The organism is Hymenobacter sp. FMD4 (genome assembly GCF_058932745.1).
This window is the reverse complement of the sequence record NZ_JBZYWH010000009.1, coordinates 114,411-163,478: the sequence shown is the minus strand read 5'-3', so window position 1 is coordinate 163,478 and position 49,068 is coordinate 114,411. Positions and strand designations below refer to the sequence as shown.

Genomic DNA, 49,068 nt, shown 5'->3' with positions numbered 1-49,068 from the left:
CTTTGATCAATCCGTCACAGATCCAGTTGGCCAGCGCCTGTCTATTATCAGCCAGCACGAAGCGGCGCTGATCTTTATCGTTGCGAATGTTACCCAGCTCGATGAATACCGTCGGGGCGTGGCTGTTGCGCACCACATAAAGGCTGCTGCGTGCCGATACCGTGCCCACGTATGGGCGCGTAGGCTGACTGCGCTTGTAGCGGGCCGTGAATTCCTGGTGAATATTGTTGGCCAGCCGCTTACCCACGGCGCTGCTTTCGTGATGGTAGAAAAACACGTCGGTGTTTAAGCCGGCGCTGCGGCTGTCGATGTGCAGCGTAATCATGCGCTGGTACGCGCCCTTGTGGCGGCCGTGCTGCCGGTTGATGGCTGCCACGTACTGGCGGAGGCGCGCCACGTGATTCAGCGGAATGGTAAGGTTGGGGTAGGTAATTTCGTCGTTGTCCATCTTCAGCACTGCCTCGTCGCGGATGCCATCGTTGGGGTCCTGCACAATTAGGTACACCTTGGCGCCATGCTCCATCAGGACGCGCGCCAGCCGTGCCGTTACGTCGTAAGCATATTCATCTTCCGCCAGCTTGTTGGAACCGTACTGGCCCACGGCGCCGGGGTCAGGGCCGCCATGGCCCGAAAGCAGGTAGTATACTGCTCCGCGTAGCTGCTGGCTGCGTGGCGACACGGAACCGTATTTCGGGCCGAAGAGCTGCCGGGTTGTCAAAGGAGCCGCATTCGTGCTGGTCTTCGCGGCGGCAGCCGGGGCCGCTTTTTTCGCCGCAAGCTGACGAGGAGGCAGGCGGTACATTTTGCCCATCACAAGACTTCCTCGTGGCCCCATAATGCTGCGGTTCAGGTCAATAAACCGCTTCTTGTCCCGAACCGGGTCCAGGCCGTAGCGTTGCAACAGCGTTCCAACACCATCACCGGGTTTGGGCTTGGCCTGACGATACGTGCTTTGAGCTACAGCAAATGCGGTAGAAAAAAAAGCAAGAAAGACAACTAGAAGCAGGGGCAAAAGTCTCGGCAAAGCAGCAGTACGGGTTTGGTTGGGACTTGTATTCAGGTAAGAATAAAACCGGTAACTACTGGATAAAGAGGCTGGTAGGGAAGATATACACCATGCCACAAGCGTAATTATAATGTTGATGTGGAGTGTCGTAAAAGTAGTACTGTTTAGTCCTTACAAGGGTTATTTCTCGTGCTTATAAGTAATTAAATCCAGCATGAAAAAAATATAAGAAAATTGGAGCCTTCGGCTGTCTCAATCAGGTCATCAGCGCAAGAGTTTACAGGCTCTGCCTCCTGTCGTCGCTACCTAACTACAATTGAACTACATACTTTTGCAAAGCTCTTGCAATCTATTAGATCCACCTATCTCAAGATGACCATTCCAAACCACATCCGGCAAATACGAGAGGTAGCTGCTAAAGCAGCTCACGAAGGCGTTCGTATAATCGAGAACCGGGTTGAGTTGTACGGTCACGTGCCACATATTGGGTCAGAGGCATGGCACCATTTACTTTTTGCCCCTTTGCTAGATGCGCATGTCGCAACCTTAGAATGTGGCTTAGGCATTAAGCTTCCCGCCTTAATTAAGGTTTTCCTACAGCATTACAATGGGGTCAGTCTGTTTTCAAGAGAGCTAGCATTATATGGCTATCGGAAAAACTACATACGAACTGGATTGGACGTTTGGCAGCCGTTTGATATGATAGCCGAAACCAGAACACTGCGGCACTACGGCTTGCCCGCTGATGAAATTGCCATAGGTGGGTATTTTTGCGATGGATCTAGGTTGTGTATGAGCTCCAGTTCTGACACTGTAGTGCGCCGACCAGCCCGGCACGCGAAAGAAGTATTAAACAAGTGGCCTTCGTTTTCTGAATTCATTATTTCCGAGTGTGCACGTTTAGAGACATTTTTTGACGATCAGCTATTTCCTTATAACCCCGATGCTGTTGTTGTGCCACCTCCTATGTATTGTTAGCAGCACAAGGCAAGGGACGACATAGTTTGACTTCGATGAGCTTTATGCATTGGCTTCACGAATCCGGGCTGCCGTGGAGCGGCACGAAACAAAAGCTAAGGAAATGCCCCTGGTGTAATTCGCTTTTTCGAGGCGCAGAAAATAAAAGCAGCCCGATAGTTGGGCTGCTTTTATTTTCTGCATTTTAAAGAGCCGCTTCATTCTCAACGCTCTTATTTAATTCCCCGCGCCATGAACTGGACAACGACGATAGAGTGGTTGGCTAAGCCTCACGACGGCACTTCAATAAAGTGTAATCCACCGGCTTCCGAGCAGGCCTTGACGCACCTAGAAACGATGCTGAAGCTACAGCTGCCAGCGGAGCTTCGGGCATTCTATTATACCAGTAATGGCTTGGCCGAGGAAATGGACAAGATCGGAAGCATCGGCTACTTAGTGCTGCCGGCCGAAGAACTGCTGGCGGAAAATCAAAGCCTGCGAGCTGACGCCTCAAATGGCTTGCAGGACATGCTGCTGGTGACCCCGGCCTATACCGGGGACTATTTCGGCTACCTACTGGATGGGCAGGGCACGCGCTCAAACGATATTTATGTCTGGTACGGAGTGGCGCAGAAGCGCGAGTGGGTAGCGTCCTCCTTGGGTGAGTTTCTGGTCGGCTGGGTTTCCAGTGAAATAACCATCTAAGCAAACCGGCATTGGGTGAATGGCCTTTATTTTTGAGTTTCCAAGCCCAAGTCAGTCCCATGCAGCAATACCACGACCTCCTGCGCCATATCTTAGAGCACGGCGCTCAGAAAACCGACCGCACCGGCACTGGCACGCTGTCGGTATTTGGCTACCAGATGCGGTTTGATCTGCAGCAGGGCTTCCCGCTGGTCACCACCAAGAAAGTACACCTGAAGAGCATCATCCACGAGCTGCTGTGGTTTTTGCGCGGCGATACCAACATTGCCTACCTCAAAGAGCACGGCGTGAGCATCTGGGATGAGTGGGCCAACGCTGAAGGCGAGCTAGGGCCCGTGTACGGCAAGCAGTGGCGCTCCTGGCCCGACGGGCGCGGCGGCCACATCGACCAGATGCAGCAGGTGGTGGACCAACTGCGCCGCTCGCCCGATTCGCGCCGCATCCTCGTGTCGGCTTGGAACGTGGCCGAGCTCGATCAGATGGCCCTGATGCCCTGCCACGCTCTGTTCCAGTTTTACGTGGCCGATGGCAAGCTTTCCTGCCAGCTGTATCAGCGCTCCGCCGATGTCTTTCTGGGCGTACCCTTCAACATTGCCTCCTACGCTTTGCTTACCCTGATGGTAGCCCAAGTGGTACGCCTGCAGCCCGGCGACTTTATCTGGACCGGGGGCGATACGCACCTTTACTCAAACCATCTGGAACAAGCACGCCTGCAGCTTTCACGCGAGCTGCGGCCGCTGTCCCAGATGCACCTGAATCCCGAAGTGCAGGATCTGTTCGGCTTCCGTTACGAGGATTTTCGCCTTGAAAACTACGATCCGTACCCCGCCATTAAGGCGCCCGTAGCGGTATAGCCAAAGGGTTTCGAAGAAGCCTTTTCGGGGGGCTAAAAAAATCTGTTGGTACCGAAGGTGCATTATAACCGGCGCCGGCGCATCAAGTGCGTTGGCGCCGGTTTTTTTATATGTTGGCCTTGTCCTGAAGTAGGAGAAGAGGGGGTGGAGAGTAGGACTTAGAATTGATTGTGAAGTAATAGTATTATTTCATGCTGATTGTGGTTGAAGTACGCTTATGTCTGATGACTGTTAAAGAAGAATAGTCTAGTTTTATTTGTGAATAATCAGCATTTTATTGCCTTATGGTGTGGGGTTTGAAAACTCTAATCACATTTTCATGTGGTTTAAGCAATGTTTATTTGCTAATGCGCGTTATTGTACAAATAATTGGGTGTTCAACTGAAATACTTCGATGAACCTCAACCGTAATAACCGGTTTAGGTTTGATCTTTGTATCCAGGGAAAACCATCCTGCCCGTTAGATTCCAATCCATCGGTGCAGCCCTTCATTAGCGCCGTGACCCTCAACACTCCATACCTTTTGCCCATTACTGCCGAAAACTCCGGCTGTTCTCTTCCTCGTCGGCACCGCGTCCTGATTGCCATGTATGCCCTTGAGCTTGGTCGCCAGCCGCGCTCCGAAATCCTGGCAGCCAACAACGTGACCGAAGCCGATCTGATTGAATACCATGCCGAATGGATGCGCATGCTTCGGCGGCGCGTCAGCCACAGCAGGTAGCTTACGCGGCCTCCCAGCGGCGTAGCGCCTGCAGCAGCCCATGCGCTGCCGAGCCAACTGATTTTTCCTCTACTTGCTCAACAGGCCGTATGCCGGCCACGTTGGCTACAAACACCGCCTCAGCGGCCTTTACTTCCTCGGGCAAGTACAGGCCGCTGAGGCATTTTAGGCCCTCGCGCTGAGCTATGTGCAGCAAATGCGCCCGGCGTACCCCGGCTACGCAGCCGCTTTGCAGCGCTGGGGTAAACAGCACGTCGTCCTTGATCCAAAACACGGCCGCCGCCACGGCTTCGGCTACGTGGCCGTGTGCGTCGAGCAGCAGCAATTCATCGAGGCCGCGCGCGTCACGTTCCTGCGCGGCCAATACGTAGTGGAGGGCATACGGCCCTTTGCAAAACGATACAGGCGATAAATGCGTCCGCACACTGCCGGCAAAGCCCAGCCGCAGAATCGGGCTGTCATTGGAGGTGAAAGGCGCAGCGGTGGCCAGCCAATCACACTGGTCAGTAGCAGGGGCGTAGAGGCCGCCGCCCGCCCGCCACAGCTGCAAGCGCAGTCGAACTTCGCCAGAAGGGGAAGCCACTAGCGGTGCCAACTGGTTTAAGGTCAGCTCCAGATCGGCTGGCGTGCTCAGCGCTGCTGGAAGCCGCAGTGCTAGGGCGTGGCTGGCTTGCTGCATGCGGGCCCAATGATGCGTCAGCCATTGCACCCGGCCGCCGCGGTACACCAGCGTTTCGAAGAACCCGTCGTTGAACTGCAAGCCACGGTTGGGCAGTGCCAAGTGTAGGGTTGCCGCAGGCAGCAGTTGACCGTTGAGCAGGGCTACATCCATCAGATCAGCGCAAACTTTTTACCCGGCAAGGCGCGCACCAGCCCCCGAAACTCCAAGCCTAGCAGCAGCGTCGAAACTTGGTTGATGGGCAGTTGCGCCTCCCAACTCAACTCGTCGATCTGTTTTTCCTTCGCCACTAGTAGAATCTCGATTAGCCGGTACTCATCGGCCGTGAAATCGGCGGGGTTCAGGCTCGGCACCACGGCGGTAGGCTGCAGGGCGCCGTCCCAGTTCAGGGCCTGCTCGATATCCGAAGGCCCGGTGTAGATCAGCGCCTGATTGTTGCGAATCAAAAGGTTGCAGCCCTCGGAGGCTGGCTGATCCAGACGGCCGGGCAGGGCTAGCACTTCACGGTTGTAATCTTGAGCCAGCTCGGCGGTGATGAGCGCGCCACCTTTACGGGCCGCTTCTACCACCACCGTCGCATCGGAAAGGCCGGCGATTATCCGATTCCGCGCCGGAAAATTGTACTTATCGGGCTGGGTGCCGAAGGTGAATTCGGTGAGCAGCCCGCCCTGCTCCAGCATCTTTTCGGCGGTACGGCGGTGCGCCGGCGGGTAGATGATGTCCAGACCGGTGGCCATGACGCCCACCGTCGGGAGGCCCTCCTGCAGGGCCGCGCGGTGTGCCACAATGTCGATGCCGTAAGCCAGCCCACTGACGATGAGTGGCTGGTAACCGGCCACACCTTTGATGAGTTTCTCGGTTTGCTCGCGCCCGTAATCGGTAGCTTGGCGGGTGCCCACCACAGCCAGGGTGCGCGGGGCGTTTAGGTCGGCAGTGCCTTGGTAATAGAGCAGGGCCGGAGCGTCGGGTACCGGGCGCAGGCGGGCGGGGTACTCGGGGCGGGTGTAGTGCAGTAGTTGTACCCCGTCTTTTTCGGCCCGGCGCAGCACCAACTCGGCTTGCCGGAGGGCAGCGGTGTGGTTTTGCAGATTGGTAATCGTGGCTGGGCCTACGCCCGGAATCTTGTGCAACTTAGCCGCCGGAGCCTGCAGTACAGCTGCAGCGGAGCCGGCGTAACTGATCAGCTGGCGCGTGAGCAGCGGGCCGATGCCCGGCAGCAACGAGAGGGTAATTTCGGCCTGTAAATCAGCCGTAGATGATGGAAACACGCGAATCGGTAGGGGGTAAAGCACTCAGGATATAAACCGCCGTGACACTACTAGTCTAGTACGCCACTGGCATCAGGTACTTTGGTTTTTGGTGGCGGCCTCCAACTCCTTACGTAGCCCCACCAGAAAATTGCGCACCTTTTCCAGCGAGTGAATCACGTCGACGCGCTCCTTGAGCTGCGGACCGCGCTGCTTCAGGATTTCACGGGCCCCCGGGATGGTGTAGCCGCGCTCCTTTACTAGGTGGTAGATGGTGCGGAATATCTCGATGTCCTGCGGCGAGTACAGGCGGTTGCCCTTCTTGCTTTTGCGCGGCTTGAGGTCGTCAAACTCGGTTTCCCAGAAGCGAATCAGCGACGGCGCTACATCAAACTGCGCGGCCACCTCACCGATGGTAAAGTACTGCTTCTCGATGTCGCGGTCTTTGTAGGGCATAGTACTATAGGTGAGACCTGAGAGGTGAGAAGTGGGAGAATGAAGGGAGAAAGCGCAGTAGAACAGGCTCGGTTCTAACTTCCCATTTCTCACTTCTCCAAACTACCTTTGCCGGAAGGGCTTTCTACGGCTGCTTCGCTGGCTTCGGAAGCCGAAAAGTAGCCAAAAACCCGGCCGCCGCCAATTTTTCGGCAGCGGCTTTGTTCCAACCGATACCCAACGATTCGCCAGGCAAGCGCTTGGCAATACAGCCGCTCATGTCACTTCCTTCAGCCAACCAGGTTCGCCAGCAGTTCCTCGATTTCTTCGCTTCCAAAGGTCACCACATCGTGCCCTCGGCCCCCATCGTGGTGAAGGACGACCCCACGCTGATGTTCATCAACTCGGGTATGGCGCCGTTCAAGGACTACTTCCTCGGCAACAAGCCCGCGCCCTTTAAGCGCATCGCTGATACCCAGAAGTGCCTGCGCGTGAGCGGCAAACACAACGACCTGGAAGAAGTAGGCTACGACACCTACCACCACACCATGTTCGAAATGCTCGGCAACTGGTCGTTTGGGGACTACTTTAAGAAGGAAGCTGTGGCCTGGGCCTGGGAACTGTTGACGGAAGTCTACAAGCTGCCGAAGGACCGCCTGTACGTGACGTATTTTGAAGGTGACCAGGGCGACCAACTCGCCGCCGACACCGAGACGCAGGAGTTGTGGCGCCAATACACCACGGAGGACCGCATTCTGCCCGGCAATAAGAAGGACAACTTCTGGGAAATGGGCGACACCGGCCCCTGTGGACCCTGCACCGAAATCCACATCGACCTGCGCGACGAGGCCGAAGTGGCCGCCATTCCCGGCCGCGAGCTTGTGAATGCCGACCACCCGCAGGTGGTGGAAATCTGGAACAACGTGTTCATGGAGTTTGAGCGCCGCGCCGATAAGTCCCTGATCAAGCTGCCGGCCCAGCACGTGGACACGGGCATGGGCTTTGAGCGCCTGATGATGGCCGTGTCGGGCGTAAAGTCTAACTACGACACCGACGTGTTCCAGCCGCTGATTCAGTTTATCGCCAAGGAAGCCGGCGTGCAGTACCACGGCACCGCCCCGGCCACCGTAAACGACCAGCCCGCCACCGAAAACGAGAAGACCGACATTGCGGTGCGCGTTATTGCTGACCATGTGCGCACTATCGCCTTCACCATCGCCGACGGGCAGCTGCCCTCCAATGTGAAGGCTGGCTACGTGATTCGTCGCATCCTGCGCCGCGCCGTGCGCTACGCCTTCTCGTCGCTGGGCCAGAAGCAGCCCTTCCTCTATAAAGTGGTGCCGGTGCTGGCCGACCACATGCGCAGCATCTTCCCCGAACTTAAGCAACAGCAGCAGTTCGTGACGCGCGTGATTGAGGAAGAGGAAATTGCCTTCCTGCGCACCCTCGAAAACGGTCTGCGCCGCTTCGATAGCTTGGAGGAAGGCTTCCGCCAGAACGGCAATCACGTCGACGGTAAATCGGCCTTCGAGCTATCCGATACCTTCGGCTTTCCCTTCGACCTCACCGCCCTGCTGGCCCGCGAAAAAGGGTTGACCGTGAGCGAAGACGAGTTCAAGAAAGAGCTGGAGCAGCAGAAGGCCCGCTCGCGCAACGCTTCCGAGCAGGAGCAGAGTGACTGGACCATCGTGGAACCTTCGCAGGAACTGCCGCGCTTCGTGGGCTACGATGCCACCACGGCCGAGGCGCGCATTCTGCGCTACCGCGCCGTGACGCAGAAAGGCAAAACCGAGTACCACGTGGTACTGGATCAGACGCCTTTCTACGCCGAATCGGGCGGACAGGTGGGCGACACCGGCTACCTCATCACGCCGCTTTCCAAGGTGCGCGTCATCGACACCCGCAAGGAAAACGACCTCATCGTGCACACGGTGCTGGATCTGCCGCAGGACCTCGACGCGCCCGTGGAAGCCAAAGTCGACCAGGCGCGCCGCGAGCAGATTCGCAAAAATCACTCGGCCACCCACCTCATGCACGCGGCCCTGCGGCAGGTACTGGGCACGCACGTAGCCCAGCGCGGCTCGCTGGTGAATGAAAAGCTGCTGCGCTTCGACTTCTCGCACTTCTCCAAAGTCACCGACGACCAGCTGCGGCAGGTGGAGCGCATCGTGAATGAGCGCATTCGCCAGCAAATTCCGCTAGGCGAGGAGCGGAGCGTGCCGCTGGACGAGGCCCGCGCCCGCGGTGCCATGGCCTTGTTTGGCGAGAAGTACGCCGACAACGTGCGTGTCATCACCTTCGACCCGGAGTACTCCGTGGAGCTCTGCGGCGGCATCCACGCCCCCAACACCGGTGAAATCGGCTTCTTCCGCATCGTGAGCGAATCGGCCGTGGGCGCCGGTGTGCGCCGCATCGAGGCCGTGACGGCCGAGCTGGCCGAGAAGTTCATCGACGAGCAAATGGACCTGCTGGCCCAGGTGCGCGAGCTGCTCGGTAACCCGCAGCACCTCACCACCACCATCCAGAAGCTGTCGGAAGAAACCGCCACGCTGCGCAAGCAGCTGGAACAGGCCGAGCAGCAGCAGCTCGGGCAGCTGAAAGACCAGCTGGCCGGCCAGGTAAAAGAGCTGAACGGCGTGAACTTCCTCGCCGCCAAAGTGCCCGCCCGTTCGGCCGACGGCCTCAAGACCCTGGCCTTTGGCCTGCGCCAAGTGGTGCCCAACCTCGTGCTGGTGCTCGGCGCCGAAGTCGATGGCAAGCCCCAACTGGCCGTGATGCTCGATGATGAACTGGCCAAAGGCGGTAAGCTCAACGCCACGCAGCTGGTGCGCGAGCTGGCCAAAGAAATCCAGGGCGGCGGCGGCGGTCAGCCGTTCTTCGCCACGGCCGGCGGCAAGAATGTGGCCGGGCTGGATGCGGCTATTGGCAAGGCCGAAGGGCTGATTAGCGGGCAGCTAGGCTAACAAGTTGTAAAGTACCGCAGCGGCCGTAGTTTGTGTAAGCAGACTACGGCCGCTGTATTTTATGGGGAGGGCAGGACAAAACTTGTACGTCCTCTGGTCGCCTGTTAATTTCGTTAAGGCTAATTCAGGCTATTCAACAGCTGCGCTGAGCTGTTCGTGCTTTAATTCCTTTCTCATGTATCCGTTTTACCGCTTCATGGTGGGCGCCCTGTTGTCGGCGCTGCCCGCGGTGGCTTGGTCTCAACAGGCCTCCATATCGAATGAGCCGCGTACAGTGGTAGAGTACTTTGGTGCCAATAACAAGAAACTCCCGTCGGCGGAAGGCGCTACCCTGCGCGTCGAAACGCAGTTTGCTGATAGCTTGCGGGCCGTAGAGCACAGGTACGATGCGGCAGGGGTGAAGCTAGAGACTATGCCCTTTGAGCACCACCGCAAACGCATAGTGCACGGGGTAGTTGAGCGTTGGTACAAAAACGGGCAGCTGCACTGGCGCGAAACCTGGGTGCACGGCAAGCAGGAAGGCGAGTTAGTTGCTTATTACCCCACGGGCCAGCTAAAACGGCAGGAGCAGTACGTAGCCAACAAATCAAAAGGCGGTACCTGCTACGCAGTCGATGGGCGGGTGGTGCCTTTCTTCGCTTTCGTGCAAATGCCCGAGCCACCCGGCGGAATGAACGGCCTGATGAACTACTTGGGTCGCAACATCCGCTACACCCCCGAGACCTTGCGGGAGCGGGTGCAGGGCAAAGTCTTGGTAGGGTTTTGCGTGGATTCGCTGGGGCAGGTCGTCAACCCGGTGGTGAGGCAGGGGCTGCACCCGGCCCTCGATTCAGTGGCCCTGCACGTCGTCGCTAATCAACCCAAGTGGAAGCCTGGCCGAATTGATGAAAGATTGGTCTCAGTGGAGTATACCGTGCCTCTGAGCTTCGTCATCAATGACCTGTTTGGACGGCCCGCGAAACCCCGGAAAAAGCCGGCTACTTCAGCGCTTTGATTTTCGATTGTACCATTCTTAACCCTATTCTATGCGCATTTCTACCCTTGGCCTAGCAGCCGCACTTTCCATTGGCCTTTCCACCACCGCCTCGGCCCAAACCTTCACCGACCCCGGCGCCTACAACAACTACATCGTGGCCGAGCAGCGCGCCATGCTGAAGAAAAATCTGCGTTACATCAGCAAAGCCGCGCACTCCGACAACGAGAAGAAAATCGATGCCCGGCGCTTGGATCTGGTAAAGCAGACCGAGCTTTCCCTGAATAAGCTGGCCAAAATGCCGGCTTACAAGGACGACAAAGGCTTCAAGGAGCAAACCGCCGAGGCGTTTTACCAACTGCTCAAGATCTACTCCGAAGACTATAAAGCCGTGGACATGATGGCCGCTACGCGTACAGCCACCATCGAAAACATGGAGCAGTATTTCAAGCTGCAGGAAATTGCCGAAGCCAAGCTGCAGGTAGTCAATGACTCGGTAGACGCGGCGCAGAAGCGCTTTGCCAAGCGCCACGGCATGACCTTGTCAGAAGCCACCGATGCGGAGGGCCGCAAGCTGGCCAACTTCATGCGGCAGGTATCGGAGGTAAATGCCTACCAGCACAAAGTGTTTCTGGCGCAGTTTCGGACCGAAAAAGCCAGCGCTAAGCTCAACGACGCCTTGAGCGCCCAAGATGCTGCCGGTTTTGAAGCCGCCCGCGTGCAGCTGCTGGCCGATGCGCAACAGGCCTTGGCCGAACTGGCCACCGTGCCCGCCTTCCGCGGCAAGGATGCGCAGTACCGCGACGCCGCCAAAAACCTGATCAATTATTACGCCGGCCTATGCTCCAATCAGCTGGTGAAAATGCAGGAGTTGATCCAGCGCAAAGACCAGCTGACGAAGGCTGATGTAACGGCTTTCAACAACTACATCAATTACTACAACACCAACAACCACAAGTACGTGGACGCCTACAACCGGGCCGGCAATGCCTTCATGGCCACTTACATTCCGCTGGTAGAATAGCCCTGCGTGTAGCCCTACAGGCCCGAAGCCCGTACCTAGCACAAAAGCAGGTACGGGCTTTTACTTTTCATGCTGCATGCGTTATAATTCCACGGCACGCTGGCTCACGACGCTGGGTATACTCTTCTTTTTTGTGTCGGCTACCCATGAGGCTGGCTTGCCCGTGGTGGCCGTGGTCGATCAGCTGAAAGGCAAGCCTGCCGCCATTCGGTACTACGACCGATGGTGGGCCCCGCTGCCCAGCGCCGAAGGAGCGGCTTACTACGATCTGATTCAGCGGCGCGACAGTGCCGGAGAGAACTGGCGCGTGCGGCGATATGGCTTGAAAGAGAAACAGTTGGTGCTCGATATCGGCTTCAGCGGTACTATGCCGTGGGCCCGCCCCGAAGGCCGCAGCCGCGAGTGGTACCCCGGCGGGCAGCTGCGCGAAGAAATGACCTACCGCAAAGGCATGCTCGACGGGCAGCTGCGGACTTACCATGCCAACGGCGAGCTGCGCCGGGCCGCTGACTACTGGAAGCGGCAGCAGGTACGCCTGGAGTGCTTCAGCGCCGCCGGCGACCCGATTCAATGCCCTCCTTATCACACCTTCGCGCAGCTAAAGCTCGAAGATGCCAGCATCGCCGACGTAGCGGGCTGGCTTAGCCAGCAGTACCCGCAATACCTACCGGCCCAGTACGCCGGGCTGGAGCGGAGCGTCGCTTTTTACGCATTTTACGTCGACAGCCTGGGCTATGCCCGGAAGCCGCGCATTCTGCTCGGCAACGACGAAGTGGTAAATAAGGCCGTGCTCGAAGCCATTCGGCAATTGCCGCGTTTCGAGCCAGCCACGCAAGAGGGCCAACCCACGCACGATCCAATTGAGGGTTACGTGGTCTACGAGCCTATGCGCCGGCGCCAGTAGCAGCGGTCGAGTAGGGAAGAACTTCACCTTAGGATTAAAAAGGGCTACGGGCGATTATTATCGACCTGACTTTCTGGTTTCATTGTTGTGTTCTTTTGACTACCTCTGGACTATGCCGCTCCAAGCGCAAAACCATTCATGAGTGCCCGCCGCTAACTACAGGTAGTTTTCGCTGTTGATTCGGCGGACATGTAGCGCAAAGCGTGACACTCAGCCTTATCTTGCCCGCATGTCTGTGCTAGTTATTGCTCCGGCCTCGCGCCGCACTTTGAGCGTATTGGGCGCTCTGCTGTTGACCGCTACTTCGGCTTGGTCCCAGGCCAAAGTAATTACGGCCCTTGATCAGATGGAAAATCAGCGGGTAGGCATTCGCTACTACGACCGGTACCAAGTGCCGCTGCCCAATGCCTCCGGCGCTTATTGCTACGACATCATTCGCAAGGCCGATAGCCTGGGCGTGAAGTGGCGCGTGCGGCGCTACACGGTGCAGGACCGGCAACTGCTACTCGATGCCGGCTTCAGCAGCGACTTGCCCGGCGAGGCACTGCACGCCCGCAGCCGCGAGTGGTACCCCGGCGGTCAGCTGCGCGAAGACGTGAGCTACCGCTCCGGTAAGCTCGATGGCCCGATGAAAACCTTTTACCCCGACGGCAAGCGCCGCCGGGACCAACAAAATCGTGTCGGCACCCTGGTCAAAAGCGAGTGTTTTTTGCCCACCGGCCAGTCGGTGGAAGAATGCCCGCCGTACCGCACCGCTGCCCGGCTGGCCGGTAAAAGTGCCGATCAGGCGGCCGTGTTCAAGGCCATGCAGCGGCAGTTCGAGCAGTTTCTGCCCAAGGGCTACAGCCGCCCCACCGACGGCACGGTGCACCTTGCCTTCCGGGTAGATAGCCTCGGCTACGTGCGCGACCCACGCATCCTTGGCAGCGATGATACTGCGCTAAGTGCCGCGGCGCTGGAAGCCGTACGCCGCCTACCACGTCTCGCGCCGGCCACCGAAGAAGGTCAGGCCGTTCACTACGTGATGGAAGGCTACTTTTTCTATTATCCCACGCGTCGGGCCGCTATGGCATCGGAAGACTAGCTCAGAGGCCAAGCCTGAGCATACCTCATACACTCATTACCTGCCTCACTGCCGATGGGCAGTGTAATCATGAATTTTAGCATCCAAAGAAGTCTGCGCCTGGCCGGCGTTTTCTGCCTGACCCTGGCCAGCGGAGCCGCAACTGGCCAGAGCATCAACGACTATTACCAAAAACTGGGTATTAACAGTGACAATGGCTTTGGTATCGGCCATCAATTTCGTACTGAAAAAGTGACGCTAGACTCAATACGTGGCACCATCACCAGTTACTACCCATCGGGCAAGGTTTGGGAAACCATGCCGTATGCGCACATCACCAAGCGCATTCTGGAAGGCAAACAAATGCGCTGGTTTGAATCAGGGCAGGTGATGGCGGAGGAGGAGTACATGGCTGGCAAGCGCCACGGGATGCTGCGCACCTACTATCCCAGTGGCCAAGTCAGGCGTCGGGAGGAATATGCTAACGGCCAGCTCCTCAGCGGCGAGTGCTTTACGCCCGATGGTAAACCAATGCCATGTCAAGCCTACGTGGTATTTCCGGAATTTCCGGGCGGTATGACGGGGCTTCACGGGGCCTTGGCCACCCGAACTGTGTACCCCAAAGCGGCTTTAAAGGCTGATATTGAGGGGACCGTTTACGTGGGCTTTGTGGTTAGCAGCAAAGGCGAGTTGCAGAACGTACGCGTAACCAAAAGCGCCACGCTGCTGCTGGATAAAGAGGCGCTGCGGGTGGTGAATACCCTCCGCGGCTGGACGCCTGGCCGGCTCGATGGGGAAGAGGCCGAAGTGGTCTTTAGCGTGCCCGTCACGTTTCGCTTGGAATAAGAAGCAAGCGCCAAAACCGATTCCCGGCGCTAAGGCAATACGGAAAAGCGCCGGGCTTTCTAACTTGCAGCTTCGACGGCCGCGCCGCCACTGCGCGCCTGGCCGGTCGGCTATTCCTATGGACGAAAGCATCAAATCAAAATACCAGCCCATCATCGGTCTGGAAGTGCACGCGCAGCTGCTGACGCGAAGCAAAATGTATTCAGCCGACGAAAACGAGTACGGCGCTCTGCCCAACTCCAACCTGTCGGTAATCACGCTGGGCCACCCGGGCACGCTGCCGCGCATCAACCGCACGGCCGTGGAGTACGCCATCAAGATGGGCCTGGCCACCAACTGCCAGATTACGCGCGACAACCTGTTTGCGCGCAAAAACTACTTCTACCCCGACTTGCCCAAGGGCTACCAGATTACGCAGGACAAAACCCCGCTCTGCACCAAAGGCCACGTGGAAATCCGGTTGGCCGATGGCGCTACCAAGCACATCGGCATCACACGCATTCACATGGAGGAAGACGCGGGCAAGTCCATGCACTTGGCCGGCGAGGTAGAAACGCTGGTCGACCTGAACCGCGCCGGCGTGCCGCTGATTGAAATCGTGTCGGAGCCGGACATCCGTAACGCCGACGAGGCCTACGCCTACCTCACCGAAATCAAAAAGCTGGTGCAGTACCTCGATATCTGCGACGGCAACATGGAGGAAGGCTCCCTGCGCTGCGACGCCAATATTTCGGTGATGCTGAAAGGCACCGATAAGTTCGGTACCAAGGTGGAGGTGAAAAACATGAACTCCTTCCGCAACGTGCAGCGCGCCATCGAGCACGAAATCGAGCGGCAGATTCAATTGCTCGAAGCCGGCGAAGAGGTAGTGAGCCAGACGCGCGGATTCGATGCCACCACCGGCACCACGCAGGCCCAGCGCACCAAGGAGACGATGAACGACTACCGCTACTTCCCGGAGCCGGACCTGCCGCCGGTGGTAGTGGACGACGCGTGGCTGCACCGCGTGCAAGCCGCGCTGCCGGCCCTGCCGCAGCAGCTTTATGCCCGCTTTACCGGCGAGCTAAGCCTCTCGGCGTACGACGCCAACGTGCTGACCGCCGAGAAGGACATTGCCCTGTTCTTCGACGAGCTGACGCGCCTGACCACCAACGCCAAGGCCGCGGCTAACTGGATGTCGGGTCCGGTGAAGTCTTTCCTCAACGAGCGTGCCCTCACCATGAGCGAGTTTCCGCTCACGGCGCAGCACGTAGCCGACATCATCGGCCTCATCGACGAAAGCAAGGTGAACAACACCGTGGCGCGGCAGCAGCTGTTTCCGTACCTGATCGAAAACCCCACGCAGTCGGCGGCTGAAGCGGCTGAGAAGCTGGGCCTGCTGCAGCAATCCGACGCCGGAGAGCTGGAAGCCATGGTGCAGCAAGTGCTCGACGCCAACCCTGCGAAGGTGGCTGAGTACCGGGCCGGCAAAAAGTCGCTGGTGGGTATGTTTATGGGCGAATTGATGAAGCTGACCAAAGGCAAAGCCGACCCGAAGCTGTCGAACCAACTGCTGCGCGACAAGCTGGAACAGGCGTAAAAAGTTTTTGCATTCAAACGAACGTCCACAAACCAGTTGCTGGTTTGTGGACGTTCGCTTTTTGCCAGATTAATAAATCCAAAACGTTCTGCTGAGCCCGGCTGAAACAGCAACCGTCGGGCAGCGGCAGTGTTGGTGTAGAAGCTGGTGCATAAATGCGCACAAATCGGCAACTTGCAATGTTCTCTGCCCGGCGGACGTTGACGTGCCGTCGCCCCCTCTGATTTCATGAAATACTCTATGCAAAGCTTGATTCTGGTTGCTTCGCTGCTGAACCTCGCCACGGGTTGCAACGATGCTACTTCCACCAACTCGGCCGCCGGCAACGCTGGCTTTGTCGTAACGGGCCAGTTGCGCAATGCCAAGGCTGGTACCAAGGTGTACCTCTCCGAGCTGACGGAAACGCAGTTTGTTTCGCGCGATACGGTAAAGACCGATGCGCAGGGTCGCTTTACCTTCAAAGGCACGGCCACCGAGCCTTCGCTTTTCCAAATCAAACTCGATGAGCCCAACCAGGTGCTGGTAGCCCTCGACAACCAGACCAAGCTGCAGCTGACCGGCGACGCGAGCAAGCTGAACGCCGATTACACTGTGAAGGGCTCCAAGGATTCGGAGCTGCTTCAGCAGCTCACCCGCAGCATGCAGCGCAGCCGAGGCCGTCTGGAAGGCATCATGCAGCGCTACCAGACCAACGCCCAAGCTGGTCGCCAGGACTCTATGCAGCTGTTGGAAGAACGTTTCTACACCTTGCAGGCGAGCGGTACGGCCGAGCTAAAAACGCTGATCAAGAAAAACCCCACCTCGGTCGTGTCGGCTTTCGTGCTCGGCAACCAGCAATTGTTTGATGCCGACGCGAACTTCGGCTTTGCCGATTCCGTGGCTACGCAGCTGAAAAAAGCGCTGCCCAACTCGCGCTACACTACGGCCCTGGTGCAGAAGCTGGAGCCGATGCGCAAAACCGCCATCGGTACCGTAGCCCCCGACATCAGCCTGGCTGCCCCGGATGGCAAGAGCGTAGCCCTGAGCAGCATGCGTGGCAAGTATGTGCTGCTGGATTTCTGGGCTTCTTGGTGTGGCCCTTGCCGCCAGGAGAACCCCAACGTGGTGCGCACCTACGACAAGTACAAGGCTAAGAACTTCACCGTGTTTGGCGTTTCGCTTGACCAGGACAAGGGCAAGTGGGTAAAGGCCATTGAAGCTGATAAGCTGGCCTGGACGCACGTTTCGGACCTGAAAGGCTGGCAAAGCGCTGCTGGCCAGGTTTACGGCATTCAGTCGATTCCGATGAACTACCTCCTCGATCCGCAAGGGAAGATCATCGCCAAGAACCTGCGCGGCGCGGCGCTAGAGGCCAAGCTGGCGCAACTGCTGAAATAACCGGCAAATACTCCATTTGCTAAATGGAAAAGGGCCGCAACGGTAGTTGCGGCCCTTTTGTTATCCGTAAATGCTTTGCGCTACGCTAGAAACATGCGCTGCAAGGCCTGCCAAAGCTGCTTCTTTCGGGCGTTGTCGTACTCAATCAGCTCAATCTCAGCTGCGGGCAGATAGGCCACGTCACCGATACGAACGGGCTCGTAGGGTTGGGTACGCTTGGTAGCCACGTCGAGCAGGTTCTTGCCGAAACCAATTACCTCCTGCACCGCCAAACCACGCGCGCGCAGATCCTCCAGGCTCACCGGGTAGGGCGAACGAATATTCACGATGACGCACTCCTCAATGACGCGCTGAATGGCCTTGAGCATGTTGTTTAGAAACACGTTGCGCTGCAGACGGGGCAAGCGGTCGGCGTGTTCCAGCCGCACGAGCAGCACCAAGCCATTGGCGTTGGAGCCGAGCGTATCAAAGGGCACGGGGGCACGGGGCGTAGGCGGAGCTGGCACTGCCGGCGGCGGTGTTGGGGAAGCGCTAACGGCGGCCGCAGGTGCCGGAGCTACGGCCGGAGTCGGTGGCATGCTGGCTCCGGCTGCCGCAGCACGGGCTGCTTTCAGATCGGCCAGGGACGGCAGGCGGTCCGGCCCGCCGGAAGCCGTCGGCTGGGGCGGTTCAGCCGCAGCCGAAACAGGAGTAGTGGGTACTTCTACGACGGGAACAGGCGCCGGCGCAGTTGCCGGTGGCGCGGTTGGGGCCGGCTGGGGCGAAATTGCAGCAGTAGCAGCGGGCTCAGGCACTACATAGAGCGGTGTGCCGGCGTAAAGCTGCTGATAGAAGGCAAGCGTAGCTTCGTCCACGAGACAAAAGGTAGCTAAAAGGAGTGAGTGCGGCTAAATTCAGTACGAGGGTGCCGTACGGGCCGCTTGGGGCTTCGTGAATTTAGCTATTTCAGCTCCAATTATTCCATATCAAATAACGCTTTCAGCTCGGTGGCTTCCTGCGGCTTCATGCGGCCGCCCAGCACCAGACGTAGCTGTCGGCGACGTAGGGCACCGTCGTAGAGGCGCACTTCCTCGTCGCTTTCGGGAACTGCTTCGGGCACATCGATGGGGCGGCCCGACTGATCCACGGCCACGAAAGTGAAGAACGCTTCGTTGGACTTGACCTTGGTGCCGCTCGGAATGTCCTCCGACCACACGTTAATGTGCACTTCCATGGAGGAGCTGAAGGAGCGCGTCACCTGCGCTTCCAGTGTCACTACGTTGCCCAGGCGAATGCCCTCGCGAAAGGAAACGTTGTCGACTGAGGCTGTCACGACGATGCGGTTGGAGTGGCGTTGCGCCGAAATGGCGGCGGCGATGTCCATCAGGTGCATCATGCGGCCGCCCATCAGGTTGTTGAGCGTGTTGGTATCGTTGGGCAGCACCAGCTCGGTCATTCGCACGAAGGACTCCGCAACAGGCTTTTGTTTGCGCATGGTCGGGGAAAACAGAATGTAAAGCGACAAAAATCGGCCGCAAAGATAGCGGCGGTGGCGGCAGCGGCGGGGTATCGGTCAAACAAAAGCCCCCGCGCCAAGCGGCGCGGGGGCTTCGTCAGTAAGAGCGAAAGCGCTTATTTCACCACAATGCGGGAAGTGTAGCGGTCCTGGCCCAAGGTGAGCTGCACCACGTACACGCCGGGGCTGAGGCGCTTGCCTTCCGAGCCGAACTCGATGCGCTGCTGGCCAGCAGCAAAGTTCTTGGCTTCGGTGCTGAGCACGGTGCGGCCCAGCAGGTCCTGCACTTGTACCTGAGCGGAGGCAGCCTTCTCAAGGGTAAACTGCACGGCAGTTTCCTGGGTCACGGGGTTCGGGTACACGCTGATGCCGCGCGACGACATATCAACCGCACGGGTGCTGAGCGGGCCCTGAATGCGGAAGTTGTCGATGTACAGGTTGTTACCGTTGTTGGTGACGGCTTCGAGGCGCACTACCAAGCTGGTGCTGTTCTGGAAAGCCGCGGGAATGTCGAGCGAAGTAGTGGCCCACTCCGAAGCGGTTGGAACGAAGTTGGTCGTAATCGGCTGACCACTGGTGTTCGTGACGAGCAAAGCCGCGCCGTAAGTCACGGGGTTTGTCCACGTCACGCCGCAGTCAGAGCTGAACGATACGCGCAGCTGATCGGTAGAGGTAGCTAGGCGGCGGGCGTAAGCGCGGTCAAAGAACAGTTTGTACGGACCGGTGCCCGTCGTCAGATTGATGACCGGCGAGTACAGGGTGGTGGTGGTACCGTTCGGAATGTTGGGGTTGCGCAAGCGCAGCGCGGCATTGCCGTTGGAGCCAACACCCGTGATACGCTGCCATCTTTCCGAGTTGGCGTTATTGGTTTCGTTACGCCAGTTTTTGTCGGCATCGGTGGGGTTGTTGATCCAGCTCACGTCCTCAAACGACTCCAGGTAAGGCGCCGGGAAGCTGGCATTGAGACCCAATACCCGGATGAGCTGCTGGCGCGTGGTTACACCGGGGCCGTTGGCATTGGTCACGGTCAGCGTCACGTCGTAAGTGCCCGGCGTGTTGTAGGTTACCAGCGGATTGGTCTGAGTAGACGTAGCCGGGGTGCCACCGGGGAAGCTCCACTGGTACTGAGCACCAGTTAAGTTGCCGTAGGAGTAGTTAATGAAAAGCACACTACCGCCGGCGCACACCGTCGTGTTGGACTGCGTAAACGACGCCACGGGCGGGCAGGGCGGAGCTTGGTAACCATCGTTGGTGCCGGTGGCTACCAGGTTGGCGGCCGATACCAGCGTGGAACGGCATGCCAGGGTCAGCGAAGTGCGCATCACTGCCTTCTGCCCCTGCGTAAACATGCTGATGCACGGTGCATAATCCATGTAGTTCTGCACGTTGGCCACCGGGCCGCAATCGGCCTGGTTCAAGTTGCAGCCAGCCGTAGCGCCCACCGTGTTGGGCGTGTCGGCAATGCCGTCGTCGAGGTTACAGTTGGAAGCCAGTCCCGGCGTGTTGGAGCCGCCCCAGGTATGCGGCAGGCCGAAGTGGTGACCCAACTCGTGCGTGAGCGAACGGATGCAGAAGTTATTGCCGCACGAGCGGCCGATGCTGGCAAACTGCGTGTTGCGAATCACGATACCGTCGCGGGTAGAGCCGCCACCGCAGGGCAGAATGGCGTAACCGCCGGCGCCGTTGGCATCGTCTACCACCCAGATGTTGAGGTAGCGGTTGGTATCCCAACGAATCACGTCCTTCACGTTGTTATCACCCACCGAGGTCAGGGTGGAGTAAGTGCGCGTGATGCCGGTGGTGCACTGCCCGTTAGGGTCTTTCTGGGCTAGACGGAACTGGAAGCCAACGCGGGCCGCGATGGGGCTGAAGCGCGGGTCGAGCTGCGCCGTGTCAGGATTTTCCTTGTTGAAGTCGCGGTTGATGATGCGTAGCGCGTCAAAGATCTGCGCATCCGTAATGTTGTTGCCGCCGCCGGTGTGCAGCACGTGTACCACTACTGGCACAGTCACGTCGGGCAGGGCGGCCACGCGCGCCTGCTCGGCAGGCGTCATGTTGGCTACCCGGCGCAGGAAGTCCTGGTACTCCTGGGCTGCGCCGGGATTACGGCGAAATTCCTCCTGCTGCACGCTGTCGAAGGCGCAGCGGAAGCCGTAGGTGTGCTCTGGCCGGGCGTTGCGCTGAGCCGATGCCGAACCGGCAATGCCCAGCCACGCGCCAACTGCCAGTAGCAGAGTGGGTAAAGTTTTGCGTAGCATGTATGAGGTTAAGTGAGAGAATAAAAAAGAAGCAGTCCGAATCAGCCCAAATACAACAAAAAAGGGCAGCATTCTTCCTGAAAAAGCGGCTGCCCAAGGTACATAGTTTTCGAGGTATTCTTCTAAGCCGGATTGTACTTAAGTACCCCAGCCAGCTGCGCCGCGCAGCGGCACGAAACGAAACTCATCAAACTCTTCGCGGGCGAAGCCGTCGTAGGATTCTCGAGTTACGCGCACCATGCGCTGCACTTGTTCATTACCCACTGGCACTACCAGTATGCCCCCGATGGTAAGCTGCTCCAGCAGGGGCCGGGGCAGGGCTGGGGCAGCAGCCGTCACCAGGATGCGCTCAAAAGGAGCGTGGGCAGGCAGGCCTACCGAACCATCGCCGCAAAATAGATGTGCCCCAGCGTAATCAAGTTGTGCCAGGCGCTTGCGGGTGCGCTCAAACAGCACTTGGTTGTATTCGATAGTATACACGGTGGCGCCCAGCGTCAGCAGAACGCTGCACTGATAACCCGAACCGGTCCCTACTTCCAGCACCCGCCGTCCGGGCTCCACGCGCAGCAGCTCGGTCTGATGCGCCACGGTATAAGGCTGCGAAATGGTTTGGCCCTGCCCAATCGGGAAGGCTTTGTCGAGGTAGGCGTGCGACTCGAAGGCATGTTCAAAAAACAGGTGGCGCGGCACCGTACCAATGGCTGCCAGTACCCGCTCGTCGCGAATGCCTTTGCGGCGCAGTTCCTCCACCAAGGTGCGGCGCTGGCCGCGGTGGCGGTACGAATCGAAGGGCGTAGGCTGGGCGAAAGGCGACATGCTAGGTTCGTTAAAAACAGCCCTACCTTTGCGCGGCTTCGGCGGGCGTTTCCTGCCGCAAAGCTACGTCGGCGCAGTATTTAAATGCGCGCGACGGTCTTTCATTCCTGGTTTACCCTACGTCTTACCCTTTGATTCGCTCCCTGCAAAAACTCAAGCTGCTTGCCGCCGATTTTGGCGCGGCATTGCTGGCCTGGGCTTGCTTTTATCTGTTACGCAAGTACTTGCTTAGTGAGATAAGCGAAGGTTACCGCTTCACCGGCGACCAGCTCTTTACGCTCACCGGCTCGGCCCTGATGATTGCCGCATTCTGGTTGATCCTGTATACGCTTATAGGGGAGTACCGGGACATATTTCGCAAGTCGCGCATCGGCGAAATCATCCGGCTGGGGCGCATTTCTTTTCTGGGCGCCGTCGTTATTTTCTTTGCCCTGCTGCTTGATGATCAGGGCGTGCAGAACTACCGCAGCTATTACAAAACCATTGCGGCCTATTTCCTGCTCCATTTCAGCATCACGGCCATCCTGCGTACTTGGGCCATTACTAGTATTCAGGGCCTGATTCGGCGCCGAATTATCGCCTTTAATACCCTGATTGTAGGCTCTAGCCCCTTGGCGTTGGAAACCTACCGCGAACTGGAGCGCACGAATCGGCACCTGGGCCTCAACATCGTCGGCTTCGTGCCCGTGAATGATGCCGTAGATCCGGACCTGGCCACCGAACTGCCCCGGCGCGGTTCTTACGAGCGACTGCCGGCGCTTATTCGTGCGATGAAGGTGGAGCAGATTGTGGTGGCCCTGGAGCCTTCCGAGCACCAGATGATTCAGCAGGTACTGACGCAGCTGGAGGGCACGCCCGCCCGCGTTAGCGTGCTGCCCGATGTATATCAGATTCTGCTGGGCTCGGTGAAGGTGAACCATTTGTTTGGTACCCCACTCATCGAAATCAAGCAAGATTTGCTGCCGGTGTGGCAGGAAGTCACCAAACGCGCTATCGACATTGTGGGCTCAGCGCTTTTCATCCTGCTGGCTTGGCCTGTTTATGCCTTTACCGCGGTGATGGTGCGCTTCTCGTCGCCGGGTCCGATCTTCTTTGCTCAGGAGCGCATCGGCAAGCACGGGCAGCCTTTCAAGATCTACAAGTTTCGCTCGATGTACGTGGATGCCGAGCGACTTGGACCTGCCCTGTCGAGCAAGAACGACCCCCGCATCACGCCGTGGGGCCGCTTCATGCGCAAGGTACGCCTCGATGAACTGCCGCAATTCTGGAACGTCATCAAAGGTGATATGAGCCTCGTGGGGCCGCGCCCCGAACGACGCTTTTTCATCGATCAAATCACCAAAGTAGCGCCGCACTACCGCCACCTGCACCGCGTGCGGCCGGGCATCACCTCGCTGGGCCAGGTCAAGTATGGCTATGCCGAAACGGTGGAGCAAATGGTGCAGCGCCTGAAATACGACATCCTCTACATCGAAAACATGTCCCTGGCCATGGACTTTCGGGTGATGCTCTATACCATCAAAATTATCGTGGAGGGCAGAGGAAAATAAAGTGCTAATGGGTTTGATAGTGATGTTGTACCAAAGATCAGCGTGGGAAGATTGAACATTTCAGCATTCACATCATTAGCACATCAGCACGTTTTCACACCAGCATATTAGAAGCTATGTTCACCGGCATTATCGAAGCGCTTGGCACCGTTACTGAGGTGCGCACCGAAGGCACCAACCGCCACTTTACCATTCAGGCACCCTTCGCGCAGGAGTTGCAAATCGACCAAAGCGTAGCTCACGATGGGGTATGCCTCACCGTGGTAGCCCTAGACCCCGCGGCCGGCACGCACACCGTTACCGCCATCGACGAAACGCTGCAGAAAACCAACCTTGGCACCTGGGCGCCCGGGCGGCAGGTGAATCTGGAACGCTGCCTCGCCGCCAACGGCCGCTTCGATGGGCACATCGTGCAGGGCCACGTAGACCTCACGGCCATCTGCGAATCATTGGAAGATCAAAACGGCTCCTGGCTGTACCGCTTCCGCCACGAGCCCGGCCCCGGCCGCATCACCGTTGAGAAGGGCTCGATTACCATCAACGGCGTGAGCCTCACATGCTTCAACAGCACCGATGACGGCTTTTCCGTGGCCATCATTCCTTACACGTACGAGCACACCACCTTCCAGCACCTGCAGTCTGGCGATAAGGTGAATCTGGAGTTTGATATCGTGGGCAAATACGTGGCGAAGATGCTGGGACGGTAGGGGGCCAGGACGACTTTGCAAGGTTTGCAATGAAACACTCAACGCAGTTGCTGAACCGGGTGCGGCTTAGGTCTTTGAATTTATGTTTACTATTTACGGCTCTGTCCAGCTGCATTAGTAACGCTAATTTCTCGGAGCAGTCAACCGCCGCCGAGCAGCAGCAGAATAAAGCACAAGAATTTGATGAACTGGCGAACAAGTCTTGCGCTTACCTGAATCAACAGCAAAGTATCTGTGATTCGCTTTATCAACTCAGCAAATATCCGAACTGGTATTACGATCAGAATACCGGTAAGCTTACGTTTAGTGGCGACGGGATGCCCGACTTGATAATTGATTACGAAGAGGTTGGGTCAGTCTCAACAAAAACGAACACGTGGCTTTGGGCTTGGGATAATGCCTACGTTGATGAAAAAGTAAGTTCGGAAATTTGCCGCGTCCGAGAGTTTGGCTGCAACAAGGAGTTCGAGAAGCTCAGCAATCCGTATTGGACGGCCGGCTTAACCGATGGGTGGAATATGACTGCTATTGCCGCTTATCTGATGCAAGCCAAAGGTGCGTACCGGGTGCCCGTCGAAGAAGATAAACTGTATGTTTTTATGATTTTCAAAAATATACGGAGGGTTGAAAAAAAGCAGACATCAAGAGTTGGTAAAGCTGGTACATAGGGATATGCCCAATTCTCGTTTTGACTCGTAGAATAGGCGTACCAATTTCCAGCACCGCCATGTCGAAACGTCAATTAATAGAACCCACCCCGGGCGATAAGCGCTACGTACGCCGCAACGAGAAAGGGCAGTTTACCAGTGTCGTCGATCTGAACCGTTCCCTCTCGCAGGACGACCGGCACAACTCTAGTCGGACCAGCAAGCCCGGCCAAGGCGACCGGGGCGACGGCCATACCGGTAACCGCAAGCCCCGTAAATAGCCATTGGATACGCACCACACGCCTTGTTCACCGGGCTCCGCAGTTACTGCGGAGCCCGGTTTGTTTTGAGTGGCTGGGCTTTTGAAACAAAATCGACTTGGCCTATGGAGCCATAAACACCTTGGTGAAGGTGAGTATATGTTGTTGATAGATAAGTATAAATAACAGCTAAATGCGTGGTAACAACGGCTGATTCCTGCCGTTAGATACCGTGGCAAATTGCCTTCAAGGCTTTGCCTGATTAGTAATTCAGGTAAGCAGTATATGCGCTATGGAATTCAAAGAACTGCCGGTTCAACACACTGAAAATGGCAACCTGCGCCGCGTAGGTTTCGAGTTGGAATACACCCACCTGGGCATCGATGAGTCGGCGCGGCTGGTGCAGCAGCTATATGGCGGCGACATCGAGAAGGAGCACCGCTTTGCGCAGAAAGTGGTGAACACACGCCTCGGTGACTTTGGGCTGGAATTCGATTTGACCCTGCTTACCGAGAAGAAATACAAACAACCGTTCGACAAGCTGGACATCCGGCTACAGGACATCAAGCTAGGCGAGGGTAACCTGGAGGAAGGCCTGGAAGCCTTGCTGGAGGGGGTGGTAGGGAAGATATTTCCTTATGAAATCAGTACGCCCCCCGTGGATTGCACAGCCCTGGCAGAGCTAGAACGGCTACGGCAGGCCCTGCATGAGCACGGTGCCCAGGGTACGGAGGCGTTTCCGACCAATGCCTTCGGAACGCACATCAACGCGGAGTTGCCAGCCACCGATGCGGCCACTATTTTGCGTTACCTGCGGGCCATTGTGCTGTTGCATCCGTGGTTGCTGGAAGCTGGCAAAACCGACTTGGCGCGGCGCCTAAGCCCGTTCATTGATCCATACCCGGGGGCCTACGCGGCGCTGATTCTGCCGGCGAGCTACCAGCCCGATCTGGAAACACTGATCGAAGATTATCACCGCCACAACCCCGACCGCAACCGGCCGCTGGATATGTACCCGCTTTTTGCGGCCCTGAGGCCCGATGTAGTCGGGCGGTTCAGCGATGTGGGCAAAGTCAAACCGCGGCTGACGTTTCATTACCGCTTGCCAAATTGCTCTATCTCCCGGCCCGACTGGACACTGGCGCAGGAGTGGAACAACTGGGTGGTGGTGGAAGAACTGGCCAACGACCCCGACCGCATCTCGTACATGAGTGTGGAGTACTTGTTCCTGAAGCAAGACACGCTGCTTGGCTTCGAGAGCAAGTGGTCGAAGTGCACTGCCCAATGGCTAACCTGAAACCCACATACCGCATTGACCGGGAACGACCGACCATCGGCATTACCGGCCCCGACCGCGGGGGGGGTATGGCGTGGGCATTTACGGCCCTGGGCGTGCGGCTGGCCGGTGGCAAGCCCGTGCGCATTACGCCGCGCAATCCGCGCACGGCCGATGGCTTGCAGGGCCTGATCATTGGGGGCGGCGCCGATGTGGACCCCAGCACCTACCAGCAGGAGAACGTGCTGGAAGAATACCTGAACCTGACTGTCCGGTACCCGCGCCAAAGATGGTGGCAGCGCGTGGGACGACTGGTGCGGTGGGTGTATTACCCGGCAGTGTTTTTGCTGCGCAAGCTGGCGAGCCGCAAGAAAGTGTGGGGGCTGGACAAGGCGCGGGACCACCTGGAAATTCAGCTAATCGATCAGGCCGTAAAGAAAAAGCTACCCCTCATGGGTATCTGCCGCGGTGCGCAGCTGCTCAACGTGTATTTCCGGGGCACGCTGCACCAGGATATCAATTCGTTTTATCAGGAGGAACCCAACCCTTCCAGCGTCTTCCCGGTGAAGAAGGTAACCATTCGGCCTGGTAGCCGGCTGGCGCAGGTGCTGGGCGTACTACGGCTTCGGGTGAATGCGCTGCATCACCAGGCGGTGAAACACCCGGGCCATAACGTAGAAATTGTGGCCTGGGAGGCAAATCAGGTGGTGCAAGCCATTGAGGTGCCCGGTCCGAGCTACATCGTAGGTGTGCAGTGGCACCCCGAGTACCTGCCGCAGCACCCCGAGCAGCGCCGGCTTTTTCAGGCCTTGGTGGAACAGGCCCGGCAAGTGAAATGGCAGATAGAAGAGCTGGATATGCAGGAGGCGCTGGCTAACCCCGACCCGGAAGAACTGGCTCAGCTACAGCGGCTAGAAAATGAGGCATTTAAACAGCAGCTGCCAAATAGGACTGCAGAGGCTCCGTTCTAGCGGCAATTGGATCGATAAAGCGTGCGCAGGCTGAACTGATTTTAGGCTTTCACCGAAGAAGAGGACTGCGGCATCGGCCACCATCGGGCTATACCACGCATGTAGAGCATATGGCAGCCCCAAGCCATGAGCGCGCCAAGCCCCGAGCCGGCCAGTACATCGGTCGGATAGTGAGCTCCGAGGTAGATACGACTGTAGCCTACCACTGCTGCCCACAGCACGAGCAGCAGCTTCACCAGCCAAAAGCGACGGGGAAGAGTCAGGCACAAGAACACTGCCATGGCAAAAGCATTGGCTGCGTGCGAAGAAATAAACCCGAACTGCCCGCCGCAACCGTTAGCCAAATTGAGAGCCGTGGACAGGTCGGGGTCGTGACAGGGCCGCAACCGGGCGAAGAAGGGCTTGAAAAAGCGGCTTGAAATGACATCAGCCAGCGCCACACTCAGGCCGAGCAAAGGCAACAACAAGGCGGCCCGCCTGCCGAAGTAATAGCCAAGGGCTATGAGCATCACCAGGTAGGCCGGAAACCACACCACGCGGTCGGTAAAGAAAATCATGAGCCGGTCGAGGGCAGGGGTGGCGGCATCATTGGCCGCCACTAGTAACCATCGGTCCAGCGCCTGCAGGCGTTCAATCAAGCGAAGTGGGCGAATTTTTCGTCCAATTTACGCCCTTTTTCAACCATTGCAGCGTGTCTGCTTCGGGAGTACCTGCCGCGGGCTGCAGGTTGTAGTGCCACTCGCAGCGCGGCGGCAAACTCATCAGAATGCTTTCGGTGCGGCCGCCGGTTTCGAGGCCGAACTTGGTGCCCCGATCAATGGCCAGGTTGAACTCGGCGTAGCGCCCACGGCGGATCATCTGCCACTGCACTTCTTTATCGGTGTAAGATCGGTCGGCGTTGCGGCGCAGCAGCTCGCAGTAGGTGCGGCCGTACACTTCGCCCACGTCCTGCACGAAAGCAAACAACTGGTCCCGCTCGCCGTCTTTGCCCACGGTGAGGCGGTCGAAGAAGATTCCGCCCACGCCGCGGGTTTCCTGGCGGTGCGTTAGAAAGAAATACTCATCGGCCCAGTCCTTGAAGCGCTGATAATAGGAGGCGTCGTGGCGCTGGCATACGGCCTCTATCTGCTCGTGAAACCAGCGGGCCTGTTTCACGTCGACGTAAATTGGAGTCAGGTCTAGGCCGCCGCCAAACCACGCTTCGCCGTTGCCGGCCTCGAAGTAGCGCACGTTCATGTGCGAGATGGGCACCATGGGGCTGCGCGGGTGCTGCACCACCGATACACCCGTGGCGAAGTAGCGCGGATCGGGCATGAGCAGGTGCTTGGCAGCGCGCTCGTCCATTTGCCCCCACACGGCCGAGAAGTTTACGCCGCCTTTCTCCAGGATATTACCGTTCTGAATCACGCGCGACTCGCCGCCGCCGCCCGAATGGTGCTGCCACACATCGGGCTGGAAGGTGGCGCCGCCGTCGGTGTTTTGCAGCTCGGTGTACAGCCACTTCTGGAAGCTGCGCATCCACTGCTCCACGGTCTGGCGGAAGGGAACAAGCGTCGTATCGGTATCGGTAGTCATTTCGGAGGTGAAGGCAGGGGAGAGCAACGAAGCATCCATGGTCGTTGGTAGGGCTGATTACGAAGGCGAAATAAGCGCCTCGCAAGTGCCCGAAACCTGACCAAAGTCAGCGCCGCGGCTGTTTTTCGTCACCGCAAAGGTGGCAAATTCCCCGGCTCCCTACCGCACCGGCGGCAGATCAGCAAGCGGAATGCCGCGGCGCAATGCGTGCTCGTTGTAGCGCCGGACTACTTCCGGTAGGTCGCGCCTACGGAAATGGCCTTGGCGCAAGGAAGCCGCCAGCTCCTGATTATCGGCAAAGAAGGCAGAAGCCTGCCGCGAAAAATTCCACCAGTACGTGCTTTCTGGAAAGGCTTGGGCGCGCCGCAACAGCAGCTCCCGCCGGCTAGAGGAGTGCGCGGTATAGCCTCCTAAATAATACCGCTCGTAGAGTTCGACGGGGCCGTCCTGCAGCTGTCGCAGCCAGAGGTATACAGTCTTAGTTGTGTAGTTGCCCGGTAATTCACAGACTACGTACCGGACTGTGTCCTCCCGGTAGGTATAGCCATAACTTCGGAGTTTGGGCACTTCGTAAGCGTTCCACACTTTGCCGTGCAAGGAAACAAAGTGAATTATTCGCTGTTGTTCAGCTGGCGATGTAAGCTTGATGGCGCCGCGCACACTATCCCCGGCTGACGTGATGATGTAGCCTGCTGCAATGCGTTGGGATAAAGCTAATAGCGGGAGCAAAGCACTGAATAACAATAAAATGAGGCGGAACATAGCTGTAGCAATAATAGAATCATTAGAAGGCTGTGGCCATTGTATAGGCCAGCTAAGCGTTTACGCCGTGTATTTAAATATAAAGATTAATTTTTGGACTATATGGTTTTTGCCTATGTTAAAAGTTGATCCAGGGTTTTGATCTGCGTATGTGAACAGGTATGGCGGAGTTCTTGGGCAGGAGCTTCGCGGCGCTGAGTTACCCGTGATGTCAGCATGTCTGCCCCCGATGCCGTAAATTCGGCCCTTCGCCACCGCATTCCCTTTCGATGCAAGTTACCACCGCCCTGGAGGCCTCCGAAACTGACTTTTCCCCGGCTGCGGCCACTCACCCCGACCGCGCCACGCTGCTGAAGGCCTACCGCCTGATGCACACCGCAGCCGAGTTGGCCCGCATCTACGAAGAAAATAAGGCCATAACGGCCAAATACGTGCACGCCACGGCCCGCGGCCACGAAGCCATTCAGCTGGCCGCGGCCTTCCAGCTGCACGAAACCGACTATTGCGCCCTCTACTACCGCGACGACGCGTTCATGCTCGGCCTCGGCATTCAGCCCTACGAGCTGATGCTGCAGCTCATGGCCAAGCGCGACGACCCGTTCTCGGGTGGCCGCACGTACTATTCGCACCCCTCGCTGCGGCGGGCGGGCGTGCCCGTCATTCCGCACCAAAGCTCAGCCACCGGCATGCAGGCCATTCCGGCTACCGGCATGGCTCACGGACTGCACTACCTGGAAGGCCAGGGCATTTTGCCGACGGCCGAGCAGCAGCCCGTGGTGCTGTGCTCCATCGGAGATGGCGCCATGACGGAGGGTGAGGTGTCGGAAGCCTTGCAGATGGCGGTGCTGCATCAGTTGCCTATTGTGTACTTGGTGCAGGATAACGATTGGGGCATTTCGGCCACCGGCCGTGAGATGCGCGCCATGGATGCCTACGAGTTTGCGGCCGGCTTCAAAGGCCTGCACCGCCTGCAGTGCGACGGTGCCGACTTCGTCGACAGCTACGCCACCATGCAGGCCGCGGTGCAGCACGCCCGTCAGACGCGCGGCCCGGTGCTGGTGCACGCCAAGTGCCCCTTGCTCGGCCACCACACCAGCGGAGTGCGCCGCGAGTGGTACCGCGGCGACAACCTTGCCCAACACCAGCAAAACGACCCGCTGCCGCGCTTTCACCAACAGATGCTCACCGAGGGCTTCGAGGAAGGCGAACTGGGCTTTGCCGCTGCGAAAGCTCGCGCCACGGTAGAAGAAGACTATCAGCGGGCCCTGGCCAGCCCAAACCCCGATCCGAGCACCTTCGATCAGCACGAGTTTGCCCCGGCCGCCGTGACGGAGGAGGCTGGTGAGCGAAGCCCCGCTGGCGCCGACAAAGCCATCATGGTGGATGCGGCCCTGCATGCTATCGATGACATCCTGCGTGAGTTTCCAGAGGCGCTGTTCTACGGCCAGGATGTGGGTGGCGAGCTGGGCGGCGTGTTCCGCGAGGCCGCATTGCTCGCCAAGAAGTATGGCGACTCCCGCGTGTTCAACACGCCCATTCAGGAAGCCTACATCGTGGGCTCTACGGCCGGCATGTCGGCTGTGGGGGCCAAGGCCATTGTAGAAATTCAGTTTGCCGACTACATCTGGCCTGCCCTGAATCAGCTGGTAGAAGAGCTTTCTAAATCATGCTACCTCTCCAACGGCAAATTCCCGGTGCAGTCGCTTATCCGAGTGCCCATCGGAGCGTACGGCGGCGGCGGCCCCTACCACTCGGGCTCCATCGAAAGCACCTTGCTCACCATTCGCGGCATTAAGGTGGTGTACCCATCCAACGCGGCCGATATGAAAGGCCTGATGCGCGCCGCTTACCTCGACCCCAACCCCGTGGTGATGCTGGAGCACAAGGGCATCTATTGGAGCAAAGTGCCCGGCACCGAAGACGCCAAAACCGTAGAGCCGGCCGCTGGCTACGTCATTCCGCTTGGCAAGGCCAACGTGGTGCAGGAGGCTTCGGCCGAAAAGCTGCGCCAGGGCGACACCTGTGTGGTTATTACCTACGGCATGGGCGTGTACTGGGCCAAAACGGCTAGCAAGCAGTTGCCCGGCCAGGTGGAAATTCTGGACCTGCGCACCCTGAACCCGCTCGATTGGGAAGCTGTGCAGGCCGCGGCCCAGCGCCACGGCAAAGTGCTGGTGCTGACGGAAGAGCCGCTGATGAACTCCTTTGCCGAGTCGTTGGCTGGCCGTATTCAGCGCCACTGCTTCCAGCAGCTCGATGCGCCGGTGTTTACACTAGGCGCAGCCAATCTGCCGGCTATTGCGCTGAACGTAGAGCTGGAAAAGCAAATGCTACCGAGCGCTGACAAAACCTTAGCCGCATTGCAGGAACTGCTGGCTTATTGATGGGATACTGCGACTGTAAAGTCGTGAATCGCGGATTCTGGGAATAGTAGCCAAACGCCCCGGTTAGCTTGACTAACCGGGGCGTTTGGCGAATTATGAACTCACTGGTTTTCCCTAGAAAGGATAGCCAATGCCCACGTTGGCGCGCAGCTTGGTGTTGCTTCTGGCGTCAAACACAGTAACCTTAGGCAGTACAAACCGCTCCCCAACCGGTTCGGTCGGGTCGTACACTTTAGCCGCGAAATCCAGGCGCAGGATCAGGAAGGTAAAGTCGAAGCGCAGGCCTAGGCCGGAGCTGACAGCTATTTCCTTGAAGAAGCGGTTGTAGGCAAACTCGGCGCCGGGGCGTTGGGGGTCCCGGTCCAGAATCCAAACGTTGCCAAAATCCGTGAAGGCTGCACCGTGGATGTAATCGTAGATGGGGAAGCGGTACTCTACGCTGCCTTCCAACAGCAACTCACCGGGTTGTTCGGGAAAGTCCGAGCGAATGCGCGGCCCGTTCGGGTTATCGGGGTCGACTGGTACCGTGGTGGTGTACGAACCAGTGCCAAGCCGGCGCGGCAGCCAAGCGCGAAGGCTGGAGCCACCGCCGGCAAACACGTACCGGTCGTAGGGAATGATAGCGGTAGGAGCGGAAAACGCGAGTTCACCCGGGCCATCTAGCCGCTCGCGGATGCGCGTACGCGTAAGGGCCCGCGCAACGCCCGCATTGAGACGCCAGACGAAAAACTGCTGTGGGGTGAGCTTGTGGTAACGCCGGTAGTCGGCGCTCAGGCGAAAGTAATCGTACACCTGCACCTTGCTGTTGCCAATTTGGTAATCAGTGCTGTTCAGGCTGTCGCCTTTCTGCGTGTACAGTCCCCGGCCTAGCCCGCCAATCTCCCCAAACACCCGCAGGTAACGGGCGTCGCGGGTCTGGTTGAAGTCATTGGTGTTGTAGAGCAATGTGGCGTTGGAACTCGGTACTAGCACCGATTGGAAGCTGCGAAGCAGTGCCGGACCGTTAGGCAATCTGCTCAACGTATTTTCAAATTCGCGCAGAATCTTAGGAGTGCTGATCAAGCTTAGGCTGAGCGGCGTCAGCACGAACTGGTAGTAGTTGCCGTATTGCCAGATGTAGTCGTAGGTAGCCTCCAGATTGGTGCGTGTGTACTCCTGCCGGTTTACGTAGGTGAAGCTAGTGGTAAAGCGCGTACGAGGGCTGTAGCGCGTAAACAACTTATTGGTATGCCAAGGCAGCAGAAACTGGGGCAGGGTCAGGTTGATATTAGCGCCCAACTGGGTGGTTAGGTCCCGGCTTGCCTGGTTTGGGCTGTTGTTTCCGATCAGCGCAAATTGCCCTTCCAGACCTGCCCGCAGGCCTATCTCCAGCACTTCGGCGCCGCCGAACGCGTTGCGTACCCGCACTCGAAAGTTGCCAAACGGACCAGGAAGGCCCGCTACGTAGGTTCCACCCAGTTCGAGGGTTTCCTGAAAACGCTTGAGCGGGGTAGCATTGACCACGGCATCCAGCGGCTTCAGGCCGGCGGAATCGGCCGGCAGGTCCACCTTCTGGTAATTCACGGCCGCAAACCGAAACACATCCAGATTGGAAAGCTGGCGCTGGGTCTGGATGGTATTGGTGAAGCTGTACCGGTCGCCGGGGCGCACGTTCAGCTTGCGGTCCAGAATGCGGGTGCTGAAGCGGTGGTTGTAAGCCAGGTAGTCCACGCCGTTGCGGCGTACGGTGTCGCGCTGAATGCCAAAGCGGTTTACACCTGCATCGGTAATGAAGCTGACGTGACGCACCTTATAAGCTTGGTGGCTGTTTTCGCCGGGCGGATTGGCCACGTGCACCAGCAGACGCACCGTGAAGGGTTCGAAGCTTGTATCGGCTTCCAGCGTGATGAATTGCTGCCGAAAATCAAAATAGCCTGAGTTCTGCAGCAGCGACTCGATGCGCGTCCGTTCGCGGCCGATCAAGTCCTCATTGAAGTTCTGCCCGACGCGCAGCAATGTGCGGCTGGTATCCGTACGAATAACTTGGGCCACGGCCGAATCCGGAATGTCGTAGACCACCTGGCTCACCACAAAAGGTCGGCCTTCCTGCACGCGGTAAGTCACAGCCACACGTCGGTTGCGGGTGGTATCGGTAGCTTGCGCCGTTGCGCGGAAAAAGCCTTTGGTGCGCAGATAAATCCGCATCTGATCCACGGTAATAGCGGTCAGCGCCGAATCGTATATGACCGGCGCTTGGCCCAGGCGCATGATTACGTTGCCCTTTTCCACCACCTGCTGGTAGTGACGCAGCCGCCGCTCGCGTTTTTGCAGCAGTTGGCCTACTTCCACCGAGTCGGAGCCGGCGGCCGCAATTTTGGCGTTGTACTTTTGCTGCGTAGCCTGCAGCTTCCTTTGCGCCCTTTCCCGGTCAAAAAAGGTATAGCCCAGGTTATAAATTGCGAGCTGAGGGATGGGGAAGCTTCGGTTGGGCCGCTGGCGGTATAGCGCTTCCAGCGACTCACGGTCGACTTGCCGCACGCCTTCCAGCTTTACTTGTGTCAGCAAGCGTTGGTTGGGGGCCAGCAGCCGCATCGGCGAGCAGCCAGCCAGCAACACAGTGCTAAGTATTCCAAACAACCAATGGGCCTTGCGGGGCAGCCGGAGAAGTATCACTGAAGAAGAATGGTTTCGAAAGCCGTTGCCAAATACGTGCAGCAATTGCACCAAAAAAAATACCGGATGCGCCACGGCGCTTTCCTGGTGGAGGGCGCCAAAAGCATACGGGAGCTGCTAAGTTCCGGACTTCGCGTCGAACGATTGCTGCTCACCAGCGAGTTTGCCGCCCAATCCGACCTGCCGCGGCTGCCTGTGGGTGTGCCGGTAGAGATGATATCAGCCGATGAGCTGACTCGCCTCGGCACGCTTCAAACCAACGATGCCGGCCTAGCTGTAGTGCATATCCCGGAGGAAATGCCACTGGCTGCACGTCCTGGACACCTGCTGCTGGCGCTTGATCAGGTGCGCGACCCCGGCAATGTGGGCACGCTTATTCGCCTGGCCGATTGGTACGGGCTCGGCGGCGTGGTGCTGTCCGAAACCTGCGCCGATGCGTGGAACCCCAAGACCGTGGCCGCTACCATGGGCTCATTCACCCGGGTTCGGGTGTGGCAGCGCGACTTGCCCCAGTGGCTGCAGCAGCTGCCCCGCGACCTGCCCATCTACGGCGCCGACCTGCACGGCGACAACGTGCACCGCCAGCAGCTCACACCCAAAGGTGTGCTGATCATGGGCAGCGAGTCGCACGGCCTCACGCCCGAGGTGGAAGCCTGCCTCACGCAGCGCCTACACATCCCCGGCCGGGGCGGCGCCGAAAGCCTGAACGTGGCCATATCGGCTGCCATCCTGCTGGATAATTTTTTCCGGCATCTGTGAGAGGTGTTGAGGTGATACGTGATGAAGTAACAGGTAACATGAGAAAAGGCAGCCGACTGATTAGCCGACTGCCTTTTTAGTTTTTAGTGAGGTGAACAGGATGATTCTGAACTCGTCACCTGTTACCGTTAGAAAGCCGTCGTCAGACCAAAGCTGAGGGCTTGCGCCTGCGGGCCGCGGTTGTCTTTGAACAGCTCGTTCATGTTGTATTTGGCAAACAGGTTAAAGTTGCGAATGCCCAGCGTGCCGGTTACGCCATACTGGAATTCTTCAAGGTTGTAAGAGCCGCGGTCCTTGTCTTTGTTGGTGCGGCCTTCGCTTTCGTATTTGATTTTGGTGTGGCTGCCCAGACGGTAGCCCACAAAGCCTCCGGCCCCGATGCGTACTACCTCGTTGTTTTCTTCATTTCGGAAGCGCAAGGTGAGGCCTATAGGTAAGTTCAACGAAGTCATCGACAGCTTTGACTTCTGGAAGTCGCGCTCCTGCGGATCAGCTACGATGTTGGTGCGGTTGTCGGTTACGATGGGGCGGCGGTTGCCTTCGAACATGAAGTTGTGGAAAGCTACTTCCGGGCCCAGGTGGAAGTACAGCGGGCTGTTTTTGCCGGTGCGCACCCAGTATTGCCATTTAAGAGCTACGTAGCGTGAGCCCCAAGGACGCAGGTCAAAGGCTTGGGCAGCGGGCAGGCTTTCGCGGTTTACCAAGGTATTCAGGCCGAGGTCGAGGCCAAAGTCGGTGCCGCTCAGCTTCTGCTTCTTGGCCTCGCGCTTCACACGGTCCAGCGAATCGGATTTGGGCGAGTTGCCCACGTGCACCGATACCCGCTCCTGGTTGCTGCCATCGATATCAATGTCAGACTTCACCACTACGCCCAGCTTACGGCCCATAAACACTTCTACCCGTTCACTTTTGGGCTGAGCGCCACCGCGCACCGTTACGCGCACTTGCTCGGGGGCTGCTTGGCTGGTCGGTTTGTCTTTGGCGGGGTAGAACTCCATGGTTACCTGCCCGTTGCCGGAACGGCGCCCGGCCGACTCGGCCTGGGTGATGTAAGCGTCGAGCAATACCATCAGCGAATCAAGCTTGTAGGCTTTCAGCTCGCGCAGCTGCTGTTTGTTGCGCGCCACGATGGTCATAGATACTTGGTTGGGCAGCTTCACCAGAATGGTGTCGTCGATACCAGGGCTGGGCATGGTGCCAGCGGTTGCGAAGGAGCCGGTTAGCAACAGGCCCGAGAGAGCAGCGAGGAAAGAAGCGGGTTTCATAACAAAAGAAGCGAAGAGTCGAAGGAAGGGGCGAAGTCGCCGGCGTGGCGAGGCTTACAGCTCAATAGTTTTGATCAGGGTGTGGTTGCCAACGCGGGCTTGCAAGGTCAGGGCGGGGTTGGCCGGCAGGCCGACTTCGGTGAAGTCGGGTTTTTCGCCACGGGCCACGCGTCCTACTTGCTTGATGAGCCCGACTACCCGGGGCCGCGTCCGGCCTTGGATGGTTTCGGCTGCTGCCAGGGCGTTGGTGGTCGGTTGCTGGCGTACTTCTACTTCAATGGGGCCCATGGGTGGCGTTGCCGCCGCTAAGGTCTGGCCAGGAGCCGTGGGAGTCACGGCCGGGGCCAGCACTTCCGGCGCTGGAGGCGGTGTGGTCTGAACGGCCACGGCCTGCGCAGGGGTAGCTTCTACCACGCGAGGTGCTTGCTTTATCTGCCGTTCCGGCGCTGCAGCGCGGGTGGGGGCAGTACGGGCCAGTAGCTCAGTGGTGGGGGCCTTGCGCTGGGGTGCCGTAGGCATCGGGGCTACGGGAGCAGAAGCTTTGGCCGAGACTCCGGAATTCTCGGTTTGGGCTGCTACCGCCGGGGCTTCGGTGCTGGGGCGCAGGCCGGGTTCGGTACCAGTACCGGCCGCCGCAGGCGCAGAAGGAGAAGCGGGAGAATTATCAGTGGTATGAGGGGTAGAGGACGGCAAGTTTGTGGCCATTGGCGCGCTGCTAGTGGGGGCCTGGCCGGGCAGGCCGGGGCTCCACATCAGCCAGCCGGCGCCAGCTACGAAGAGCAGCGTGATGGCTGCCGCTACGGCGTACATCCAGAAGCCGGCCCGGCGCTTTTCTTCTTTGGGCTCCAGCTGCTCCTGCAGGTCGTACCACAGGTTAGCTGGCGGTGGGGTGGCATGCTGCTCCAGCTTATCCCGAAACAGCTTATCAATATCTTCCGGTCGCATAGTATTCTTTCGGTGAGTTGGTGGATGCCGGAGCCGAGGAGGCTCCGAGGCGGCGCTGCAACATGGCCCGCGCCTTGCTAAGCTGTGATTTGCTGGTGCCCTCCGAAATGCCCAGCATCTCAGCTATTTCGGGGTGGCTGTAGCCTTCGATGGCGTACAGGTTGAACACCGTGCGGTAACCCGCAGGCAGCTCGCTCAGCAGCTGCATGAGGTCGGCCGCGGCCATGTCGCTGTCGGCGGTGGCGGCGGTGGCCGGTACGTCGGTTACCATGTCGTCGATGGCCAGGTGCAGCGGCTCCTTGCGGCGGAGCTGCCCGAGGGCCTCGTTGACCATGATGCGCCGGATCCAGCCTTCAAAAGAGCCTTCGTGCCGGTACTGTTCCAGGGCCCGGAACACTTTGGCGAAGCCGGTCAACATGGCCTCCTCGGCATCAGCGCGCTGGCGCAAGTAGCGCAGGCACACCGTCAGCATGAGTCCGGCAAACCGCTCGTAGAGCAGTTTCTGAGCCCGGACGCTGCCTTGCCGGCAAGCACTTATGAGTTCAACTTCGTTCACAGCTCAGAAAGTAGAAGTAGGGCAGTAGCAGTGTGTTTGGAGCGTAAGATGAAGACGAGGGTTGCGGCGTTGCCTACGTTGTTAGAAAAAGTTTGATAAAGTTGGGTGGTAGGGTATAATGTGTTTGATTATCAATTTAATATGATGCAAATGCTTAGATATCGAGAAGCGTAATAGCGCTTTCACTGGGCTGTGGTTTATCTGAATGGACTACAGGTTTTGTCTGCTGATGTGCGTGCGGCTGTATTACAACAATCCTTCAAAGTGTTCAATGAAAAGCCCCACCCGCGACCGAATGCGCGGGTGGGGCTTCAGTGGGTGAGCATAAGCTAGTAGTTGCCTACCGATAGCATCACCAGCGTGCAGGCTTCGATGGTTTGAATGCCTTGTTCCTGCGCCTTACGCTCCAGTTCCATATTCTCGGTGCCGGGATTGAAGATGATACGCTTAGGCTTCAGGTTCAAAATATAGTCCATCCAGGCCGGCTGGTTCTGCGGGCCAACGTACAAAGTCACCGTGTCGACCCCGTCGACGTAAGGTTTATCGGTATGAATGTCGAGGCCGCCTACCTGGCCTTTGCGGATGCCCACAGGCACCACTTCATGGCCGTAGCTTTTGAGACGGTTTACGGCTTGGTAGGAGTAGCGAGCGGGATTATCGGAAGCGCCGATTACGACAGTTTTCTTGGCCATATGCAAAAAGCGCGCAGCACGCGCCTGTTGGGTGGAACAATAAAGGTATGCTACCGTTGTACGCAAGCCCCACCCATAACGGACGACGCCGCGGCTACAGCGCCGCCAGCGCCGCTTCGGCGCATCGCTCGCCGTCCATCGCCGCCGACACAATGCCACCCGCAAAGCCGGCGCCTTCGCCGCACGGAAACAGTCCGCGCAGTTCGGGGTGCTCCAGCGTATCGGGCAGGCGCGGAATGCGCACCGGCGCGGAGGTACGGCTTTCCACCCCCACAATTTGAGCCGCATTGGTGGTGTAGCCGGGGATTTTTCGTTCGAAGGCGACGAAGCCCTGCCGCAGGCGGTCGGCCAGCACCGGGCCCAGCACCTCATCCATTGGCATCGATACCAAGCCAGGCTGGTAAGAGGTTTCAAGCAGGCTGCGCGAGGTTTTGCGCTGCACAAAATCGCCGAGCAACTGCGCCGGAGCCAGCTGGGTATTGCCGGCCAGGCGGCAGGCGCGTTGCTCTATTTCCTGCTGCAGGCGCAAGCCAGCCATTACACCGTCGCGCTTCAGGTTCATGTCCTCGGGCTCGATGGCTACCACAATGCCGGAATTGGCAAAGCGCGAATCGCGGCGCGAAGGCGACATGCCGTTGACCACCACCTCGCCCTGCGCCGTGGCTGCTGGTACGATAAAGCCGCCCGGGCACATGCAAAACGAAAACACGCCGCGCTGCCCGCCCGGGCCGTCGCTTTGCTGCACCAGCGAGTAAGAGGCCGCCGGCAGTTGGCCGCGGTCGGCGCGGTGGTACTGCGCCTGGTCAATGAGCTGCTGCTGATGCTCCACGCGCACGCCTAGGGCAAAGGGCTTTGCCTCGATGCGCACCTGGCGGCGCAGCAATAGTTCGTAGATGTCGCGGGCCGAATGACCGGTGGCCAGAATCACCGCGTCGCCGGCAATTTCTTCGCCTTGGCCTGTCACCACGCCGCGCAGCCGGTTGTTGCTAATGATCAAATCGTCGACGCGCGTATCAAAGCGTACTTCGCCGCCGTGGTCGATGATACTCTGACGCAGGGCCTGCACCACGTAGGGCAGTTTATTGGTGCCGATGTGCGGGTGCGCGTCCACCAGGATTTCGGGCGTAGCGCCGTGCTGCACCAACAGCCGCAGGATGCGCTGCACATCGCCGCGCTTTTTTGAGCGGGTATACAGCTTGCCATCGGAATAAGTCCCAGCGCCGCCTTCGCCAAAGCAGTAATTGGAATCGGGATTGACGAGGTGCTCCTTATTAAGAGCCGCCAAATCGCGGCGGCGGGTGCGCACATCCTTGCCGCGCTCCAGCACCACGGGCTTCATGCCCAGCTCGATGCAGCGCAGCGCCGCAAACAGCCCGGCCGGCCCGGCGCCCACTATCACTACTACCTTAGTACTGTTGCCGATTTGCTGGTACTTTACCCACGGACCAAACAGCTCGCGCGGCGGCGGGGTCTGGTATACATCGGCCCGCAGGCGTACGCCCACGTTGCGGCCGCGGGCATCAATGGAGCGCCGCAGCAGGTGAACAAAATCGGCTTGGCCGGGCTTCAGGCCAGCGGCATCCAGAAGGGCCCGGTAGCGGGACAGTTCGTCATACGCCTCGGCGGGCGACAGGACTATTTCTACTTCGCGTTTTTGCATCAGGAGCGGCGGCAGGGAGTTAGGCCTGCAGGCCGTAAGGGTTCAGACCCCAAAAATACGGCGCGGGTTCCGGATAAAAACGCGCTAGAAGTAAAAGACCTCGGCCGCCGCCCGCGCTCCAAAACGTACTGGGTAAGTGCTGGTGCCGAGCCCATTTGACACGAACAACGGCGGACCGCCACCCCGGTACCAGCCACTTACGTAGGAGCCACTGCCAAACGGGAGCAGCAGCGGGAAGCCGAAAAGTGCGATTTGCCCGCCATGAGTATGTCCTGCCAGAATCAAATCAATAGCTGGCTCGGGGCTGTAGCCCGCCCGGATGGCATCGGAGTACTGCGGGCAATGGGTCAGTACCAAATGATAATCGGCCGGCCGATAAGAGGCTTTGGCTAAGCCGTAGTCGGCATGGCCGCCCACCAGGTCATCTACTCCAGTAATAGAAACAGTGACGTTGTTGATTGACAGGCTGGTGGATTGGTTTACCAACAGGGGAATACCATGGCTTGCGTAAAGCTTTGCTAAAGCTTCTCGGTCGACGCCGCCCTTGTATTCCCAATTACCCAGAATAGCTAGCTTAGGTACTTGCTGAGGGAGTAATTGCAAAAATTCAGCTAATACTGGAAGCTTATCGCCGCGGTCAATGGCATCTCCAGTCAGTAGTATAAGGTCGGGCTGCAGTTGATGTATCTGCTGACAGAGCTGACGCAGTCCCGAATGGATGCTTCTGAGGTGGAGGTCGGAGAGCTGCAATACGCTCCATTTGAACTGCTCTGGAGTGCTGTCGTGCAGGTAATGCCGTTTAATGCGAATAGTAGTCGGTTCATACCATAGCGCATTGGCCAAGGCCGCACCGACGGCAAGGCCTAAACCGGAAAGCAGCAGGTATTGACGGGAAGAGTAGCGCATAGCCGGAAACGGATGATTGCATCCCATACGAGCTTGTAAAGCAGTAGGTCTCGTTGGCTAATGCTCTGCGGGGCATTTGACGAGACCAATCAAGCTTAATTGCCGGTTTTACACTGTTAAGCGTGGACTGTGAGCCACTTGAGCAATTTCACTGGCAATTGCTGGTGTACAGCTTCTGCGGCTCTACTCGGTCCTCCGGCTGCTGGCTTTGGGCAGTGGTGAATAAACCTATCCCCAATACACCGATGCCGGCAGCAGTAATTTTGCTGGCTACATCAAACTTCATAAGGTCTAAGTGAAACGCGAGGCCATTTGGCCTCGCGCTTTGTAAAGTCAGGAAGTAATGAATGGGCTACGCAGCTACGTTGCGGCCCGTAGAGGGCGTCTGCTTGCGGCTCTGGTAGTACAGGCTCAGGCGTTCGTAATACTTGGTAGCGCCTTTCTTCTGCTTGTCGTAGCGCTGGGCCAGCTTGAAGTAGCGGTGCGCAGCCGCGGCGTCGCCCTGCTCGCTGAGGCAGGCGCTGAAGCCGTAGTACACGTTGTAGTTGGTGGAATCGATCAGCCAGGCTTGGTTGAAGCGCTTCATGGAAGTGGCTAAGTCGTTGTCGTAGAGGTAGCTCCAGCCTTGGGCCACGCTGCCTTCGGAGGCGGCGCGGCGGTCGTTGTGGTACTGCTTCACCGAGAAGTCCACGAACTGCTGATCCAGCTTGCGCAGCTCCCGCGACTTGGTTACGCCGCCGTAGCGCGGCAGCGTATTGGGGGCGTCCTGGCTGAATACCGGGAGGGAGGCCAGCAGGAGGCCAGCCGCGAGCAAGGCTGAGTACATCCGTTCCATAGACAAGTATAACGAGTTTCCTGTATACTACAAACGCCGGTGGTTTTCAAAACGAAAACCACCGGCGTTTGGTATCTGGTTAGTGGCTGCCGATGCCGATTTCCTCGAGCACTTTATCGACCCAGCTACGGCCCCAATCCTCAAATTCCTGCTCCGACCAGAGCTGCGGATAGAAGATGCGCTTCTGGAATTTGGGGGGCAGGTACTTGCGCCAGTTGGTGCCGCCAGTAGCGGGCACGGCGTCGCCGGCTTGCCGCTCCAGGTAGCGCACCGCCGACTTGTAATGCATCAGCGGCCAGTTGATGTTCACGTTTACGTCCAGCTGCTTCAGCTGGCGCACGAGGCGCGGGTGGCGACGGTCTTCTTCGGGCAGGCGGTGCACTACGGCCCACACGTTCCGGTCGCGGAAGCGGGCGGCATGCTCACTGAGCTGGTGGTGGTACTTGCGTTCAAATTGCATCAGTGTAAGCGTTTTGGCACCGCTTTCTTCCAGGGTAGCCCCCGCTTTCCAATAGATGCAGCCCATCAACTCGTCGTGTGCGGCGGCTTCGCCCAGCAGGCGGTGCTTTTCCTTGTCGAGCAGGTTGTTCAGGTCCGTAGAGGAAATTTCAATCAGCCGGTACTGCACCGACTGGAAACCCGAAGCGGGCATCAGCGACATGCGGAACTGCAGAAACTGCTGCCGGTCCATGCCGTCGACCATCACATCAAACGAATCGATCAGGTTTTCGAAGTAGCGGTTGATGCGGCCCAGGCGCAGCACCAGTTCGCCCAGGGTGGGCTTCTCGAGGTTGCCAATCTGCTCGTATTCCACCAGGCAGAGCTTGAAATATAGCTCTGTAATCTGGTGGTACATGATGAATATTTTCTCGTCGGGAATGGTGGTAAGCGGGCGCTGAAGCGTGAGCAGGGTGTCCAGCTCTATGTAATCCCAATAGTTAACGTAATCGGCGTGGTACAGGCCCTCGAGGTAAGCCGCCAGATCCTGACCGTCGGCGGCATACTTCTCCTGTAAGCGCCGCAGTTGGGTGAAGACTGCCGGCGAAAACTCTTCTTGGTTTGGCATGAAAGGAGGGGGCGGGGTAAGGGTGGGTAAGGGAGGGGTTACAAAGAACGAAAAAGCCACGAAAATTCCTGCTTTCAGGCAACGTTTTGTCCCGCCGCGGCATCTAGGGCTCATGCCCCAGCGGAGGCGCCCCCTTTACGTGGTGCAGTTGGGGTTGGTTTTGAATGAGGGGGCAGTACCTTTAGCCCAGATTATGGCCGAGAAAAGCAGCATTTTTGACATGATTGGGCCGGTGATGATCGGGCCAAGTTCTTCGCACACCGCCGGGGTAGTTCGTATAGCCCGCGCCGCCATCCGGGTGCTGGGCGCACAACCCACGCACGCTACTATTACTTTTTATAACTCCTTTGCCCGCACCTACGAAGGTCACGGCTCGGACCGGGCCATTGTGGCCGGGTTGCTGGACTTTCCAACCGATGATAAGCGTATCCGGGATGCGTTCGAGCACGCCAAAGAAGCTGGCCTCAACTACACGTTTCAGGGCATCGGCAATGCTTCTACCATGCACCCGAACACTATTCGGCTGCAGCTTCGTAGCGAGCCTACCGGCCAGCAGGTAGAGGTAATCGGGCAAAGCCGGGGCGGGGGCGTTATTCGCATCGTGGAAGTGGATGGGTTTCCCTGTGACTTCTCTGCCGGGCTTCACACGCTCATCATCGATGCCGACGATGTAAAAGGCTCTATTGCCTTTATTGCCGACGTCATTGCCCACGACGACTGCAACATTGCCACCATGAACGTGTCGCGCAAGGGTAAAAACCAAGTGGCCCGGCAGTTCATTGAGATGGACTCGCCGCTTTCCGACATTTCGCTGGAGTACCTACGGCATCTGCGCTGGGTGCATCAGGTGCGCTACATTCCTTCTATCGAGTAAGCTTTGGCCAGGTGGCTGCCTATGGCTAGCACCGTGCCTGAAACATTCTGGCAACCGACAACTAACTGAATTATGAATCCCTCCGCTACTCATTTGCTGGGTTATGGCCGTGTGGCTGCCGGCGCGTTGTTGCTTGCATCCCTGGGGTTGGCGTTGCCATCGGCAGCTCAAAACCGGCCCGCTGCGCCACCTGCCGCTGCGCTGCCGCAAGCAGCCCAGAGCGGCCCCTGGTCATTGCAGCAATCGGTGGATTACGCGCTGCAGAACAACCTGCAGGTGCGCCAGAGCCAGCTGTCGGCAGAGCTAAACGAGGCCACCTTACGCCAAAGCAGGCTCAATCAACTGCCAACGGCCAATGCCTCGGCCTCCCAGAGCTGGAACTACGGTACCAACGTCGATCCGCTGACGTTTACCTTCCAAAACATTACCACCCGGGCCAACAACTTCTCGGCCAACGCCCAGATTAACTTGTTTTCGGGTTTTCAGGTTCGCAACAGCATTAAGCGCAACGTCCTCGATTACGAGGCCTCGGTGCTGGATATTGAACAGGCTCGCAACGACCTGTCGTTGAACGTGGCCTCAGCTTACTTGCAGCTGTTGTTGGGCGAAGAACTGGCGCGTGCCAATGCACTGCGCATCAACTCGGCACAGCAGCAGATCGAGCGTACGCAAAAGCTGTTGCGCGCCGGCTCAGTGGCTGAGAGCAACCTGGTGGATGCCCAAGCCCAGTTGGCCACCGACGAGCTGAACCTCGTGACGGCTCAAAACCAGCGCGACCTAGCTCGGTTGCAGCTTATCCAACTGCTGAACCTGGATGCTGCCCGGGCAAGCGACTTCAGCATCGTGGTGCCCAACCTGCCGGACCCGGATGAAATGCCCGGGCTGGATCAGGACGTAAACGGCACCTACCAAACCGCGCAGGCCACCCAGCCGCAGGTAAAAGCAGCCGATCTGCGCGTGCAAAGCGCCATGCGGAGCGTGGAAGTGTCGCGTGGGGCGTACTACCCCCGTCTTACGTTTGGTGGGGCCATCTTCACCGGTTACTCCTCGGCGCGCTCCTCGCGCATTCCTACCGGCGACTCTTCGTTTGTGTTCCTGCCGGTGTTTCAGTTTGCGGGCGGTCAACCTTCGCCGACCAGCTTTGCAGCCGGTTTCCCGCAGCAGAATTTTGACATCCGGCCTACCAACTTTACCGATCAGGTAAAAGATAACCTTGGCAAGCAGATCAGCTTCAACCTGAACATCCCCATTCTGAACGGGTGGCAGGCCCGTACCAACGTACAGCGTTCGGTAATCGGGGTGAAGCAGGCCGAGCTACGGGCCGAGCAGACGCGCCTGCAATTGCGCCAGACGATTCAACAGTCGTACGCCGATGCGCTGGCTGCTCAGCGCCGCTATACTTCTAACAAGCGGCAGGTGGAAGCATTGTCTACGGCGTACCGCAACGCAGAAATCCGGTTCAACAACGGCCTGCTCAACGGCACCGACTTCAACATCGCCAAGAACAACCTGTCGGCCGCCGAGTCGTCGATGATTCAGGCAAAGTACGAATACATCTTCCGTCGCAAAGTGTTGGAGTTCTACCAAGGCAAGCCGCTGAGCCTCTAGTTATTAACTTATTTATCTTAACAATGAACAACGCTCTTTCGCTGCTTACTCGCTATGGGTGCGGCGGCTGGGCGTTGTTCATTGCTTTTTTTTGGCGGATAATTGCCCGCTGATCATAGCTAAACTGATCGTTCTCATGGCCAACAACCGCTTGTTGTTCATCCTGCTCGGCGTCCTGATTCTGGTCGTCGGCGGAGGTATTTTTGCTAAGAAACAAGGCTGGATCGGTCAGCCCACTGGCACCGAGGTGCTGATTGCCAAGGCCGGCCCAGCCAACATCATCGAGAAGGTGAGTGCCTCCGGTAAGGTGCAGCCTGAGACAGAAGTAAAGATTTCAGCCGACGTGTCGGGCGAAATCACGGAGCTGTACGTGAAAGAAGGCGACTCTGTACGGAAGGGGCAGTTACTGCTGCGCATTCGTCCGGACAATTACCAGGCGATGGTAAACCAGCAGTCGGCTGTGGTAGGCACGCAGCAGGCCAATGTGGCGCAGTCTCAGGCGCGGCTGCAGCAGCTGCAGGCCAATGCCCGCCAAACTGAGCTGAACTTCCGCCGAAACGCTTCGTTGTTTAAGCAAAAGGTAATTTCCCAGGCCGAGTACGAGCAGTCGAAAGCCGCCTACGAATCGTCGCAGGAGGAAATCAACGCGGCACGGCAGAACATTCGGGCGGCCCAAAGCACGGTGCGCTCGGCACAGGCTTCGCTGGCCGAAGCCCGCCAGAACCTTACGCGCACTACCATCTATGCCCCGGTAAGCGGCACCATCTCCAAACTCAATGCCGAGCGCGGTGAGCGGGTAGTAGGTACCTCACAGATGGCCGGCACGGAAATCATGCGCATAGCCAACCTCAACTCCATGGAGGTGCGCGTGAACGTGAATGAGAACGACGTGAGCAACGTGGACCTCGGCGACTCGGCGGTGGTGGAAGTGGATGCGTACGCCTCGCGTAACATCAAATTTCGCGGTATAGTCACCAGCATAGCCAACACGGCTAAAGACGCGCTGACGGCCGAAGCCGTAACGGAGTTCGAGGTACGCGTGCGCCTGTTGCCCGATTCGTACCGGTCCTTGATGCGCACGGTGAACAACCGCTCCGTAGTGCCCTTCCGCCCCGGTATGACGGCTTCCGTAGACATCATCACCGATCGTAAAAACAACGCCCTAGCCGTGCCGCTGGCCGCCGTAACGACGCGCTCCGACAGCGCGCTGGCTAAAAACGACAAAGGCGAGGGCAGCGGCGGTATTCGGGTAGGCCGGGGCCGCGGTGGCAGCGCCACTGAAGAGCAAGCCAAGCCGAAAGGGGACATCGAAGAAGTCGTGTTTGTGGTGCGCGGTGGTAAGGCCGTGCTGACGCCAGTAAAGACGGGCATCAGCGACTTCGACAATATTGAAATTGTTTCGGGTGTCAAGGCCGGTGATGAAGTAGTGAGCGGTCCATTTCGGGCAGTTTCAAAGACGTTGAAAGACGGCGCTACGGTAGTTGTGAAAGATGCCAAGTCACTGAACCGGGCCGCTTTAAAGGAAACGGAGGAAGAAGAAGATTAAGCTTTATCGCCAAGTCATGCTACTGCCGAGAGGCCGGGACCAGGAAATTTGGTCCCGGCCTCTCGCTTTTTTTGCCTAAAATCGGCCCACAGTAGCGCAAAACTTGGTTTGTGACCCATTGCGAGAACCAAAATCAAGGTGCTTAGCGGGTCAGATCTAATTGCCGATTGCTCCGCCGCATCACCTAAGCGTCGCGCTACTTCGCCCTCACATTGCATTCCCGTGGAAAAAATTGCCATGATTGGCGGCGGCTCCTGGGCCACCGCGCTTACCAAAATCCTCTCCGAAAACGGCGCCCGCGTCAGTTGGTGGCTGCGTCATAAGGAAGATGTGCAGCACCTGCGCAGCACGCGTCACAACCCGCGTTACCTCTCGTCGGTAGCTTTCGATCTGACGCGCGTTTTTCCTTCGACCGACATCGACGACGTCGTGAAAGAGGCCGATTGGATTGTGCTGGCCGTGCCGGCGGCTTTCGTCAAGGAAGCCCTTGATAAGCTCGACCGGGACGCGTTCAAGAACAAGCGCATCATTTCGGCTATCAAAGGAATGGTGCCGGGGCGCAATGAACTGGTGACTGATTACGTGTGCGAACGGTTCAAGGTAAACCGCGACCGGCTGGGCGTGGTGGCCGGCCCATGCCACGCTGAGGAAGTGGCGCTGGAAAAACAGAGCTACCTCACCATTGGCTCACCTGATCTGGCCCTGGCGGAAGACTTTTGCCAGTTGCTGCGGAACCGCTATGTGAAGTCACATGCCGCCGCCGACCTCGACGGCATCGAGTACTGCGCCGTAATGAAAAACATCATTGCCCTGACCTGCGGCATTGCGCACGGCCTGGGTTACGGTGATAATTTTCAGGCCGTACTGGTGGCCAATGCCGTGCAAGAAATCCGCCGCTTTCTCTACGCCCTCAGCCCGCAGCCCCGCGACCTGTCGGCCTCGGCCTACCTCGGCGACTTGCTGGTGACGGCCTACTCGCAGTTTTCGCGCAACCGCACCTTCGGCAACATGGTGGGTCGTGGGTACTCCGTAAAATCGGCCCAGATGGAGATGAACATGGTGGCCGAAGGCTACTACGCCGTCAAGAGCATTTACGAAGTGAACAAGGACTTGCGCGTGAACATGCCCATCACCGCCGCGGCGTACCACGTGCTGTATGAGAAGATTGCGCCGGCCGTGGAGCTGGAAATCCTGAAAGAAAAATTCAAATAGGAAGGGTAAGCTCCGTATTTGCCAACAGGTTTGATAATGGTATGGAGGCCATAACGCCAATTGCCAGCAAGCGAGTCGGATGGATTCTTTTCTATCTGGGCTGGATTGGGTTCTTCTACCTGAGCAATGACCAATGGCTGCGACAAGCTCCTAATATTCATCTAGGGGCTAAAGCCTTTACTGGGGCAGTGTTTTGGGGTGGAATGTTTATAGTATTCGGCCGTAAGCATCCCAAGCGTTGGGTAAACATTTTTAAGTTCATGTGGCTCGGGGCTGCTGTAGTCAGCATATGTCTGCAACTGTACTTGATCTATCAGGTGCAGGTGGCAGAAGGCGTCCGTTGAGTAGAGCGTTGCCCAGTGAGCAGCAACCTCAGATGCGCATTCCCCGAATACCTGATGAATCACCTTCAATGAAACCACATGGCCTTCTGGGGACACCGCAACTTCGACAACGAC

46 protein-coding genes (1 of these 46 cut by a window edge) are annotated in these 49,068 nt (G+C 58.2%); 25 read left to right on the top strand and 21 right to left on the bottom strand.

Features of this window, described 5'->3' with window-relative positions:
- Positions 1-1,012: N-acetylmuramoyl-L-alanine amidase family protein (locus AC5FXY_RS11180; RefSeq protein ID WP_493556753.1), on the bottom strand; the 1,012-nt coding region annotated here is incomplete at its 3' end.
- A gap of 366 nt (positions 1,013-1,378) precedes the next feature.
- Between AC5FXY_RS11180 and AC5FXY_RS11175 the strand changes: the two genes are divergently transcribed.
- The 4 genes from AC5FXY_RS11175 to AC5FXY_RS11160 all read left to right on the top strand — a co-directional run bounded on the left by AC5FXY_RS11175 (position 1,379) and on the right by AC5FXY_RS11160 (position 4,243).
- Positions 1,379-1,984: an SMI1/KNR4 family protein gene (locus tag AC5FXY_RS11175; RefSeq protein WP_493556752.1), complete on the top strand. Its 606-nt coding sequence runs from the start codon at positions 1,379-1,381 to the stop codon at positions 1,982-1,984.
- 231 nt (positions 1,985-2,215) lie between these two features.
- Complete coding sequence (locus AC5FXY_RS11170; RefSeq protein WP_493556751.1) at positions 2,216-2,668, top strand: SMI1/KNR4 family protein; 453 nt, start codon at positions 2,216-2,218, stop codon at positions 2,666-2,668.
- A 59-nt stretch (positions 2,669-2,727) separates the two neighbouring features.
- Entirely contained in the window at positions 2,728-3,522 is a 795-nt protein-coding gene (locus tag AC5FXY_RS11165; RefSeq protein ID WP_493556750.1) for a thymidylate synthase, read from the top strand.
- Positions 3,523-4,045: 523 nt separating this feature from the next.
- A complete protein-coding gene (locus tag AC5FXY_RS11160) occupies positions 4,046-4,243 on the top strand; it encodes a hypothetical protein (protein WP_493556749.1) in 198 nt (65 codons plus the stop codon).
- 1 nt (position 4,244) lies between these two features.
- On the opposite strand, the gene AC5FXY_RS11155 is transcribed toward AC5FXY_RS11160, so the two are convergent.
- The 3 genes from AC5FXY_RS11155 to AC5FXY_RS11145 all read right to left on the bottom strand — a co-directional run bounded on the left by AC5FXY_RS11155 (position 4,245) and on the right by AC5FXY_RS11145 (position 6,625).
- The gene (locus tag AC5FXY_RS11155; protein WP_493556748.1) at positions 4,245-5,075 is read right to left on the bottom strand and encodes an aminotransferase class IV; all 831 of its coding nucleotides are present in this window, start codon (positions 5,073-5,075) and stop codon (positions 4,245-4,247) included.
- Complete coding sequence (dprA, locus tag AC5FXY_RS11150) at positions 5,075-6,190, bottom strand: DNA-processing protein DprA (protein WP_493556747.1); 1,116 nt, start codon at positions 6,188-6,190, stop codon at positions 5,075-5,077. Before dprA ends, AC5FXY_RS11155 begins: the two co-directional genes overlap by 1 nt.
- A gap of 72 nt (positions 6,191-6,262) precedes the next feature.
- Entirely contained in the window at positions 6,263-6,625 is a 363-nt protein-coding gene (locus tag AC5FXY_RS11145; RefSeq protein WP_493556746.1) for a MerR family transcriptional regulator, read from the bottom strand.
- A gap of 257 nt (positions 6,626-6,882) precedes the next feature.
- Between AC5FXY_RS11145 and alaS the strand changes: the two genes are divergently transcribed.
- The 8 genes from alaS to AC5FXY_RS11105 all read left to right on the top strand — a co-directional run bounded on the left by alaS (position 6,883) and on the right by AC5FXY_RS11105 (position 17,333).
- The gene (alaS, locus tag AC5FXY_RS11140; protein WP_493556745.1) at positions 6,883-9,567 is read left to right on the top strand and encodes an alanine--tRNA ligase; all 2,685 of its coding nucleotides are present in this window, start codon (positions 6,883-6,885) and stop codon (positions 9,565-9,567) included.
- Positions 9,568-9,742: 175 nt separating this feature from the next.
- Positions 9,743-10,561, top strand: coding sequence for an energy transducer TonB (locus tag AC5FXY_RS11135; protein WP_493556744.1), 819 nt, complete (start codon positions 9,743-9,745; stop codon positions 10,559-10,561).
- A gap of 31 nt (positions 10,562-10,592) precedes the next feature.
- Positions 10,593-11,564 carry an LIC11966 family surface protein gene (locus tag AC5FXY_RS11130; protein WP_493556743.1) on the top strand — a complete coding sequence of 324 codons (972 nt, stop codon included), beginning with the start codon at positions 10,593-10,595 and terminating at the stop codon, positions 11,562-11,564.
- Between the two features lie 76 nt (positions 11,565-11,640).
- Positions 11,641-12,468, top strand: coding sequence for a hypothetical protein (locus tag AC5FXY_RS11125; RefSeq protein WP_493556742.1), 828 nt, complete (start codon positions 11,641-11,643; stop codon positions 12,466-12,468).
- A 229-nt stretch (positions 12,469-12,697) separates the two neighbouring features.
- Positions 12,698-13,552, top strand: coding sequence for a TonB family protein (locus AC5FXY_RS11120; protein ID WP_493556741.1), 855 nt, complete (start codon positions 12,698-12,700; stop codon positions 13,550-13,552).
- 54 nt (positions 13,553-13,606) lie between these two features.
- Positions 13,607-14,377, top strand: coding sequence for a TonB family protein (locus tag AC5FXY_RS11115; protein WP_493556740.1), 771 nt, complete (start codon positions 13,607-13,609; stop codon positions 14,375-14,377).
- 118 nt (positions 14,378-14,495) lie between these two features.
- Positions 14,496-15,956: an Asp-tRNA(Asn)/Glu-tRNA(Gln) amidotransferase subunit GatB gene (gene gatB / locus AC5FXY_RS11110; RefSeq protein ID WP_493556739.1), complete on the top strand. Its 1,461-nt coding sequence runs from the start codon at positions 14,496-14,498 to the stop codon at positions 15,954-15,956.
- Positions 15,957-16,184: 228 nt separating this feature from the next.
- The gene (locus tag AC5FXY_RS11105) at positions 16,185-17,333 is read left to right on the top strand and encodes a redoxin domain-containing protein (protein ID WP_493556738.1); all 1,149 of its coding nucleotides are present in this window, start codon (positions 16,185-16,187) and stop codon (positions 17,331-17,333) included.
- 80 nt (positions 17,334-17,413) lie between these two features.
- Here the strand turns inward: AC5FXY_RS11105 and AC5FXY_RS11100 are convergent, their stop codons facing one another.
- From AC5FXY_RS11100 to AC5FXY_RS11085, 4 genes are all read right to left on the bottom strand, one after another.
- Entirely contained in the window at positions 17,414-18,187 is a 774-nt protein-coding gene (locus tag AC5FXY_RS11100; RefSeq protein WP_493556737.1) for a hypothetical protein, read from the bottom strand.
- Positions 18,188-18,288: 101 nt separating this feature from the next.
- Positions 18,289-18,807, bottom strand: coding sequence for an acyl-CoA thioesterase (locus tag AC5FXY_RS11095; protein WP_493556736.1), 519 nt, complete (start codon positions 18,805-18,807; stop codon positions 18,289-18,291).
- 137 nt (positions 18,808-18,944) lie between these two features.
- A complete protein-coding gene (locus tag AC5FXY_RS11090; protein ID WP_493556735.1) occupies positions 18,945-21,086 on the bottom strand; it encodes a M43 family zinc metalloprotease in 2,142 nt (713 codons plus the stop codon).
- Between the two features lie 138 nt (positions 21,087-21,224).
- Positions 21,225-21,902 carry a protein-L-isoaspartate(D-aspartate) O-methyltransferase gene (locus tag AC5FXY_RS11085; RefSeq protein ID WP_493556734.1) on the bottom strand — a complete coding sequence of 226 codons (678 nt, stop codon included), beginning with the start codon at positions 21,900-21,902 and terminating at the stop codon, positions 21,225-21,227.
- Between the two features lie 131 nt (positions 21,903-22,033).
- Between AC5FXY_RS11085 and AC5FXY_RS11080 the strand changes: the two genes are divergently transcribed.
- The 6 genes from AC5FXY_RS11080 to AC5FXY_RS11055 all read left to right on the top strand — a co-directional run bounded on the left by AC5FXY_RS11080 (position 22,034) and on the right by AC5FXY_RS11055 (position 27,313).
- Entirely contained in the window at positions 22,034-23,452 is a 1,419-nt protein-coding gene (locus AC5FXY_RS11080; RefSeq protein ID WP_493556733.1) for a sugar transferase, read from the top strand.
- 116 nt (positions 23,453-23,568) lie between these two features.
- A complete protein-coding gene (locus AC5FXY_RS11075) occupies positions 23,569-24,159 on the top strand; it encodes a riboflavin synthase (protein ID WP_493556732.1) in 591 nt (196 codons plus the stop codon).
- 29 nt (positions 24,160-24,188) lie between these two features.
- On the top strand, positions 24,189-24,827 hold the full coding sequence (locus AC5FXY_RS11070) for a DUF6882 domain-containing protein (protein ID WP_493556731.1): 639 nt from the start codon (positions 24,189-24,191) through the stop codon (positions 24,825-24,827).
- Between the two features lie 59 nt (positions 24,828-24,886).
- Positions 24,887-25,087, top strand: a complete 201-nt coding sequence (locus AC5FXY_RS11065) for a hypothetical protein (protein WP_493556730.1) — start codon at positions 24,887-24,889, stop codon at positions 25,085-25,087.
- Between the two features lie 271 nt (positions 25,088-25,358).
- On the top strand, positions 25,359-26,363 hold the full coding sequence (locus AC5FXY_RS11060) for an amidoligase family protein (protein ID WP_493556729.1): 1,005 nt from the start codon (positions 25,359-25,361) through the stop codon (positions 26,361-26,363).
- Complete coding sequence (locus AC5FXY_RS11055; protein ID WP_493556728.1) at positions 26,351-27,313, top strand: gamma-glutamyl-gamma-aminobutyrate hydrolase family protein; 963 nt, start codon at positions 26,351-26,353, stop codon at positions 27,311-27,313. Before AC5FXY_RS11060 ends, AC5FXY_RS11055 begins: the two co-directional genes overlap by 13 nt.
- Before the next feature lie 41 nt (positions 27,314-27,354).
- Here AC5FXY_RS11055 and AC5FXY_RS11050 read toward each other — a convergent pair whose 3' ends face one another.
- The 3 genes from AC5FXY_RS11050 to AC5FXY_RS11040 all read right to left on the bottom strand — a co-directional run bounded on the left by AC5FXY_RS11050 (position 27,355) and on the right by AC5FXY_RS11040 (position 29,650).
- Positions 27,355-27,951, bottom strand: coding sequence for a phosphatase PAP2 family protein (locus AC5FXY_RS11050; protein ID WP_493556727.1), 597 nt, complete (start codon positions 27,949-27,951; stop codon positions 27,355-27,357).
- Entirely contained in the window at positions 27,944-28,927 is a 984-nt protein-coding gene (hemF, locus tag AC5FXY_RS11045) for an oxygen-dependent coproporphyrinogen oxidase (RefSeq protein WP_493556726.1), read from the bottom strand. The genes AC5FXY_RS11050 and hemF overlap by 8 nt, the downstream gene beginning before the upstream one ends.
- A 120-nt stretch (positions 28,928-29,047) precedes the next feature.
- The gene (locus AC5FXY_RS11040) at positions 29,048-29,650 is read right to left on the bottom strand and encodes a hypothetical protein (protein WP_493556725.1); all 603 of its coding nucleotides are present in this window, start codon (positions 29,648-29,650) and stop codon (positions 29,048-29,050) included.
- A 269-nt stretch (positions 29,651-29,919) separates the two neighbouring features.
- Here AC5FXY_RS11040 and AC5FXY_RS11035 point away from each other — a divergent pair, with 269 nt between their 5' ends.
- Positions 29,920-32,034 (top strand): alpha-ketoacid dehydrogenase subunit alpha/beta, encoded by a 2,115-nt coding sequence (locus AC5FXY_RS11035; RefSeq protein ID WP_493556724.1) that lies wholly within the window; start codon positions 29,920-29,922, stop codon positions 32,032-32,034.
- A gap of 114 nt (positions 32,035-32,148) precedes the next feature.
- On the opposite strand, the gene tamL is transcribed toward AC5FXY_RS11035, so the two are convergent.
- Positions 32,149-34,686 carry a translocation and assembly module lipoprotein TamL gene (gene tamL / locus AC5FXY_RS11030; RefSeq protein WP_493556723.1) on the bottom strand — a complete coding sequence of 846 codons (2,538 nt, stop codon included), beginning with the start codon at positions 34,684-34,686 and terminating at the stop codon, positions 32,149-32,151.
- A gap of 9 nt (positions 34,687-34,695) precedes the next feature.
- Between tamL and AC5FXY_RS11025 the strand changes: the two genes are divergently transcribed.
- A complete protein-coding gene (locus AC5FXY_RS11025; RefSeq protein WP_493556722.1) occupies positions 34,696-35,445 on the top strand; it encodes a TrmH family RNA methyltransferase in 750 nt (249 codons plus the stop codon).
- 128 nt (positions 35,446-35,573) lie between these two features.
- Here the strand turns inward: AC5FXY_RS11025 and AC5FXY_RS11020 are convergent, their stop codons facing one another.
- From AC5FXY_RS11020 to AC5FXY_RS10980, 9 genes are all read right to left on the bottom strand, one after another.
- On the bottom strand, positions 35,574-36,710 hold the full coding sequence (locus AC5FXY_RS11020; protein ID WP_493556721.1) for an outer membrane beta-barrel protein: 1,137 nt from the start codon (positions 36,708-36,710) through the stop codon (positions 35,574-35,576).
- 54 nt (positions 36,711-36,764) lie between these two features.
- The gene (locus AC5FXY_RS11015; RefSeq protein WP_493556720.1) at positions 36,765-37,655 is read right to left on the bottom strand and encodes a hypothetical protein; all 891 of its coding nucleotides are present in this window, start codon (positions 37,653-37,655) and stop codon (positions 36,765-36,767) included.
- On the bottom strand, positions 37,636-38,211 hold the full coding sequence (locus AC5FXY_RS11010) for an RNA polymerase sigma factor (protein ID WP_493556719.1): 576 nt from the start codon (positions 38,209-38,211) through the stop codon (positions 37,636-37,638). The genes AC5FXY_RS11015 and AC5FXY_RS11010 overlap by 20 nt, the downstream gene beginning before the upstream one ends.
- Before the next feature lie 329 nt (positions 38,212-38,540).
- On the bottom strand, positions 38,541-38,903 hold the full coding sequence (locus AC5FXY_RS11005) for a CoA-binding protein (RefSeq protein WP_493556718.1): 363 nt from the start codon (positions 38,901-38,903) through the stop codon (positions 38,541-38,543).
- 94 nt (positions 38,904-38,997) lie between these two features.
- Positions 38,998-40,563 carry an NAD(P)/FAD-dependent oxidoreductase gene (locus AC5FXY_RS11000; RefSeq protein ID WP_493556717.1) on the bottom strand — a complete coding sequence of 522 codons (1,566 nt, stop codon included), beginning with the start codon at positions 40,561-40,563 and terminating at the stop codon, positions 38,998-39,000.
- An 84-nt stretch (positions 40,564-40,647) separates the two neighbouring features.
- On the bottom strand, positions 40,648-41,469 hold the full coding sequence (locus tag AC5FXY_RS10995; protein WP_493556716.1) for a metallophosphoesterase: 822 nt from the start codon (positions 41,467-41,469) through the stop codon (positions 40,648-40,650).
- Between the two features lie 148 nt (positions 41,470-41,617).
- Complete coding sequence (locus AC5FXY_RS10990) at positions 41,618-41,755, bottom strand: hypothetical protein (protein WP_493556715.1); 138 nt, start codon at positions 41,753-41,755, stop codon at positions 41,618-41,620.
- Positions 41,756-41,821: 66 nt separating this feature from the next.
- The gene (locus AC5FXY_RS10985; RefSeq protein ID WP_493556714.1) at positions 41,822-42,304 is read right to left on the bottom strand and encodes a hypothetical protein; all 483 of its coding nucleotides are present in this window, start codon (positions 42,302-42,304) and stop codon (positions 41,822-41,824) included.
- A 79-nt stretch (positions 42,305-42,383) separates the two neighbouring features.
- Entirely contained in the window at positions 42,384-43,370 is a 987-nt protein-coding gene (locus tag AC5FXY_RS10980; RefSeq protein ID WP_493556713.1) for a tryptophan 2,3-dioxygenase family protein, read from the bottom strand.
- Positions 43,371-43,563: 193 nt separating this feature from the next.
- Here AC5FXY_RS10980 and sdaAB point away from each other — a divergent pair, with 193 nt between their 5' ends.
- From sdaAB to AC5FXY_RS10955, 5 genes are all read left to right on the top strand, one after another.
- On the top strand, positions 43,564-44,244 hold the full coding sequence (sdaAB, locus tag AC5FXY_RS10975) for an L-serine ammonia-lyase, iron-sulfur-dependent subunit beta (RefSeq protein WP_493556712.1): 681 nt from the start codon (positions 43,564-43,566) through the stop codon (positions 44,242-44,244).
- Between the two features lie 72 nt (positions 44,245-44,316).
- The gene (locus tag AC5FXY_RS10970) at positions 44,317-45,852 is read left to right on the top strand and encodes a TolC family protein (RefSeq protein WP_493556711.1); all 1,536 of its coding nucleotides are present in this window, start codon (positions 44,317-44,319) and stop codon (positions 45,850-45,852) included.
- A gap of 136 nt (positions 45,853-45,988) precedes the next feature.
- Positions 45,989-47,398 carry an efflux RND transporter periplasmic adaptor subunit gene (locus AC5FXY_RS10965; RefSeq protein ID WP_493556710.1) on the top strand — a complete coding sequence of 470 codons (1,410 nt, stop codon included), beginning with the start codon at positions 45,989-45,991 and terminating at the stop codon, positions 47,396-47,398.
- A 222-nt stretch (positions 47,399-47,620) separates the two neighbouring features.
- Positions 47,621-48,610, top strand: a complete 990-nt coding sequence (locus AC5FXY_RS10960) for an NAD(P)H-dependent glycerol-3-phosphate dehydrogenase (RefSeq protein ID WP_493556709.1) — start codon at positions 47,621-47,623, stop codon at positions 48,608-48,610.
- 422 nt (positions 48,611-49,032) lie between these two features.
- Positions 49,033-49,068, top strand: partial view of a DUF4259 domain-containing protein gene (locus AC5FXY_RS10955; protein ID WP_493556708.1) — the 5' portion only. 378 nt of this gene lie beyond the right edge of the window; 36 of the gene's 414 nt are visible here — the first part of the coding sequence; it begins with the start codon at positions 49,033-49,035; its stop codon lies beyond the right edge, outside the window.

Excerpts from the sequence above, each read along its gene's own strand:
- AC5FXY_RS11085 (WP_493556734.1), bottom strand. The coding sequence starts at position 21,902 with ATGTCGCCTTTCGCCCAGCCTACGCCCTTCGATTCGTACCGCCACCGC.
- AC5FXY_RS11005 (WP_493556718.1), bottom strand. The coding sequence starts at position 38,903 with ATGGCCAAGAAAACTGTCGTAATCGGCGCTTCCGATAATCCCGCTCGC.
- AC5FXY_RS11145 (WP_493556746.1), bottom strand. The coding sequence starts at position 6,625 with ATGCCCTACAAAGACCGCGACATCGAGAAGCAGTACTTTACCATCGGT.
- AC5FXY_RS11120 (WP_493556741.1), top strand. The coding sequence starts at position 12,698 with ATGTCTGTGCTAGTTATTGCTCCGGCCTCGCGCCGCACTTTGAGCGTA.
- AC5FXY_RS10990 (WP_493556715.1), bottom strand. The coding sequence starts at position 41,755 with ATGAAGTTTGATGTAGCCAGCAAAATTACTGCTGCCGGCATCGGTGTA.
- AC5FXY_RS11175 (WP_493556752.1), top strand. The coding sequence starts at position 1,379 with ATGACCATTCCAAACCACATCCGGCAAATACGAGAGGTAGCTGCTAAA.
- AC5FXY_RS11095 (WP_493556736.1), bottom strand. The coding sequence starts at position 18,807 with ATGCGCAAACAAAAGCCTGTTGCGGAGTCCTTCGTGCGAATGACCGAG.
- AC5FXY_RS11135 (WP_493556744.1), top strand. The coding sequence starts at position 9,743 with ATGTATCCGTTTTACCGCTTCATGGTGGGCGCCCTGTTGTCGGCGCTG.
- AC5FXY_RS11125 (WP_493556742.1), top strand. The coding sequence starts at position 11,641 with ATGCGTTATAATTCCACGGCACGCTGGCTCACGACGCTGGGTATACTC.
- hemF (WP_493556726.1), bottom strand. The coding sequence starts at position 28,927 with ATGGATGCTTCGTTGCTCTCCCCTGCCTTCACCTCCGAAATGACTACC.
- AC5FXY_RS11020 (WP_493556721.1), bottom strand. The coding sequence starts at position 36,710 with ATGAAACCCGCTTCTTTCCTCGCTGCTCTCTCGGGCCTGTTGCTAACC.
- AC5FXY_RS11115 (WP_493556740.1), top strand. The coding sequence starts at position 13,607 with ATGGGCAGTGTAATCATGAATTTTAGCATCCAAAGAAGTCTGCGCCTG.
- AC5FXY_RS11060 (WP_493556729.1), top strand. The coding sequence starts at position 25,359 with ATGGAATTCAAAGAACTGCCGGTTCAACACACTGAAAATGGCAACCTG.
- AC5FXY_RS11130 (WP_493556743.1), top strand. The coding sequence starts at position 10,593 with ATGCGCATTTCTACCCTTGGCCTAGCAGCCGCACTTTCCATTGGCCTT.
- alaS (WP_493556745.1), top strand. The coding sequence starts at position 6,883 with ATGTCACTTCCTTCAGCCAACCAGGTTCGCCAGCAGTTCCTCGATTTC.
- AC5FXY_RS11000 (WP_493556717.1), bottom strand. The coding sequence starts at position 40,563 with ATGCAAAAACGCGAAGTAGAAATAGTCCTGTCGCCCGCCGAGGCGTAT.
- AC5FXY_RS11155 (WP_493556748.1), bottom strand. The coding sequence starts at position 5,075 with ATGGATGTAGCCCTGCTCAACGGTCAACTGCTGCCTGCGGCAACCCTA.
- AC5FXY_RS11015 (WP_493556720.1), bottom strand. The coding sequence starts at position 37,655 with ATGCGACCGGAAGATATTGATAAGCTGTTTCGGGATAAGCTGGAGCAG.
- AC5FXY_RS11090 (WP_493556735.1), bottom strand. The coding sequence starts at position 21,086 with ATGCTACGCAAAACTTTACCCACTCTGCTACTGGCAGTTGGCGCGTGG.
- AC5FXY_RS10970 (WP_493556711.1), top strand. The coding sequence starts at position 44,317 with ATGAATCCCTCCGCTACTCATTTGCTGGGTTATGGCCGTGTGGCTGCC.
- AC5FXY_RS11040 (WP_493556725.1), bottom strand. The coding sequence starts at position 29,650 with ATGTTCCGCCTCATTTTATTGTTATTCAGTGCTTTGCTCCCGCTATTA.
- AC5FXY_RS11105 (WP_493556738.1), top strand. The coding sequence starts at position 16,185 with ATGAAATACTCTATGCAAAGCTTGATTCTGGTTGCTTCGCTGCTGAAC.
- AC5FXY_RS11055 (WP_493556728.1), top strand. The coding sequence starts at position 26,351 with ATGGCTAACCTGAAACCCACATACCGCATTGACCGGGAACGACCGACC.
- AC5FXY_RS11170 (WP_493556751.1), top strand. The coding sequence starts at position 2,216 with ATGAACTGGACAACGACGATAGAGTGGTTGGCTAAGCCTCACGACGGC.
- AC5FXY_RS11065 (WP_493556730.1), top strand. The coding sequence starts at position 24,887 with ATGTCGAAACGTCAATTAATAGAACCCACCCCGGGCGATAAGCGCTAC.
- AC5FXY_RS11165 (WP_493556750.1), top strand. The coding sequence starts at position 2,728 with ATGCAGCAATACCACGACCTCCTGCGCCATATCTTAGAGCACGGCGCT.
- AC5FXY_RS10980 (WP_493556713.1), bottom strand. The coding sequence starts at position 43,370 with ATGCCAAACCAAGAAGAGTTTTCGCCGGCAGTCTTCACCCAACTGCGG.
- AC5FXY_RS11025 (WP_493556722.1), top strand. The coding sequence starts at position 34,696 with ATGGTTTCGAAAGCCGTTGCCAAATACGTGCAGCAATTGCACCAAAAA.
- AC5FXY_RS11075 (WP_493556732.1), top strand. The coding sequence starts at position 23,569 with ATGTTCACCGGCATTATCGAAGCGCTTGGCACCGTTACTGAGGTGCGC.
- AC5FXY_RS11070 (WP_493556731.1), top strand. The coding sequence starts at position 24,189 with ATGAAACACTCAACGCAGTTGCTGAACCGGGTGCGGCTTAGGTCTTTG.
- AC5FXY_RS10995 (WP_493556716.1), bottom strand. The coding sequence starts at position 41,469 with ATGCGCTACTCTTCCCGTCAATACCTGCTGCTTTCCGGTTTAGGCCTT.
- gatB (WP_493556739.1), top strand. The coding sequence starts at position 14,496 with ATGGACGAAAGCATCAAATCAAAATACCAGCCCATCATCGGTCTGGAA.
- sdaAB (WP_493556712.1), top strand. The coding sequence starts at position 43,564 with ATGGCCGAGAAAAGCAGCATTTTTGACATGATTGGGCCGGTGATGATC.
- AC5FXY_RS11035 (WP_493556724.1), top strand. The coding sequence starts at position 29,920 with ATGCAAGTTACCACCGCCCTGGAGGCCTCCGAAACTGACTTTTCCCCG.
- AC5FXY_RS10965 (WP_493556710.1), top strand. The coding sequence starts at position 45,989 with ATGGCCAACAACCGCTTGTTGTTCATCCTGCTCGGCGTCCTGATTCTG.
- AC5FXY_RS10985 (WP_493556714.1), bottom strand. The coding sequence starts at position 42,304 with ATGGAACGGATGTACTCAGCCTTGCTCGCGGCTGGCCTCCTGCTGGCC.